General features: G+C 70.7%; 53 protein-coding genes and 1 pseudogene (1 of these 54 running past the window's edge). 40 read left to right on the top strand and 14 right to left on the bottom strand.

Annotated features, from left to right (window positions below):
• A pseudogene (locus N799_RS14615) lies at window positions 1-726 on the bottom strand (transposase); the annotation flags it as partial.
• 49 nt (window positions 727-775) lie between these two features.
• Window positions 776-1,306: a carboxypeptidase-like regulatory domain-containing protein gene (locus N799_RS04060; RefSeq protein ID WP_036208311.1), complete on the bottom strand. Its 531-nt coding sequence runs from the start codon at window positions 1,304-1,306 to the stop codon at window positions 776-778.
• A gap of 280 nt (window positions 1,307-1,586) precedes the next feature.
• Here N799_RS04060 and pyrH point away from each other — a divergent pair, with 280 nt between their 5' ends.
• The 13 genes from pyrH (at window position 1,587) to N799_RS04125 (ending at window position 14,950) form a co-directional block, all read left to right on the top strand.
• Window positions 1,587-2,309, top strand: a complete 723-nt coding sequence (gene pyrH, locus N799_RS04065; protein WP_036208316.1) for a UMP kinase — start codon at window positions 1,587-1,589, stop codon at window positions 2,307-2,309.
• A gap of 45 nt (window positions 2,310-2,354) precedes the next feature.
• On the top strand, window positions 2,355-3,293 hold the full coding sequence (locus tag N799_RS04070) for a cation diffusion facilitator family transporter (RefSeq protein ID WP_081974684.1): 939 nt from the start codon (window positions 2,355-2,357) through the stop codon (window positions 3,291-3,293).
• A 73-nt stretch (window positions 3,294-3,366) separates the two neighbouring features.
• On the top strand, window positions 3,367-3,924 hold the full coding sequence (frr, locus tag N799_RS04075; RefSeq protein WP_036208319.1) for a ribosome recycling factor: 558 nt from the start codon (window positions 3,367-3,369) through the stop codon (window positions 3,922-3,924).
• 32 nt (window positions 3,925-3,956) lie between these two features.
• Window positions 3,957-4,715: a polyprenyl diphosphate synthase gene (gene uppS, locus N799_RS04080; RefSeq protein ID WP_036208322.1), complete on the top strand. Its 759-nt coding sequence runs from the start codon at window positions 3,957-3,959 to the stop codon at window positions 4,713-4,715.
• Window positions 4,712-5,563, top strand: coding sequence for a phosphatidate cytidylyltransferase (locus tag N799_RS04085; protein WP_036208325.1), 852 nt, complete (start codon window positions 4,712-4,714; stop codon window positions 5,561-5,563). Before uppS ends, N799_RS04085 begins: the two co-directional genes overlap by 4 nt.
• A gap of 2 nt (window positions 5,564-5,565) precedes the next feature.
• A complete protein-coding gene (locus N799_RS04090; protein ID WP_036208328.1) occupies window positions 5,566-6,741 on the top strand; it encodes a 1-deoxy-D-xylulose-5-phosphate reductoisomerase in 1,176 nt (391 codons plus the stop codon).
• Between the two features lie 31 nt (window positions 6,742-6,772).
• On the top strand, window positions 6,773-8,137 hold the full coding sequence (gene rseP, locus N799_RS04095) for an RIP metalloprotease RseP (RefSeq protein ID WP_036208330.1): 1,365 nt from the start codon (window positions 6,773-6,775) through the stop codon (window positions 8,135-8,137).
• 106 nt (window positions 8,138-8,243) lie between these two features.
• Window positions 8,244-10,727: an outer membrane protein assembly factor BamA gene (gene bamA / locus N799_RS04100; protein ID WP_036208543.1), complete on the top strand. Its 2,484-nt coding sequence runs from the start codon at window positions 8,244-8,246 to the stop codon at window positions 10,725-10,727.
• A 17-nt stretch (window positions 10,728-10,744) separates the two neighbouring features.
• Window positions 10,745-11,764: a UDP-3-O-(3-hydroxymyristoyl)glucosamine N-acyltransferase gene (lpxD, locus tag N799_RS04105; RefSeq protein WP_036208333.1), complete on the top strand. Its 1,020-nt coding sequence runs from the start codon at window positions 10,745-10,747 to the stop codon at window positions 11,762-11,764.
• Between the two features lie 51 nt (window positions 11,765-11,815).
• The gene (gene fabZ, locus N799_RS04110) at window positions 11,816-12,268 is read left to right on the top strand and encodes a 3-hydroxyacyl-ACP dehydratase FabZ (RefSeq protein ID WP_036208336.1); all 453 of its coding nucleotides are present in this window, start codon (window positions 11,816-11,818) and stop codon (window positions 12,266-12,268) included.
• Window positions 12,265-13,050: an acyl-ACP--UDP-N-acetylglucosamine O-acyltransferase gene (gene lpxA / locus N799_RS04115; protein WP_036208339.1), complete on the top strand. Its 786-nt coding sequence runs from the start codon at window positions 12,265-12,267 to the stop codon at window positions 13,048-13,050. Before fabZ ends, lpxA begins: the two co-directional genes overlap by 4 nt.
• Before the next feature lie 24 nt (window positions 13,051-13,074).
• On the top strand, window positions 13,075-14,298 hold the full coding sequence (gene lpxB / locus N799_RS04120; RefSeq protein ID WP_425476951.1) for a lipid-A-disaccharide synthase: 1,224 nt from the start codon (window positions 13,075-13,077) through the stop codon (window positions 14,296-14,298).
• On the top strand, window positions 14,285-14,950 hold the full coding sequence (locus tag N799_RS04125; RefSeq protein ID WP_052101200.1) for a ribonuclease HII: 666 nt from the start codon (window positions 14,285-14,287) through the stop codon (window positions 14,948-14,950). Before lpxB ends, N799_RS04125 begins: the two co-directional genes overlap by 14 nt.
• On the opposite strand, the gene N799_RS04130 is transcribed toward N799_RS04125, so the two are convergent.
• A complete protein-coding gene (locus N799_RS04130; protein ID WP_036208342.1) occupies window positions 14,940-15,344 on the bottom strand; it encodes a hypothetical protein in 405 nt (134 codons plus the stop codon). The two genes, N799_RS04125 and N799_RS04130, sit on opposite strands and share 11 nt — an antisense overlap.
• A gap of 41 nt (window positions 15,345-15,385) precedes the next feature.
• On the bottom strand, window positions 15,386-17,614 hold the full coding sequence (locus N799_RS04135; protein WP_036208343.1) for a tetratricopeptide repeat protein: 2,229 nt from the start codon (window positions 17,612-17,614) through the stop codon (window positions 15,386-15,388).
• Window positions 17,615-17,748: 134 nt separating this feature from the next.
• On the opposite strand from N799_RS04135, the gene N799_RS04140 reads away from it, so the two are divergent.
• The 13 genes from N799_RS04140 (at window position 17,749) to N799_RS04190 (ending at window position 28,356) form a co-directional block, all read left to right on the top strand.
• On the top strand, window positions 17,749-18,402 hold the full coding sequence (locus N799_RS04140) for a YkvA family protein (protein ID WP_160279953.1): 654 nt from the start codon (window positions 17,749-17,751) through the stop codon (window positions 18,400-18,402).
• Between the two features lie 241 nt (window positions 18,403-18,643).
• Window positions 18,644-19,270 (top strand): hypothetical protein, encoded by a 627-nt coding sequence (locus N799_RS04145; RefSeq protein WP_160279954.1) that lies wholly within the window; start codon window positions 18,644-18,646, stop codon window positions 19,268-19,270.
• A 105-nt stretch (window positions 19,271-19,375) separates the two neighbouring features.
• On the top strand, window positions 19,376-22,897 hold the full coding sequence (dnaE, locus tag N799_RS04150) for a DNA polymerase III subunit alpha (protein WP_036208351.1): 3,522 nt from the start codon (window positions 19,376-19,378) through the stop codon (window positions 22,895-22,897).
• Window positions 22,898-22,937: 40 nt separating this feature from the next.
• Complete coding sequence (locus tag N799_RS15150) at window positions 22,938-23,312, top strand: hypothetical protein (RefSeq protein WP_152597804.1); 375 nt, start codon at window positions 22,938-22,940, stop codon at window positions 23,310-23,312.
• Window positions 23,313-23,626: 314 nt separating this feature from the next.
• Window positions 23,627-23,896 (top strand): hypothetical protein, encoded by a 270-nt coding sequence (locus tag N799_RS15155; RefSeq protein ID WP_152597805.1) that lies wholly within the window; start codon window positions 23,627-23,629, stop codon window positions 23,894-23,896.
• Window positions 23,897-24,135: 239 nt separating this feature from the next.
• Complete coding sequence (locus N799_RS15160) at window positions 24,136-24,528, top strand: hypothetical protein (protein WP_152597806.1); 393 nt, start codon at window positions 24,136-24,138, stop codon at window positions 24,526-24,528.
• A gap of 278 nt (window positions 24,529-24,806) precedes the next feature.
• Window positions 24,807-25,016: a hypothetical protein gene (locus N799_RS04155; RefSeq protein ID WP_036208354.1), complete on the top strand. Its 210-nt coding sequence runs from the start codon at window positions 24,807-24,809 to the stop codon at window positions 25,014-25,016.
• 292 nt (window positions 25,017-25,308) lie between these two features.
• The gene (locus N799_RS15785; RefSeq protein WP_203225022.1) at window positions 25,309-25,923 is read left to right on the top strand and encodes a hypothetical protein; all 615 of its coding nucleotides are present in this window, start codon (window positions 25,309-25,311) and stop codon (window positions 25,921-25,923) included.
• 20 nt (window positions 25,924-25,943) lie between these two features.
• The gene (locus N799_RS04170; protein WP_036208362.1) at window positions 25,944-26,297 is read left to right on the top strand and encodes a TfoX/Sxy family protein; all 354 of its coding nucleotides are present in this window, start codon (window positions 25,944-25,946) and stop codon (window positions 26,295-26,297) included.
• Window positions 26,298-26,366: 69 nt separating this feature from the next.
• Window positions 26,367-26,870, top strand: a complete 504-nt coding sequence (locus N799_RS15790; protein ID WP_203225023.1) for a putative quinol monooxygenase — start codon at window positions 26,367-26,369, stop codon at window positions 26,868-26,870.
• Between the two features lie 60 nt (window positions 26,871-26,930).
• Window positions 26,931-27,407, top strand: a complete 477-nt coding sequence (locus N799_RS04180; RefSeq protein ID WP_036208365.1) for a helix-turn-helix domain-containing protein — start codon at window positions 26,931-26,933, stop codon at window positions 27,405-27,407.
• Window positions 27,404-27,814 carry a VOC family protein gene (locus N799_RS04185; RefSeq protein ID WP_036208368.1) on the top strand — a complete coding sequence of 137 codons (411 nt, stop codon included), beginning with the start codon at window positions 27,404-27,406 and terminating at the stop codon, window positions 27,812-27,814. The genes N799_RS04180 and N799_RS04185 overlap by 4 nt, the downstream gene beginning before the upstream one ends.
• Window positions 27,811-28,356 carry a YdeI/OmpD-associated family protein gene (locus N799_RS04190; protein WP_036208370.1) on the top strand — a complete coding sequence of 182 codons (546 nt, stop codon included), beginning with the start codon at window positions 27,811-27,813 and terminating at the stop codon, window positions 28,354-28,356. The genes N799_RS04185 and N799_RS04190 overlap by 4 nt, the downstream gene beginning before the upstream one ends.
• On the opposite strand, the gene N799_RS04195 is transcribed toward N799_RS04190, so the two are convergent.
• The 3 genes from N799_RS04195 to N799_RS04205 form a co-directional block, all read right to left on the bottom strand.
• On the bottom strand, window positions 28,353-29,762 hold the full coding sequence (locus N799_RS04195; protein WP_036208372.1) for a cryptochrome/photolyase family protein: 1,410 nt from the start codon (window positions 29,760-29,762) through the stop codon (window positions 28,353-28,355). The two genes, N799_RS04190 and N799_RS04195, sit on opposite strands and share 4 nt — an antisense overlap.
• A 30-nt stretch (window positions 29,763-29,792) precedes the next feature.
• On the bottom strand, window positions 29,793-30,020 hold the full coding sequence (locus N799_RS04200) for a DUF378 domain-containing protein (protein WP_052101201.1): 228 nt from the start codon (window positions 30,018-30,020) through the stop codon (window positions 29,793-29,795).
• A gap of 134 nt (window positions 30,021-30,154) precedes the next feature.
• Window positions 30,155-30,685: a fasciclin domain-containing protein gene (locus N799_RS04205; protein WP_036208374.1), complete on the bottom strand. Its 531-nt coding sequence runs from the start codon at window positions 30,683-30,685 to the stop codon at window positions 30,155-30,157.
• 98 nt (window positions 30,686-30,783) lie between these two features.
• Between N799_RS04205 and N799_RS04210 the strand changes: the two genes are divergently transcribed.
• The 4 genes from N799_RS04210 (at window position 30,784) to N799_RS04225 (ending at window position 36,195) form a co-directional block, all read left to right on the top strand.
• Window positions 30,784-31,683, top strand: a complete 900-nt coding sequence (locus N799_RS04210; protein ID WP_036208378.1) for a MerR family transcriptional regulator — start codon at window positions 30,784-30,786, stop codon at window positions 31,681-31,683.
• Window positions 31,684-31,738: 55 nt separating this feature from the next.
• Window positions 31,739-32,242: a TspO/MBR family protein gene (locus N799_RS04215; protein ID WP_425476950.1), complete on the top strand. Its 504-nt coding sequence runs from the start codon at window positions 31,739-31,741 to the stop codon at window positions 32,240-32,242.
• 78 nt (window positions 32,243-32,320) lie between these two features.
• Window positions 32,321-34,255: a GGDEF domain-containing protein gene (locus N799_RS04220; protein ID WP_036208382.1), complete on the top strand. Its 1,935-nt coding sequence runs from the start codon at window positions 32,321-32,323 to the stop codon at window positions 34,253-34,255.
• Entirely contained in the window at window positions 34,252-36,195 is a 1,944-nt protein-coding gene (locus tag N799_RS04225; RefSeq protein WP_052101203.1) for a tetratricopeptide repeat-containing diguanylate cyclase, read from the top strand. Before N799_RS04220 ends, N799_RS04225 begins: the two co-directional genes overlap by 4 nt.
• 94 nt (window positions 36,196-36,289) lie before the next feature.
• On the opposite strand, the gene N799_RS04230 is transcribed toward N799_RS04225, so the two are convergent.
• A complete protein-coding gene (locus tag N799_RS04230) occupies window positions 36,290-36,853 on the bottom strand; it encodes an outer membrane beta-barrel protein (RefSeq protein ID WP_036208384.1) in 564 nt (187 codons plus the stop codon).
• 151 nt (window positions 36,854-37,004) lie between these two features.
• Between N799_RS04230 and N799_RS04235 the strand changes: the two genes are divergently transcribed.
• The 4 genes from N799_RS04235 (at window position 37,005) to N799_RS15165 (ending at window position 42,187) form a co-directional block, all read left to right on the top strand.
• A complete protein-coding gene (locus N799_RS04235) occupies window positions 37,005-38,123 on the top strand; it encodes an efflux RND transporter periplasmic adaptor subunit (protein WP_036208386.1) in 1,119 nt (372 codons plus the stop codon).
• Window positions 38,120-41,203, top strand: a complete 3,084-nt coding sequence (locus N799_RS04240; protein ID WP_036208389.1) for an efflux RND transporter permease subunit — start codon at window positions 38,120-38,122, stop codon at window positions 41,201-41,203. The genes N799_RS04235 and N799_RS04240 overlap by 4 nt, the downstream gene beginning before the upstream one ends.
• A gap of 89 nt (window positions 41,204-41,292) precedes the next feature.
• Window positions 41,293-41,646 (top strand): DMT family protein, encoded by a 354-nt coding sequence (locus N799_RS04245; RefSeq protein ID WP_036208392.1) that lies wholly within the window; start codon window positions 41,293-41,295, stop codon window positions 41,644-41,646.
• A gap of 73 nt (window positions 41,647-41,719) precedes the next feature.
• A complete protein-coding gene (locus tag N799_RS15165) occupies window positions 41,720-42,187 on the top strand; it encodes a hypothetical protein (RefSeq protein ID WP_152597807.1) in 468 nt (155 codons plus the stop codon).
• Window positions 42,188-42,216: 29 nt separating this feature from the next.
• On the opposite strand, the gene N799_RS04250 is transcribed toward N799_RS15165, so the two are convergent.
• Entirely contained in the window at window positions 42,217-43,278 is a 1,062-nt protein-coding gene (locus tag N799_RS04250; protein WP_036208395.1) for an NADH:flavin oxidoreductase/NADH oxidase, read from the bottom strand.
• A gap of 149 nt (window positions 43,279-43,427) precedes the next feature.
• Between N799_RS04250 and N799_RS04255 the strand changes: the two genes are divergently transcribed.
• The 5 genes from N799_RS04255 to N799_RS04275 all read left to right on the top strand — a co-directional run bounded on the left by N799_RS04255 (window position 43,428) and on the right by N799_RS04275 (window position 47,406).
• Entirely contained in the window at window positions 43,428-44,387 is a 960-nt protein-coding gene (locus N799_RS04255) for an acetyl-CoA carboxylase carboxyltransferase subunit alpha (RefSeq protein ID WP_036208397.1), read from the top strand.
• On the top strand, window positions 44,387-44,623 hold the full coding sequence (locus N799_RS04260; RefSeq protein WP_036208400.1) for a hypothetical protein: 237 nt from the start codon (window positions 44,387-44,389) through the stop codon (window positions 44,621-44,623). The genes N799_RS04255 and N799_RS04260 overlap by 1 nt, the downstream gene beginning before the upstream one ends.
• 86 nt (window positions 44,624-44,709) lie before the next feature.
• Window positions 44,710-46,173, top strand: a complete 1,464-nt coding sequence (tilS, locus tag N799_RS04265; protein ID WP_036208404.1) for a tRNA lysidine(34) synthetase TilS — start codon at window positions 44,710-44,712, stop codon at window positions 46,171-46,173.
• Between the two features lie 95 nt (window positions 46,174-46,268).
• A complete protein-coding gene (locus N799_RS04270) occupies window positions 46,269-46,532 on the top strand; it encodes an exodeoxyribonuclease VII small subunit (RefSeq protein WP_036208407.1) in 264 nt (87 codons plus the stop codon).
• Window positions 46,525-47,406: a polyprenyl synthetase family protein gene (locus N799_RS04275; protein ID WP_036208410.1), complete on the top strand. Its 882-nt coding sequence runs from the start codon at window positions 46,525-46,527 to the stop codon at window positions 47,404-47,406. Before N799_RS04270 ends, N799_RS04275 begins: the two co-directional genes overlap by 8 nt.
• Window positions 47,407-47,622: 216 nt before the next feature.
• On the opposite strand, the gene N799_RS04280 is transcribed toward N799_RS04275, so the two are convergent.
• Entirely contained in the window at window positions 47,623-48,096 is a 474-nt protein-coding gene (locus N799_RS04280) for a DUF4870 domain-containing protein (RefSeq protein WP_052101205.1), read from the bottom strand.
• A gap of 80 nt (window positions 48,097-48,176) precedes the next feature.
• Window positions 48,177-49,547, bottom strand: a complete 1,371-nt coding sequence (gene pmbA / locus N799_RS04285; RefSeq protein WP_036208412.1) for a metalloprotease PmbA — start codon at window positions 49,545-49,547, stop codon at window positions 48,177-48,179.
• A gap of 98 nt (window positions 49,548-49,645) precedes the next feature.
• On the opposite strand from pmbA, the gene yjgA reads away from it, so the two are divergent.
• Entirely contained in the window at window positions 49,646-50,230 is a 585-nt protein-coding gene (gene yjgA / locus N799_RS04290; protein ID WP_036208414.1) for a ribosome biogenesis factor YjgA, read from the top strand.
• Window positions 50,231-50,256: 26 nt separating this feature from the next.
• Here the strand turns inward: yjgA and tldD are convergent, their stop codons facing one another.
• From tldD to rng, 3 genes are all read right to left on the bottom strand, one after another.
• Window positions 50,257-51,699, bottom strand: a complete 1,443-nt coding sequence (tldD, locus tag N799_RS04295) for a metalloprotease TldD (protein WP_036208416.1) — start codon at window positions 51,697-51,699, stop codon at window positions 50,257-50,259.
• A 98-nt stretch (window positions 51,700-51,797) separates the two neighbouring features.
• A complete protein-coding gene (locus N799_RS04300) occupies window positions 51,798-55,661 on the bottom strand; it encodes a YhdP family protein (protein WP_036208418.1) in 3,864 nt (1,287 codons plus the stop codon).
• A 13-nt stretch (window positions 55,662-55,674) separates the two neighbouring features.
• A protein-coding gene (gene rng, locus N799_RS04305) for a ribonuclease G (RefSeq protein ID WP_036208420.1) crosses the window boundary here: on the bottom strand, window positions 55,675-56,843 show its 3' portion. It continues 319 nt past the right edge of the window; the window shows 1,169 of its 1,488 coding nt (coding positions 320-1,488); its start codon lies off the right edge, out of view; the stop codon is at window positions 55,675-55,677.

Genomic DNA, 56,843 nt, shown 5'->3' on the forward strand with positions numbered 1-56,843 from the left:
TAAGTGTCCGTGAAAACGGGGGTGAACCCAAATCATCCAGCACGTTGAACAACCGGAAGCTGCGCCCGTCGCTGAGCTGGTCGTGCATGAAGTCCATCGACCAGACCTGATTGATCGCCTCCGGCACCGCCAGCGGTTCCGGACGCTCGCGCACCAGGCGCTTCTTCGGCTTGATCCGCAGGTTCAACTCCAGCTCCCGGTAGATGCGGTAGACGCGCTTGTGGTTCCAGCCGAAGCCTTTGACGTTGCGCAAGTGCAGGAAACACAGGCCGAAGCCCCAGTCGCGGTAGGCCGTGGTCAGCCGGACCAGCCAGTCGGCGATCCGGGCGTTCTCCTCGCTGGCCTTGGCCTGGTAGCGATAGCAGGTCTCGCTCAGCTCGAAGGTCCGGCAGGCGTGCCGGATGTTGGTGCGCCCGCCGTCCACTGCCAGTCTGGCCATCTCCCGGCGTTGAGATGGCCTCACCATTTTTTTCCCAGCGCCTCCTTCAGCAGATCGGCGCTGAGCTGGGCGTCCGCGTACATCTTCTTCAGCCGCCGATTCTCGTCCTCCAGCTCTTTCATACGGGCGACCATCGACACCTCCATGCCGCCGAACTTGCTGCGCCACTTGTAGAACGTGGCCGAGCTGATGCCGTGCTCGCGGCACAGCTCCGGGACGGGCGTGCCGGCCTCGGCCTGCTTGAGCACGGCGATGATCTGGCTGTCGGTGAAGCGGGACTTCTTCATGGAACCTCCTCGGGGTCAGACTACGAGAAAATTCCACTTCTGGCGTCAGCTAATGGGTGGGGGGATTACCACCCTGCGTGGTTCCCGGCGCAAGCAGCGCAACACTCGTGACGTCGCGGGCGACGGGCAGTCGCTCGATCGTCTCCTGGGTGACGATGGTCGTAGACTCGACCGAGGAGAAGTCGATCGGCGGAATGTAGCTTCCGGTGACCTGCACGCGATCGAGTTCCACCGCGTCGCCGGCCGTCGCGCCACCGGTGAAGTCCACCGAGGTGCCGGCACCCACCGCGACACCAACGCCGTTACGCACGCCGGTGGTGCCATCGGCATTCTTCAGGGTCACGGTATACGTGCCCGGCGGAAGTGCGCCCGCGCGGAAACTGCCATCGGCGCTTACCGGGACTTCGCGGCTGAAGCCCGTTGCCGGATTGACCACCGTGACGGTCGAACCGGCCGGAGCCTGGCCGACGATGTTGCCGGTGGTGTTGGACTGGGCGTGTACGCCGGAGGCGAAGCACAGGCCGAGCGCTACGGTCAGTGCGCTGCGGCGCAGAGCGCGGTTGATAGTGGGTCTGGACACGTGGTGATCCCCTTGACGCGGTGGGAAGGAAACCCTGACGGGCCGGCCGAATATGACTTTGGTAACGAACCCACAACAACCCACTAAGGAAATATTTATGTAAATATGTGACTTTGATCACACTTTTTGAGGCATTCGTTCACTTGTGCACTGCAATAATTTGTGTCTCTGTCGCATTAAGTAATGTCAGGCACTTGTAGACGCCTGGTCCTTCGGTTAGCTCGACCCGCTCTCGCCTTCACCCGCTACAATTCCGCAGCCTCCCCCGCCTGAGATCCCCATGCCGCAACTCGCCTATCGCCGCGTCCTCCTGAAACTTTCCGGCGAGGCGCTGATGGGGGACGAGGACTACGGGATCGACCCCAAGGTCATCACGCGGCTGGCCAGCGAGGTCATCGAGGCCCAACAGGCGGGCGCGGAGATCGCGCTGGTCGTGGGGGGCGGCAACATCTTCCGCGGCGCCGGACTGGCCGCCGGCGGCATGGACCGGGTCACCGGCGACCACATGGGCATGCTTGCCACCGTGATCAACGCGCTGGCGATGCAGGACGCGCTGGAGAAGCTCGGTGGCAAGGCCCGGGTGATGAGCGCGATCAAGATCAACGACGTGTGCGAGGACTACATCCGCCGCCGCGCGATCCGCCACCTGGAAAAGGGCCGGCTGGTGATCTTCGCCGCCGGCACCGGCAATCCGTTCTTCACCACCGACTCGGGCGCCGCGTTGCGCGCGATCGAGATCGGCGCCGACCTGCTGCTCAAGGCCACCAAGGTCGACGGCGTCTACGACAAGGACCCGAACAAGCACCCCGACGCGAAGCGCTACGACCGCCTCGGCTACGACGAGGTCATCGCCCGCAACCTGCAGGTGATGGACACCGCGGCGTTCGCGCTCGCCCGCGACAGCGACCTGCCGCTGCGCATCTTCGACATGGGCCAGCCCGGCGAGCTGCTGAAGATCCTGCGCGGCGAGGAGATCGGCACCCTGGTGCAGGGCCGGGGCTGACCGTTGCAATAGTGTCCGCCCACGCCGCGTGACACGATCACGCGCATGCACGCCCATTCGCACTCGCCTCGGCACGGCACCCGCGCGTTTGCCGCGGTCACCCTGATCAATCTCGCCTATACCGCCCTGGAGGCGGGCTACGGGTTCGCCACCAATTCGCTGGCGCTGCTCTCGGACGCGCTGCACAACCTGGGCGACGTGCTCGGCCTGGGCCTGGCGTGGGGGGCGGCGGTGCTTGCGCGGCGGATGCCGACCGAGCGCCACACCTATGGCTGGCGCCGCGCCACCCTGCTCTCGCCGCTGGCCAACGCGGTGCTGCTGGTGGCGTTCTCGGGTGCGCTGGCGTGGGAGGCGATCCGCCGCTTCAACGCGCCGCCGGAGATCCCGGCGCTGCCGGTGGTGCTGGTGGCGCTGCTGGGCATCGCGATCAACCTCGGTTCGGCCTGGTTCGTGCGCGACGGCCACGACCACGACCTCAACCGCCGCGGCGCTTTCTTGCACCTGATGGCCGATGCGGCGGTGTCGCTGGCCGCGGTGCTGGCCGGCGTCGGCATGTTGTGGTTCGGCTGGGCGTGGCTGGACCCGGTGATCGCACTGCTGATCGGCGTGGTGGTCGCGGCCAGCGCGGTCGGCCTGCTGCGCGAGAGCTTCAACGCCGCGATGGACGCCGTGCCGCGTTCGATCGACCAGCCGGCGGTACGCGACTTCCTCGCCGCGCAGGCGGGCGTGACCGCGGTGCACCACCTGCACATCTGGTCGCTGGGCGCCGGCGAGATCGCGATGACGGCGCACCTGGTCCGGCCCGGCGCCCACGACCACAACGCCTTCATCGACCGGGTCAACACCGCGCTGGACCAGCGGTTCGGGATCAACCACCCGACCCTGCAGATCGAGCACGGCACCGCCTGCGAGCACGACCGCCACGACCTCGCGCCGCATGGCGAGGCGCCACGCGCACACGGGCACGGCCACCACGGCCACTGACGACCCACGGGCCGGGCGCGGCCCGCCCCCTCCGCTATACTCCCGCGATTACCGCACGAGACCGGAGCCGGCAATGCTCGACGATATCAAGAAAGACGCCCAGACCCGCATGAACAAGAGCGTCGAGTCGCTGCGCCACGACCTGACCAAGGTCCGCACAGGCCGCGCTTCGACCGCACTGGTCGACCACCTGAAGGTCAACTACTACGGGTCGGACATGCCGCTGACCCAGGTCGCCAGCGTGGCCGTCACCGACGCCCGCTCGCTCACCATCACCCCGTGGGAAAAGCAGATGGTCTCCGCGGTGGAGAAGGCGATCATCAACTCCGACCTCGGCCTGACCCCCAACACCGCCGGCACCGTGATCCGGATCAACCTGCCGGCGCTGACCGAGGAGCGCCGCAAGGAGCTGACCAAGCTCGTGCACGGCGAGGGCGAGAACGCCAAGGTCGCGATCCGCAACATCCGCCGCGACGCCAACCACCAGGTCAAGGAACTGCTGAAGGAAAAGTCCATTTCCGAGGACGACGCCGCGCGCAGCGAGACCGAGATCCAGAAGATCACCGACGAGGGCATCAAGCACGTCGACGAAGTGGTCAAGGCCAAGGAACAGGAGTTGATGGCCGTCTGATGGCAGTGGCGACGATTCCGTCCGTCCCGGCCATGCCTTCCGAGTCCGACCCCGAAGCACGCGTCCCCCGCCACCTCGCCGTCATCATGGACGGCAACGGCCGCTGGGCCGAGCGCCGGCGCCGGCCGCGCATGATCGGCCACCGCGCCGGGGCGCGCGCGGTCAACGTCTGCGTCGACTTCTGCCTGGCCCGCGGCATCGAGGTGCTGACCCTGTTCGCGTTCTCCAGCGAGAACTGGGGGCGCCCCGCCGACGAGGTCGGGGCGCTGATGAAGCTGTTCATGGGCGCGCTGGAACGCGAGGTCGACGAGCTCGACCGCCGTGGCGTGCGCATCCGTTTCATCGGCGAGCGCGAGCGCTTCAGCGAGGCGATCGTGCGCCGGATGAACGCGGCCGAGGCGCAGACCGCCGGCAACGCCCGCCTGCACCTGGTGATCGCCGCGAGCTACGGCGGCCGCTGGGACATCGCCCGTGCCGCCCGGCTGCTCGCGCAGGACGTCGCCGCCGGCACGCTCGCACCCGAGCAGATCGACGAGCACGCGCTCGCCGCGCGCATCAGCCTGTCCGATCTGCCAGCGCCGGACCTGTTCATCCGCACCGGCGGCGAGATGCGCATCAGCAACTTCCTGCTGTGGCAGCTGGCCTACACCGAGCTGTGGTTCACCGATCTGTTGTGGCCCGAGCTGGATGCGGCGACACTGCAACGCGCGATCGACGACTACGCCGGCCGCGAACGCCGCTTCGGCCTGACCGGCGCGCAGCTGGCCGCTCCCGACGAGATTCCCGAATGACCCGCACCCGTATCCTCGCCGCGCTGGTGATGGCCCCGCTCGCGATCCTCGCGATCCTGCTGCTGCCCACCGACTGGATGATGATGCTCGCCGCGGTGGTGTTCCTGCTGGGGCTGTGGGAATGGTTCGACCTCGCCGAGATCGAGGACACCCTCGCCCGCACGGTGCTGCTGGTGGCCCACCTCGCGGTGATGGTGGCGCTGGTATGGGCGTCGCGGTCGACCACCGGCTTCAGCTTCGTGCTGTTCCAGCTGATGACCGTGGCCGGCGTGATCTGGTGGCTGCTGGCGCTGGCGTGGCTGGGCCGCTACAACTTCGCCAGCGACCACGAGACCTACGCGCGCGTGTTCAAGCTCGCCGCCGGCGCGCTCAGCATGATCCCGGCCTGGTGCGCGCTCGCCTGGATCCACGCAAGCGAGCCCAACGGCCACCGCTGGCTGCTGGCGGCGCTGGCGGTGGTCTGGGCGGCGGACACCGGCGCCTACTTCGCCGGCCGCACCTTCGGTGGCAAGTGGTTCGGAGGCCGCAGGCTCGCGCCGCGCATCAGTCCCAACAAGACGTTCGAGGGCCTCGCCGGCGGCATGCTGGCGGCGGTACTGGCCGGCGTCGCCTTCAGCCTGATCGCGGGCGCGGGCGTGGCGCAGCTGCCTGCGGTCGCGCTGGTGTCGCTGGCCGCGGGCCTGTTCTCGGTGGTCGGCGACCTGTTCGAGAGCCTGCTCAAGCGGCATGTCGGGGTGAAGGATTCCGGCCACCTGATCCCGGGCCACGGCGGCATCCTGGACCGCCTGGACGGCGTCCTCGCGGCGCTGCCGGTTTTCGCGCTGGGCAAGGCGCTGCTGGGCTTCTGAGCATGAAACAGGTTGCCGTCCTCGGCGCCACCGGCTCGATCGGCGCCTCGGCGCTGGACGTGATCGCGCGCCATCCCGCGAGCCTGCGGGCCGCGGTGCTGGCCGCCGGCCGCCAGGTCGATGCGCTGGTCGAACTGTGCCGCCGCCACCGCCCCGACCACGCCGTGATCGCCGACGGGGCGCTGCTGCCGCACCTGCACGACGGGCTGCGCGACGCCGGCCTGGCGACGCACGCCCACGCCGGCGACTCCGCGCTGGTCGAGCTGGCCGGCAGCGACGCCTGCGACACCGTCGTGGCCGCGATCGTCGGCGCCGCCGGGTTGCCGTCGACGTTGGCCGCGGCCCGGGCCGGCAAGCGCCTGCTGCTGGCCAACAAGGAGTCGCTGGTGCTCGCCGGCGAACTGCTGATGGCGGCCGCGCGCGACGGCGGCGCGACCATCGTGCCGGTCGACAGCGAGCACAACGCGATCTTCCAGTGCCTGCCCGATGCGCCGTCGCGCGCGGGCCTGGCGCGCATCATCCTGACCGCGTCCGGCGGCCCGTTCCGCGGCCGCGACCGCGCCTCGCTCGCCGACGTCACCGTCGAGCAGGCCGTGGCCCACCCCAAGTGGTCGATGGGGCCGAAGATCTCGGTCGACTCGGCCACCCTGATGAACAAGGGGCTGGAGGTGATCGAGGCGCACCACCTGTTCGATGTCGCCGGCGGGCGGATCAACGTGCTGGTGCACCCGCAGAGCCTGGTCCACTCGCTGGTCGAGTTCGTCGACGGCTCCACCCTCGCCCAGCTCGGCCTGCCCGACATGCGCACCGCGCTGGCGGTGGGTTTCGGCTGGCCTGAGCGCATCGCCTCGGGCGTGAGCGGGCTGGACCTGCTGGCCGAAGGTGGCCGTCTGGATTTCGAGCCGCCCGACCTCGACGCCTTCCCCTGCCTGCGGCTGGCATTCGACGCGCTGGCCGCCGGCGGTACTGCGCCGGCCGTGCTCAACGCCGCCAACGAGGTCGCCGTTTCAGCGTTTCTTCAGCGGCGGGTGGGTTTCCTGTCGATCCCTGCGATCGTCGAGGACACCCTCGCGGCACTTCCGGCCATTCCCGCGGTCTCACTGGACGCACTCCACGACGCCGACGACCGCGCGCGCCGCCACGCCGCGCAGGCCGCGGCCGCGCGGGCGACGGCATGACCCTCCACCCCTTTCCGCCAGGACCCACGGCATGACTGAACTGCTCGGTTCGATCTGGTGGCTGATCGTCAGCCTCGGCGTGCTGGTGACCTTCCACGAGTTCGGCCACTACTGGGTCGCGCGGCGCTGCGGGGTGCGGGTGCTGCGTTTCTCGGTGGGTTTCGGCAAGGCGCTGTGGTCGCGTCGCGGCCGCGACGGCACCGAATACGTGATTGCCGCGATCCCCCTCGGCGGCTACGTCAAGATGCTCGACGAACGCGAGGGCGAGGTGCCTGACGCGCAGCTCGGCCAGGCCTTCAACCGCAAGTCGGTGTGGAAGCGGATCGCGATCGTCGCTGCGGGGCCCATCGCCAACCTGCTGCTGTGCGTGGCGCTGCTGTGGGCGATGTTCGTCATCGGCCGGCCGGATTACGCGCCGGTCGTCGGCAGCACCGACGGCATCGCGGCCGAGGCCGGGTTGCAGGCGGGCGACCGGGTCCTTGCCGTCGGCGAGCGTGAAACCCCGACCTGGAGCGACCTGCAACTGGCACTGATCCCGGCCGCGCTCGACCGCGCCGACGTCGAGCTGCGGGTGCGGGATGCCGCAGGCCGGGAATCGGACACCACCCTGCCGCTATCCGCCCTGCCGGCCGACTTCGACGAGCGCCGCATCATCGACGCGATCGGCCTGGTGCCGCGGCACCTGCTGGTCCCGCCGGTGATCGGCCGCGTCGCGCCCGACACGGCCGCCTGGGGCGTGCTGGCCGAGGGCGACCGCATCACCGCGATCGACGGCCATCCGGTACAGGCCTGGAACGACATCGGGCCGCTGGTCCAGCAACTGGGCGAGCGCGACGGCACCGCAATGGTCGAGGTCGAGCGAGACGGCGACCGCCTCGCGCTGGAACTCGCCCCCACCCGGATCCAGCCCGAAGGCGGCGGCGAACCCTACTGGGCGCTGGGCGTGAGCTCGGTCCGCCCCCAAATGCCGCCGATGGACGCGGAACTGCGCCACGGCCCGCTGGCGGCGGTCCCGGCGGCGCTGCGCGAGACCGTCCACCAGGCCGGCGAACTGGTCTCGATGATCGGCCGCGCCTTCACCGGCCGGGTCGAGGTCGAAAACACCGTCGCCGGCCCGATCACGATCGCCCGCGCCGCCAATGCCTACGCAGACCAGGGCCCGGCCTGGTACCTCTCCCTGCTGGCCATGCTCTCGCTGAGCCTGGGCATCCTCAACCTGCTGCCGATCCCGATCTTGGACGGCGGTCACCTGCTGTATTACCTTATCGAGCTGGTCAAGGGCAGCCCGGTCAGCGAGCGGACGATGGCTGTCGGGCAGTACGTGGGCCTGCTGCTGATCGTCGGGCTGATGGGCCTGGCGTTCTACAACGACATCGTGAACAACCTGATGCGCTGATGCACAGCCGGTCGAACGTGCCTCTTTCCCAGCCGAGCCCCACCCGCCCCGCCTCTGCCCGGCATCCGCAACCGCGGGCGCCGCAGAACCCCAACCGGACGTGATGATGACGCGACCCACCCACCGCCGCCTGCTTGTCCTCGCCCTCGCCTCGGCGCTTTCTGCCGCCCCGGCACTGCCGGCGCTGGCACAGTCGGCCACGGCCGCTCCGGTTGCCCCGTTCGCGGTCAGCGACATCCGCGTCGACGGCCTGCAGCGCATCTCCGCCGGCACCGTGTTCACGTACCTGCCGATCGAGCGCGGCGACACCGTCGACCAGGACCAGGTCGGCGACGCGATCCGGGCGCTGTACAAGACCGGGTTCTTCGAGGACATCGCGATCGGGCGGCAGGGCAGCATCCTGGTGGTCACCGTCACCGAGCGCCCGGCGATCAACAAACTCACGCTCAGCGGCAACAAGGACATCGAGACCGAGGACCTGATGAAGGGCCTCGCCGACATCGGCCTGACCGAGGGCAATACCTTCGACCGGCTGAGCCTGGACCGCGTCACCCAGGAGCTGACCCGCCAGTACAACAACCGCGGCAAGTACAACGTCGCCATCACCCCGACGGTGACCAATCTGCCGCGCAACCGCGTCGACGTCGCCATCGCGGTCGAGGAAGGCAAGGCCGCGCGCATCCAGCACATCAACCTGGTCGGCAACGAGCTGTTCGACGACGAGCAGATCCTCGACACCTGGGAGTCCGGCGAGCACAACTGGCTCAGCTGGTACCGCCGCGACGACCAGTACTCGCGCGAAAAGCTCTCCGGCGACCTGGAGAAGCTCAACAACTTCTACCTCGACCGCGGCTACGTCGATTTCGCCATCGAGTCCACCCAGGTCTCGATCAGCCCCGACAAGCAGGACATGTTCATCACCGCCGGCGTGACCGAGGGTGAGCAGTACAAGGTGTCCAGCGTGCAGGTCACCGGCGACACGGTGCTGCCGAAGGAAGAGGTCGAGGCGATGGTGCTGGTCAAGCCCGACCAGATCTTCTCACGGCGCCTGCTGGAGATCAGTTCCGACGCGATCACCGCGACCCTCGGCAACGTCGGCTACGCGTTCGCGCAGGTCAACCCGATCCCCGACGTCAACCGCGAGGACAAGACCGTCGGCATCACCATGCAGGTGGTGCCGGGCCCGCGCGTCAACGTGCGCCGGGTGGTGTTCAAGGGCAACAGCCGCACCGCCGACGAGGTGCTGCGTCGCGAGATGCGCCAGTTCGAGGGCAGCTGGTACTCGCAGGCCGCGATCGACCGCTCCAAGATCCGCCTGCAGGGACTGGGCTACTTCGACACCGTCGACGTGGAGACCCAGCAGGTGCCGGGCTCGCACGACCAGGTGGACGTGGTCTACACCGTCAACGAAGTGGCCGCCGGCAGCTTCGTGTTCGGCCTGGGCTACTCCGCGCTCACCGGCCTGAGCACGCAGGTGCAGGTGTCGCAGAACAACTTCCTCGGCAGCGGCAACCGGATCGCGGTGCAGGCGCAGCGCAACTCCTACCTGCAACGCTACGACTTCTCCTTCATGAACCCCTACTTCACCGACAACGGGGTTTCGCTGGGCTACAACCTGCGCTGGAGCGAGTTCGACAACTCCGACTTCAACACCGCGCAGTACTCCAGCACCAGCGGCGTCGGCCAGGTGGTGATGGGCGTGCCGATCACCGAGACCGACAGCGTCACCGCGCTGCTGGGCATCGACAGCAACCAGATCTTCGCCCGCCGCGGCCGCACGCCGGAGTCGCTGGTCCAGTACATCGACGCGGTCGGCCAGCGCACGTTCCACGCCTGGCGCGGCGAGATCGGCTGGGGCCGCAACACGCTCAACAGCGCGCTCACCCCGACCCGCGGCACCAACCAGCGGATCTGGCTGGAAGCGACCCTGCCCGGCTCGACCGTCGAGTACTACAAGCTCAACTACAGCTTCTCCAAGTTCTGGCCGCTGTCGCGCCACCTGGTGCTCAACACCCGCACCGACCTCGGTTACGGCGACAGCTACGGCGACGAATTCGTCCGCAACGTCTGCTTCACCGGCGGCAGCATGGTCGACACCGACGGTAATCCGGAGACCCCGGCGGTGTACGTCCCGGGCCCGGACCCGACCGAGCCGTGCCTGCCCGACTCGCCGGACTACATCAACACCATCACCGCCGACGGCCTGCCGTTCTTCGAGAACTTCTACGCCGGCGGCGTGCGCTCGGTGCGCGGCTTCACCGACAACACCCTCGGCCCGAAGGAGGCCGCGCTCGGCAGCAACTACCTGCAGCCGATCGGCGGCGCGTTCAAGACCACCGGCTCGCTGGAGATGTTCTTCCCGACGCTGATCGAAAGCTCGGCGGCGCGCGTCTCGGCGTTCATCGATGTCGGCAACGTCTTCAAGGACTTCGACACCTGGGATGCCGGCGAGCTGCGCGCGTCGACCGGCCTGGCGCTGATGTGGCGCTCGCCGATGGGGCCGATCTCGATCAGCTACGCCTACCCGTTCCGCAAGGAAGAAGGCGACGACCTCGAGCGCCTGCAGTTCACCTTCGGCGGCACGTTCTGACGGCGCGGGCAGCCGTCGTGCAGTCCGCTCCCGCCACGTTCACCGCCGACGAGCTGGCACGACGCTTCTCGCTCGAACTGCGCGGTGACGGCGCGGCGCGGGTCGAAGGCGTCGGCACGCTCGCCGGCGCACGCCCGGGGCAACTCGCCTTCCTCGCCAACCCGCGCTACCGCGGCCAGCTGGCGTCGACCGGGGCGACGGTGGTGGTCATGCGCGGCGACGATGCGGATGGCCACGACGGCACCGCGCTGGTCGCGCCGGACCCCTACGTCGCCTTCGCGAAGATCTCGGCGCTGTTCGAGCCGGTGCCCGTGCGCGCACCCGGCATCCACGCGTCGGCCGACATCGACCCCAGCGCGAGCGTCGACCCGGCCGCCCATGTCGGCGCGTTCTGCAGCATCGGCGCGCGCAGCCGGGTCGAGGCCGGCGCGGTGGTCGGCCCCGGCTGCGTGATCGGCGACGACTGCGTGGTCGGCGCCGGCAGCGAGCTCATCGCCCGCGTCACCCTCGTCACCCGGGTCCGCCTCGGCCAGCGCGTGCGCATCCATCCCGGCGCGGTGCTCGGCGCCGACGGTTTCGGCCTGGCGATGGAAGCCGGCCGCTGGATCAAGGTGCCGCAGCTGGGCGGCGTGGTGATCGGCGACGACTGCGAGATCGGCGCCAACACCTGCATCGACCGTGGCGCGATCGACGACACCGTGCTCGAGGAGGACGTCCGCCTCGACAACCAGATCCAGATCGGCCACAACGTCCGCATCGGCGCGCACACGGCCATGGCCGGCTGCGCCGCGGTGGCCGGCAGCGCGAAGATCGGCCGCTACTGCCTGATCGGCGGCGCCGCCGGCGTGCTCGGCCACCTGGAGATCTGCGACCGCGTGGTGATCACCGCGATGAGCCTGGTGAGCAGCTCGATCCGCCAGCCGGGCGAGTACTCTTCGGGCACCGGCCTGATGGACAATCGCAGCTGGCGCAGGAACGCCGCGCGCTTCAAACAGCTCGACAGCCTCGTCCGCCAGTGGCGCGGGCGCGATGACTGAACGGAAGACGGCCCGCACCGGACGGGTCGGCAAGCAAGGAAAAACGAAACCGTGAAACTCCCGATCGACGTCCCCACCATCCAGGCACTGCTGCCGCACCGCTACCCGTTCCTGCTGGTGGACCGCGTGGTCGAGCTCGAAGCCAACAAGCGCGTGCTCGCCTACAAGAACGTCACCGCCAACGAGAACTTCTTCAATGGCCACTTCCCGGGCCGCCCGGTGATGCCCGGCGTGCTGGTGATCGAGGCGCTGGCCCAGGCGGGCGGCCTGCTGACCCAGCTGTCCACCGGTGGCGAGAGCGACGGCAAGCTGTTCTACCTGGTCAAGGTCGACGGCGCGAAGTTCAGCAAGATGGTGGTGCCGGGCGACCGGCTCGACCTGGAAGTCATCCTCAAGCGCACCATCCGCAACATGGCGCTGTACCAGGGCATCGCCCGGGTCGACGGCGAGCAGGTCGCGTGCGCCGACATCCTGTGCGCCGAGGTCGCAGCGGCCGACGCATGAGTACCGCCGCCGTCCATCCCAGCGCGATCGTCGAACCGGGCGCCCGGCTCGGCGACGGCGTGCGCGTGGGCGCCTTCAGCTACATCGGCAACGACGTGGAGATCGGCGACGGCACCGACATCGGTCCACACTGCAGCATCCACGGCCCGGCGCGGATCGGCCGCGACAACCGCATCCTCGGCCACGCCGCGATCGGCGGCGAACCGCAGGACAAGAAGTACGGTGGCGAGCGCGTCGAGCTGGTCATCGGCGACCGCAACACCATCCGCGAGTTCGTCACTGTCAACCGCGGCACTGCCGGCGGTGGCGGCTGCACCCGCATCGGCGACGACAACTGGCTGCTGGCCTACACCCACGTCGCCCACGACTGCGTGGTCGGCAACCACTGCGTGTTCTCCAACAACGCGACGCTGGCCGGCCACGTCGAGGTCGGCGACCACGTGATCCTCAGCGGCTTCGCCGGCATCCACCAGTTCTGCCGGATCGGCGCGCACGCGTTCATCGGCATGGGCGCGTTCGTCAACGGCGACGTGCCGCCGTTCGTGATGGTCGCGCAGGAGGGCTACGGCCGCCCGCGCGGGATCAACAGCGAGGGCCTCAAGCGCCGTGGTTTCGACGCCGACCGGATCGCCGCGATCAAGCGCGCCTACCGCGCCCTGTACGTCGCCGGCGGTTCGCTCGACGAGGCACGCGCGCGGCTGGTCGAACTGGCCGGCGACAGCGACGACGTGCGCGCCCTGCTCGAGTTCATCGACGCCGGCGAGCGCCCGCTGCTGCGCTAGCCGGGGGCCAACAGGGTGGACGACATTTTCAACGACCCCGTGCATGTACCGCGCAAGCGCATCGCGCTGGTTGCCGGCGAGGCCTCCGGCGACCTGCTCGGGGCGGGGCTGGTCGAACGCCTGAAGCAGCGCTGGCCGCATGCCGAATTCGTCGGCATCGGCGGCGATACGATGCGCGCAGCGGGCATGGATACCTGGTTCGATGCCTCCGAGCTGTCGGTCATGGGCCTGGCGGAAGTGCTGCGCCACCTGCCGCGGCTGCTGCGCCTGCGCCGCGAACTGCGCCAGCGCGTCCTGGACTGGAAACCCGACGTCTTCATCGGCATCGACGCGCCGGACTTCAACCTCGGCGTCGAGCGCTGGCTCAAGCAGCGCGGCATCCGCACCGTGCACTACGTCAGCCCGTCGGTGTGGGCCTGGCGCGAGAAGCGCGCGGCGAAGATCGGTCTCAGCGCCGACCGGGTGCTGTGCCTGTTCCCGATGGAACCGGCGATCTATGAGCGCCACGGCGTCGACGCGCGCTTCGTCGGCCATCCGCTGGCCGATACCATGCCGCTGGAGCCCGACCGCGACGCCGCCCGGCGCGAACTCGGCCTCGCCGGCGACCGTCCCCTGCTGGCGCTGCTGCCCGGCTCGCGCGTGGGCGAGATCGAGCGCCTCGGCAACGACTTCCTCGCCGCCGCCGCGCGCGTACTGGCCGCCGAACCGGCGCTGCAGGTGGTCGCGCCGATGGCCAGCGGTCACGCCCGCGCCGCGTTCGAGCGCGTGCTCGCCGCGCACCCCGATGCCGCCGCGCTGCACCCGGCGCTGCGGGTGATCGACGGCAACGCGCGCACGCTGATGATCGCCAGCGACGTGATCCTGCTCGCGTCCGGCACCGCCACGCTGGAAGCGATGCTGGCCAAGCGGCCGATGGTGGTCGGTTACCGCGTCGCCGACCTGACCTACCGCATGGTCAAGGGCCTGGGCATGCTCAAGGTCGACCACTACGCACTGCCCAACGTGCTCGCCGGCGAACCGCTGGTGCCGGAGCTGATGCAGCACGACTGCACGCCCGACAAGCTCGCCGACGCGCTGCTGCGCTGGCTGCGCGACCCGGCCGCGGTCGCCCGGCTGGTGCCGCGCTTCCTCGCGCTGCACGAACAACTGCGCTGCGACGCCTCGAAACAGGCCGCCGACGCCGTGGCCGGGCTGGTCGAGGCCGTACCGGCGACGGCCGGCGCCGGCGGAGCCGATGGGCACCGCTGAGCAGCTCGGGCTGGAGCTCGCCGTGGCCCGCGGCGGCCAGCGCATCGCCGGCGTCGACGAGGCCGGCCGCGGCCCGCTGGCCGGCCCGGTGGTGGTCGCCGCGGTGGTGCTGGGCCCCGGCCGCACACCGGTCAACGGCCTGGCCGACTCCAAGCAGCTGTGCGCCGCGCGCCGCGAGGAGCTGTACGCGCGCATCGTCGACAAGGCGATGGCGTGGCACGTGGTCAGCGTCGAGGCCGACGAGATCGACCGCATCAACATCTACCAGGCGACGATGCTCGGCATGCGGCTGGCGCTGGAAGGCGTGCGCGCGGTGGCCGAACTGGCCCGCATCGACGGCAACGCGTTGCCGCGCGGGCTGCCCTGCCCGGCCGAGGCGTGGATCGGCGGCGACGCCCGCGACCGCGCGATCATGGCCGCGTCGATCCTTGCCAAGGTCACCCGCGACCGCACGATGGCCGCGCTGCACCAGCAGTTCCCGCAGTACGGGTTCGACGGCCACAAGGGGTACTCGACGCCGGCGCACCTGGCCGCGCTGGCCGCGCACGGCCCCTGCCCGCAGCATCGGCGCAGCTTCGCGCCGGTGCGTGCGGCACTGGGGATCGCCGCGCCGGCGCCCGACCAGGCGGTCGCGGAACTGCTCAGCGAATGATGATCGCCGGGTCGATGGCCTGTCCGTCGACCACGATCTCGTACGGGTACACCGTTCCCGACGCACCGGTGACCACCATCGACACCTTCTGCCGGCCGTCCTCCTCGCTCGACGGATGCCCGGTCGCGGTGCGCCGCCACTCGTGGCCACTGCTGCTGGCGAACAGCACGGTGAACGCGCGGGTCTCGCCCGGCGGCGCCCGCCAGGTGACCTGCGTCCCCGAGTCGACCGTGCAGTCGCCCTTGGGTCCGGCGTCGTAGGACGGGATGTCGATGTAGATCGCCGTCGCGCCGCGGAAGCTGTATTCGCAACTGATGCCGTCGGCGTCGGGCAGGTGCCGGCAGCCGGCCAGCACGGCCACGGCGGCGATGGCAAACACGGGCAGCACACGCATGTCGCACTCCTGGGGTTGGCCTGCGACAGGCAGGCCTTCGGTTACAACGCGCCCCCGCGCCCGTCCTGTGTCTCCACGCCGGCCGGACCGGAATCCCCGGCCGCCAGCGCGCGCAGCATCGGCGAAGCTTCGATCCGCTGGTCCGGGATGCCGGCGCCGCGCGCCAGCCGCAGCCGGTCGCGCGCACCGTCGCCGTCGCCCAGCCGCGCCAGCGTCTGTGCATTGATCAGCGCGACCTCGGCCTGCTCGGTCGCCAGTGCCTCGGCCGCCGCCACCTGCACCCGCGCCGCCTCGTCCGCACCGAGGTTGGCCCGATACCAGCCCAGCAGCGCCACCGCCTGCGCGTCGCTGAACTTGATGTCGAGGTAGGCCGCGGCCATCCGCGCCGCCCGCGCGTAGGCCTTGCGGACCTGGCCGTCATCGCGTGGTTCGACCGCCGAAAGCGCGTCGCCGATGTTGCCCCAGATGCGGAAGTCGTCCGGGTCCAGCCGCGCCGCGCGCCGGTACAGCTCCGCCGCCTCGGCATACCGGCCCTGCCCGTAACGCAGCGTGCCGAGGTTGCTCAGCGCGCCGTAGCCCGGCGCGATCGCCAGCGAACGGTTGAACGCCTCCGCCGCGCGCGTGGCGTCGTCGCGGGCGAGGTACAGCCCGCCCAGCGAGGACCACAGCGTGGCGTCGTCCGGCCGCAGGGTGGTCGCCTTGGCAAACGAGGCGATCGCGCCGTCGATGTCGCCGGTCGAGTACTGGTGGATGCCCAGCTCGCGATGGATCTCGGCATCGCCGGGGCGCATCTCCAGCGCACGGGCGAAATACTCGCGGGCCAGTGCGTCGTCGCCCTGCGCCGAGCGGGTCCGGGCCAGGCCGACCCAGGCTTGCGGCCGCAGCGACAGGTCGTCGAGGGCGCGCGTGTAGTGCTCGATCGCCGCCGCGTCGTCGCCGCGCACGCGGTGCAACTCGCCGAGCGCGAGGCTGACTTCGCGCAGTTCGGGGTCGGCCCGCGCGGCGGCGGCGCAGGCATCGCGGGCACGCTTGAACGCCGGCGTGTCACGCGCCGCCTCGAAACGCTTGAGCTCGACCCGGCAGACCCCGGCCCGCGCCCGCGGGAACTCGCGGTCGATCATCAGCGCGCGCCGGAAGTAGCCCAGCGCGGCCTGCAGCGACGCGTCGTCCTGTGCCTCGCGCAGGCGCTGCTGGCCCTGCAGGTAGGCCTCGTAGGCGGCCAGCTCGCGGGTCGGGGCGAGCCGCTCGCGCAACCCCTCGCCGTCGCGCGGCAGCACGCCGAGCAGCGCCCGCGTCACCTCGTCGGCGATGTCGCCCTGCACCGCGAACACGTCCTGCAGCTCGCGGTCGAAGCTGTCGCTCCACAGGGTGAAGCCACTGGCCACGTCGACCAGCCGCGCGTTGATCCGCACCCGCTCGCCGTCGCGCCGCACGCTGGCGTCCAGCACCGTCGCCACGCCGATGGCCCGGCCCAGCGCCTGCAGGCCGAGGTCGCGCCGGCGGGCGGCACCGGCGCTGTCGATGGCGGCGACCTTGAGCCCCGGCACGCCGGCCAGCGCATCGTGCAGCTCGACCGCGAGGCCCTGGGCGAAGTAGCGGTCGTCCTCGCGCCGGCTGAGGCTGGCGAACGGCACCACCGCCACCGAGGCCTCCGCCGGCCGCGCCACCGGCGCCGCCGCGCGGTCCCACCACAGGCTCGCCACCAGCGCGACCGCCAGCACCGCCGCGGCCGCCATCCATGCGTGGCGGACCCGCCAGCGCCGGGCGGGTGCCGGCCCGGGCGACGCGGACGCCCCAGGCACCGTGGGTGGCGGCAGCGCGACCACCGCCGTGGACGCCGGCGCCACCACCGGCAGGGCCGCGCCCTCCGGTGCATCGGGCACATCGGACGCATCGGGGACGTCCGGCACCGGCGCCGCCTCGTCCTCCAGCGCTCCCACGAACACGTAGCCCAGCGCATGCCGGGTCTGGATGTAGCGCGGCTCGTGCGCGTCGTCACCGAGCACCCCGCGCAGCTGCGCGATCGCCCGCGTCAGCACCCCGGGGGTGACGTGCCGGTGCCCCCACACCTGGTCGAGCAGGTCGTCACGGCCGACCAGCTCCCCGCGGTGCCGCAGCAGCGTCAGCAACACCGCGAACGCCTTCGGCTCGACCGCCAGCGTGGTCCCGCCGCGGCTCAGGGTGTGCGCCACCGCGTCGACCAGCACCCCGTCGAAACGGTAGTGCTCGCCGGGGGTGTGCAGCTCTCCCCGAAGCCCGAACGGTTCCATCACGGAAACCTCGTGTTTGCCTCGCGATCCCTGCGACAAACGTGGCCGAAAACTCGCATCGACCTCATGACTGCAACGCCGGGCGGCGCGACGCTGGCCACGCACCGAGCCGGTGCCACCCTGCGAGACCATCCATGAACGCCATGCTTGAAAACGCCATCCCGGCGACCGTCCTGACCGCCGTCCTCCGCGCCCCGGGCGCATCCGGCCCGCACCGGCGCCATAGCATCGGCGGGTTCAGCCCGAGCCCCTGGGCGCTCGACCGGTTCAATGCCGTGCTCCGGCAACTCGGGCGTGAACAGGCGCCCCTCGATTGTGATCACCTCGCCACCGCGGCGCGTGAATTGTGCGATTGCAGCAACGCGCTGGCCGCAACCGCCATCGGCGTGCGGATGCGCCGCGCCGCCGCGCTGGACCGGATGATCGCCGACCGCGACTGGCAGGCCGCCAACGAGGCGCTGGAGGTGGGCGCCCGGATCGTCGACTACATCCGCGACCGCGACGACCTGATCCCCGACACCCTGCCGCGGGTCGGCCGCCTCGACGACGCCATCGTGGTCGACACCGCCTGGCCGCGGGTGGCCGACGAAGTCCGCGCCTACACCGACTACCGCCGCCTGCGCCGGGTCGAGGCCGGCCTGCGCGGTTGCGACGTGCACGCGTTCGCCTTCGACCGCGACGACTGGCTGCAGGCGCGCGAAGCCGAGGCCGCGCTGGCCGCCCACCGCGCCCGGGTCCGCGACAGCGCCTACGTCCCCGCGCCGTGCGCCACCTTCCGCGTCCACTGAGCCGCCACCGGTGTTCAGCCGGCGTTTCCAGAGGTGTACGGGCCCCGTCGCCAAAGCCCGCAGCGACGGGGCCCGCCGCCGTCCCTGCCATTCGTCGCCCCACTTCCGGGACGGCGACAACGCCGACGCAACGGCGCACGATGGGCGTGCATCCAACGCACCGGATCACCGCAGCCGCACGCCCCCACCGGCCGGCGCGCGGCCCGCCCCACCGGCCGGTACAGCGAGGTGTGCCATGCGCATGTCAGTCCCGACACCGACTGCCGACCCGCTGCCGTACTTCAGGCACGACGGACCGGCACCCACCACCGGAGCCCCTCCCCACCTGTCGTTGCGCAGCGATGCCATCGCCCGCTTCGACGCCCTGCTGCACGAGATCCACCCCGACGCCGCGCGCGTCGACCCGGACCGCCTGCAGCACCTGACCGACTGGCTGCTGTCGCTGCCGCCGGCGCGCGCCCACGACGTGCTCGACCGCCGCCTGCGCCGGATCGACGAGCTGCGCGCGATGCTCGACGACTACGACTGGGACCTGCCGCAGTCCACCCGCGCGCGGCTGCTCAAGCTGCTGGCCTACGTCGATCGCGACGACGACCTGATCGACGACCACCGGCCGATGCTCGGCCTGCTGGACGACGTGCTGCTGGTCGAACTGGCCTGGCCGGCGTTCGCGATGGAGGCCGACGAGTACCGCGACTTCTGCGCGTACCGCAACGACGAGCACCCCGACGGCGGCGGCGACCTGCAACGCACCGCCTGGCTGCGCGACCGCCTGGCCGAACTGGCCCTGCTGCAGCACCAGGCCCGCGTGCACGACAGCCACTACGCGCACTCCGGCGACCCGCAACCGCGCTTCCGCGTGGTCTGAGCGCCACCGCCACGGGCCGCGGCGTCCGCGGGGCGGTGTCAACCCTGACCCGCCCCCGCGGGGCTGCTAATCTGGCCGTCGCCCTCGCCGGTACGCCACGGCAGCATGTCCGCATCGCCCTTCGTACACCTTCACCTCCACAGCGAATTTTCCCTCGCCGACTCCACCATCCGGATCGGCGAGCTGGTCAAGCGCTGCGTGGAGCTCGGCCAGCCGGCCGTCGCGCTGACCGACCTCAACAACCTGTTCGCCGCGGTCAAGTTCTACAGGAAGGCCGAGGGTGCGGGCATCAAGCCGATCCTCGGCGCCGACATCGGCCTGGCCGACGGCAACGAGGCGCCGTCGCGCCTGACCCTGTTGTGCCGCGACCGCGAGGGCTACCTGACCCTGTCGCGCCTGCTCAGCCGGATGTGGATGGAGGGGCACCGCACCGACGGCGTCGCCCTGCGCCCGGAGTGGCTGCGCGAGGACAACGCCGGCCTGTTCGCCCTCGCCGGCCGCCAGAGCCTGGCCGGGCGGCTCGCCACCGGCCACCGCGCCGAATTGGCCGAGGCGTGGATCGCCGACTGGCAGTCCACCTTCGATGACCGCCTGCACCTGGAGCTGACCCGCACCGGCCGCGACGGCGAGCAGGTCTTCAACGACCTCGCCCTGCACCTGTCCGCCAAGCGCGGCCTGCCGGTCGTCGCCAGCAACGACGCCCGCTTCCTCCACGCCGAAGGCTTCGAGGCGCACGAGGCGCGCGTCTGCATCTCCACCGGCCGCGTGCTCGACGACCCCAAGCGGCCGAAGGAATACAGCCCCGAGCAGTACCTGCGCTCGTCCGAGGAGATGGCCGCGCTGTTCGCCGACGTGCCCGACGCGCTCGACAACGCCGTCGCGCTGGCGACCCGCTGCAACGTCGAGATGCAGCTGGGCACCTACTACCTGCCGGCGTTCCCGGTGCCGGACGAGCACACCATCGAGTCGTGGCTGCGCAGCCAGTCGCGCGAGGGGCTGGCCAAGCGGTTGGAGAAGGCGCCGCTGGCCGAGGGCAAGTCGCGGCAGGACTACGAGGACCGCCTGGAGACCGAGCTCGACGTCATCATCAAGATGGGGTTCCCCGGCTACTTCCTGATCGTCGCGGACTTCATCAACTGGGGTAAGCAGCAGGGCATCCCGGTCGGCCCGGGCCGCGGTTCCGGTGCCGGCTCGCTGGTGGCATGGGCGCTGGGCATCACCGACCTGGACCCGCTGCCGTACGACCTGCTGTTCGAGCGTTTCCTCAACCCCGAACGCGTGTCGATGCCCGACTTCGACATCGACTTCTGCATGGACCGGCGCGACGAGGTCATCGACTACGTGGCCCGCAAGTACGGCCGTGACCGCGTCAGCCAGATCATCACCTACGGCACCATGGCCGCCAAAGCCGTGGTGCGCGACGCCGGCCGCGTGCTCGGCCACCCGTACGGCTTCGTCGACGGCATCGCCAAGCTGATCCCCAACACGCTGGGCATCAGCCTCGACGACGCGCTTGGGGAATCGGAGGCCTCGCACAAGAACCCGGCGCTCGCCTCGACCGACCTGATCGAGCGCTACCAGCGCGAGGACGAGGTCCGCGACCTGCTCGACCTCGCCCGCTCGCTGGAGGACCTGACCCGCAATGCCGGCAAGCACGCCGGCGGCGTGGTCATCGCGCCCAGCCCGCTGCACGACTTCTGCCCGCTGTTCGCCGAACACGACGGCGAGGGCCGCGGCAAGAGCCCGGTCACCCAGTTCGACAAGGACGACGTCGAAGCCGTCGGCTTGGTGAAGTTCGACTTCCTCGGCCTGCGCACGCTGACGATCATCGACTGGGCAGTGAAGGCCATCAACGTCCGGCGCGCCGCCGCTGGCGAAGCACCGCTCGACATCACGGCGCTGCCGCTGGACGACCGCGCCAGCTACGAGCTGTTCGCACGCGGCGACACCGTTGCGGTGTTCCAGTTCGAATCGCGCGGCATGCGCGAACTGCTCAAGCGGGCCCAGCCCGACACCTTCGAGGACATCATCGCGCTGGCCGCGTTGTTCCGCCCCGGCCCGCTCGGCTCGGGGATGGACAAGGACTGGGTCGACCGCAAGCACGGCAACGCCGAGGTCACCTACCCGCACGAATCGCTGGAGCCGGTGCTGTCGCCGACCTACGGCGTCATCGTGTACCAGGAACAGGTGATGCAGATCGCCCAGGTGATGGCCGGCTACTCGCTCGGCGGCGCCGACCTGCTGCGCCGCGCGATGGGCAAGAAGAAAGCCGAGGAGATGGCCAAGGAGCGGGCCAAGTTCGAGGCCGGCTGCGAGGAGCGCGGCATCCCGGCCAAGGTCGCCAGCCCGATCTTCGACCTGATGGAGAAGTTCGCCGAGTACGGCTTCAACAAGTCGCACTCGGCCGCCTACGCACTGGTCGCCTACCAGACCGCCTGGCTGAAGGTGCACTACCCGGCCGAGTTCATGGCCGCGGTGCTGTCCAGCGACATGGACAACACCGACAAGGTCACCGGCTTCCTCGACGAGTGCCGGGTGATGGGGCTGGACGTGCTGCCGCCGGACGTCGACACCTCCGCCTACATGTTCGAGGCGGTGGCGCCGGGCACCATCCGCTACGGCATCGGCGCGGTGAAGGGCGTCGGCCGCGGCGCGTGCGAGTCGATCGTCGATGCGCGCCGTGCGGGCCCGTTCACCGACCTGCTCGACTTCTGCAAACGTGTCGACGGCAACAAGCTCAACCGCCGCACCGTCGAGGCGCTGATCATGGCCGGCGCCCTCGACAAGCTCGGCAGGAACCGCGCCAGCCTGATGCTGCAGCTGCCCGAAGTGCTGAAGGCCACCGACCAGATCGCCCGCGAGCGCGCCGCCGGCCAGGTGTCACTGTTCGGTGGCGGCGACACCGCCGCGCCGGCCCTGAAGCTGGACCTGCCCGAGACCGACGAATACCCGCTCGGCCACCTGCTGGGCGGCGAGCGCGACACCCTCGGCCACTACCTCAGCGGCCACCCCTTCGACCCCTACCGCGAGGAAGTGCACGCCCTGACCGGCCACGACCTCGGCGACCTCGAAAAGATCTGGGAAACCCGCCCCGAGTCCGCCCGCAGCGGCTGGCGCCCGGAGGTGGAAACCGTCGTCGCCGGCCAGGTGGTCGCCCTGCGCAAGAAGGGCGACAGCCAGATGTTCGTGCAGATCGAGGACGGCCGCGGCCGTCTGGAATGCGCCTTCTTCTCCGAGACCTACAGCGAGTTCGCCCAGCTGCTGACCCGCGACCGCCTGATCGTGGTGCAGGGCGGCCTGCGCGAGGACGCCTTCAGCGGCGGGTTTGCCCTGAAGGCCGCACGGTGCTGGGATTACGAACAGATCTGCGCGCAGCACGCCCGGCGGCTGTCGCTGCGGCTGGACCTGCGCGTGCCGGGGACGTGGGACCGCGTGGATACGCTGCTGGCGAAGCACCGGCCCGGCAAGACGCCGATTCGCGTTGATCTGATCAAGGCCGGCGCCGCGGGGATGCTGGATTTGAATGGCAGCAGCTCGGTGCGGGTGGATGCGGAGCTGGTGGGGACGTTGAAGGCGGTGCCGGGGGTCAAGGCGGTGAAGCTGGCGCTGGGGCGGCCCTGGGGCTAACGGACCACGGAAAGCCGCACGTCTACCGCGGAGAGACACAATGAAAATAACACTCACCTATGGAAAAAAACGATACGGAACCTCTGACGATGAAACAGTCAGAGACTATCGCGCGACAGCCATCAAGCGCGGGCGTGAAATAACTCTTTGTGTTGATTTCCCTATGGGTGAACTGGGAAAAGGCGTTGGCGATGGTGCGGGCATGGTGCAGGAAGCCAGCCTCACTCTTTCAGAAGAAGAACTCGCGCTATTCTCCGAGCTCTTGGAAAGAGCTAGCAACAATCAAGAAATCTCTGAGTCGTCCTTTTTTGGAGATGATTCCGAAGATTACCGCGAGCAGCTTCGATCAATTCGAGAATGGCTCTCTTTACATCCCGAGAAGAACTTCTTCGATGCATTGAAAGCTATTCGTTAGGAGGGGACTATATGCAAGCAGCAATTTCCGTCGCGCTCTGGGCGGTCGGACTTGTCCTTGGCGTGCCAATAGCGATGCTCGGGATAATTCACTTAGACCATGAGCTAGCGAAGCGAAAGCCTGCTCTCCGCGAAAAGATGGTAACCCACCTTAAACGCATCATGTTCTGGCTGTATGCTTTAGTCATTTCAGCAGTAGTACTGATTGGAATCCCTGCCAGCTGCATGGAAGTGGATAGATGCAACAGTAACAAACATCGACTCGGACTCTGCTAAGGAACTGATTGGCGCGCATCGACAGCATAGAGGAGCGACATGAGAATTGGCAGCCCTTTCATATTAAACGAAGCACAGCTGGCCACCTTGGTAAGCATTACCCCGAACAACTCTTTATTGTTAGAGACAGTAAAAGAAGGCGTCTCCTCAGGGGACGGGAAAATCCACATCAACTGCAATATCAGTGAGGCCAATTATATCAAAGAACTAATCGAACGAGAGCTTGAAAAGGACAGCCAAAACACCTCACTTCTTGATTTGTACATCATTATCGACAAGGCGAGCAAGTCATATCGCACGCACCGCTGAGCCGGAATTAACAACAAGCCTCTGGGAGACCGGCCACAAGGCCCCGCTTCGGCAGATTACCAGTGCAACTTCGACTAAAATCAAGATTACATTTAGCGCAGCTCGCCACGACCATCCAGCAAAGCCGATGCCAGCACACAGCCAGGAGTATTCGCCCATCTACTACACGTAGGCTAGATGTGATTTCTACTGCTTGCGCGGCAACGATCTTCAACTGATATTTTATACGAGGCGGCCGAATGCTGACAAAACAGGATGCATTACTCGCATACGCGAAGATGATCAATGTGCTCGACGTTGCGCCACTGGAACCGCTACTCGCGAACGACTTTACTTATGAGTCTCAGACCGTGTTCTCCGCGTTAGATTCAAAACAAGCCTTCTTGGACTACATTCGACCCAAGCTTCTCGCCATTCGCGAAGCGGGATTTCAAATCTACGCCGAAATGGGCACTATATCGGCTTATGGGGAGAAGCAACCGTGCGTCGTGCTCGCAGAAGGCAGCAAAGATAATCTCGTCGGCATAGTGTTGGCATGCGTCTCGGGAGACAAACTAAGTCGCCTAGACTTGTGCATTGTTCCACCTGCTCAGTGCGCGGAGCGGACCGGCCATTACCCGTCAACCCTCTGATAATTCGTCTGCTACGAAGATATAAGCAGACATCTATGAGCACGACAGGATTTCGCGCAAGACAGCTGGCGAAGGCGCTGGCCTTTATGACGGCGCTGACGGCGTGCCAGTCCGGTTCCCGCCCCCCGTCTTCTGAACACGCCGGGCTGCATGTAGCGTCCGTATCCCCAGCGATGCCCGACCCGTCCTCCTCCGACGCGGGTCGGTTTCCGGGGCTCTGCGAGGGCTGGTCGCTTACCCCGGAACAGGTGGAAACGTTTTTCGCTCTCAGCACGGAGATGGATTCCCGCGCCTACCACCACGAATACGACACTGCGCCCTGCATGATCGAGGGCGAACTGGTCGACGGCGGGCGGGACTGGGCGTTCCACATCAACGGGGCGGCCAAGGGCTACTGGAGCGACGGCAGCGACACGCGCTATTTCGGCTGCACCGCCGACGCCTGCGATTCGCTGGTGCTGGTGCCGCACATCGGCATGGATCCCTGACCCTGCCTTAAGCTGGCTCCGGACCCGCGCGCCCGACGCCGTAGGACGATCAACGTCGGCCGCGCGTCAACTCCACCGTGCGGGGCACCCACCGACGGCTGATGCGGAAGCACGCCGAGGTGCGGATAACCCGCCTCAAGGCCTCCTGACGGCCCCGGGCCGGGTTGCTGCCAATCACGCCGCCCGCCCCTTCTGCGCCGATCGTGACGCCATCTCCGGCGAAAACGAGGTCCCGAACCTCATCGATGAGGTCTGGAACCTCATCCACGAGGTCCACAACCTCACGCACGAGGTGCGCAACCTGACGACCGAGGTCCGGCACCCCACGGACGAGGTCGCGGACCTCACGCCCCGGGTCCGGCACCCCGCCAGCCACCTCCGCAACCTCACCCGCGAGGTCCGCGACCTCGTCGCCGGCCTCCTCGACCCCGTCGCTGCGCCGCTGGCGGGATTCACCGGCCCGCCGCGCGCACTTGGCAGCGCGCGCCGATTGCCGGACGCTGCGGCAACGCCGCTGATTTGGCCGCCAGACCGCCCGGAATCCATGACCGCACACCGCGTCAAATTCGACTTCGTCGTCCACTTCACCAATGGCGGCAGTTTGTCCGCACAGGACTTCCGCCTGGACATTCCCGGCAGCGATATCTCCGACGACCAGCTCGCCGCCCACCTGATCCAGGACATGCGCCTGCTGATGGCCGGCCGCGTGGATATCACCAACAAGCAGATCATCGAGGAGCCGCACAAGCGGCAGGCGATCCCGACCGACGACCTTCCACGGGCAACCGTCGATCTGGCTGACGCCGCACTGTCCGCGTCGGAGCTCATATCCCGGGCCCGCCACCACCCGATCCGCGTGGTGGCCGGTGACGGCGAGAGCTACAAGCTGTCACGGCTGGTGGCCTGACTTCACCCGCGGAGACAACCATGGCAACCGACCGCGACTTCATCGATTACGTCACCGAACAGGCCGGCCTCGGCAGCCGCCTGACGTCGAAGAAGATGTTCGGCGAGTACGCGCTTTACCTGGACGGCAAGGTGGTCGGCTTCGCCTGCGACAACAGCCTGTTCATCAAGCCGTCCGCGGCGGCGGCGACGCTCGCGCCGGACCTGCCCCGGCGGCCGCCCTACCCCGGCGCGAAGGACTACCCGGTCGCCGACGAGCTGCTGGACGACACCGACGCGCTGCGCCGGCTCATTGCCGCAACCGCCGACCTCATGCCGCCGCCCAGGCCCGCCAGGCCGCGGAAAAACCGGCCAACCCGGGGCCCTGCCGCATGACCGCTCGCCACGCTGATCGACGCCGGCCGCCCGGTCGACCTGTACCTGTTCCCCGACACCGACCACGGCATGTACGAGTACACCGTGCAGCCCGACGGCACCCGCGAGGCCACGCGGATCACCCGCGGCTACCTGCGCCTGCTGGGCGACTGGATCCGGGGCGACGTGCAGGGTCCGTATGGTCGCGGCGAGCGCCTGGACGGCGGAACGCCGGAGTCGGTTCCAAAACCCACCCCCACTACACAAGGAGTCCCCATGACCTTTGCACTGATCGTCAAGCACACCACCCGGCCCGGGAAGCGGGACGAAGTCCGCAAGGTGTGGGAAAAGCACATGGCGCCCGCCGTGGCGGCCAACCCGGGGCACCTTGCCTACTTCTACTGCTTCGACAACGCCGACCCGGACTCGATCAGCGCGTTCCAGCAGTACGTCAGTGCGGAGGCCTCGCAGGAGTTCCTGGAAGCGGACAGCTACGCGGCGTACCTGAAAGACGTCGAGCCCCTCCTGCAAGGCCCGCCGCAGGTCACGGCGCTGACCCCGATGTGGTGCAAGGGCAGCACCGCGCGGCGATGACGGACGGGGCGGCCCACCCGGTGGACGATCCGATCGAAGGCGGCCGGGCGAGCCACTGACATGCCGCAGAGCCCCGAACTGCTGCGCCGGCTGCTGCGCGCGAAGGACCGGATGGACGCCGCGCCGCACGAGGAGTGGCCCGTCGCGAGGCTGGCGCAGGTGAGCGCGGTGTCGGAGGCCCACTTCGCGCGCGGGTTCCGCAAGGCGTTCGGCACGCCGCCCCACCGCTACCTGCTGACGCGCCGCATCGAGCGCGCCATCGCCCTGCTGCGCGATACCGACCTGCCCGTCACCGAGGTGGCGTATCGCACCGGGTGGAATAGTCTGGGCACGTTCGGGCGCGTGTTCCGCGACATCACCGGCGAAAGCCCCGGCGAGCCGCGCTCCCGCGAGCGGCCCGCGGCGCATGACGCCGGACGCGCTCCCGAGTGCATGGTGCGGGCGGCGCACCGGCCCGACCTCAGGACCGCAGTTTCGGAGAAGCGCCGCGGCGAGGGGATTGGCATAAAGAAGCGCCAAACAACGGAGGTTCCATGACTCAAGGTGTCGGTGTCGCCGGTCTGTATGTCCGGGACCAGGACGAAGCCCTCGGGTTCTACGTCGACAAGCTGGGCTTCCGCGTCCACACGGATGCCCGCAACGGCAATTACCGCTGGCTGACGGTGCAGCATCCGGAGCAGCCCTCGTTCCAGCTCGGGCTGTTCGCGCCGGGTCCGCCGCTGCACGACGCGGCCACCGCGCAGGCGCTGTGCGAGGCAGTCGCGAAGGGCGCCATGCCGCCGCTGGTGCTGATGGTGGATGACTGCCGCGCCGCCTACGAACGGCTGAGTGCGCGCGGCGTCGAGTTCACCCAGGAGCCGGTGGAACGCTATGGCACGGTGGACGCGGGCTTCCGCGACCCGTCCGGCAACGGCTGGAAGATGATCGAGGCGGGTGCCCGATGACCACGTCCACCATCCGTTTCACCGCCAGACTCCACCGCCCCGCCCGGCCGGAGAAGGGCGGCACGTGGAGCTTCCTGGTCCTGCCGAAGTCGGCCAGCGCGAGGCTGCCGACGCGCTCGATGACCAGCGTGGAGGGCACGCTCAACGACCAGCCCTTCGCCGCCACGCTGGAGCCGGACGGCAACGGCAGCCACTGGCTGAAGGTGAGCCGCGAGTTGCGCGGCAAGGCCGGCGCCGAGCCGGGCGACGAGGTCGCGCTGGCGATCCGCCCGGCCGCGGAGGAGCCCGAACCCGAGGTGCCGGCCGACGTGCGCAAGGCGCTGGCCGCCGCGCCGGCCGCGAAGGCGACGTGGGACGACATCACCCCGGTGGCGCGCCGCGACTGGGTTCACTGGGTCACTTCGGGCAAGCGCGAGGAGACCCGCGTACGCCGCATCGAGGTGGCCTGCGACAAGCTCGGCAAGGGCCAGCGCCGCGCCTGCTGTTTCGACCGCTCGGGGATGTACAGCAAGAGCCTGTCGGCGCCGGAAGCGGCCGACTAGATGGGTTTCAACCGCGCCAGCGCGTCCAGCGCGCCGCGCCGCCCCTCCGCGAGGTCCACCACCGGCTGCGGCGGGTAGCGGCCGATGTCGCCCAGCGCGCGCGGAACTTCCCAAGGCGCATGGCGCGCCGCCGCCGGCACGCCGCGCAGCTCCGGCACCCACTGCGCGATGTAGGCGCCGTCGGGGTCGAACCTGCGTGCCTGCAGCACCGGATTGAACACGCGGAAGTACGGCGCGGCATCGACGCCGGTACCGGCCACCCACTGCCAGCCCAGCGTATTGTTGGCGAGGTCGGCATCCACCAGCCGGTCCCAGAACCAGCGCGCGCCGTGGTGCCAGTGCACGCGCAGGTGCTTGGTCAGGTAGCTGGCGACCACCATCCGCACGCGGTTGTGGATCCAGCCGGTGGCCGTGAGCTGGCGCATGCCGGCATCGACGATCGGTACGCCGGTGCGCCCGAACTTCCACGCGCGCAATGTGTCGGGGTCCGGCTCGGCCCAGTCGAAATCATCGAAGCGCGGGTTGAAGTTGGCGTCGGTGGTGTGGGGGAAGTGGTGCAGCACGTGGTGCGCGAACTCGCGCCAGCCCAGTTCGCGCACGTAGGCGAAGCGCTGGTCGGCCGGTTCGATCGACGCCAGCTCGGCGACCACGCGCCACGGTGCGATCTCGCCGAAATGCAGGTGCGGCGACAGCCCCGAGGTGAGCGGCTGGTCGGGGCGGTCGCGGCCATCGCGGTAGTCGTGCAGCGCACGCTGGGCAAACGTGCCGAGGGCGTCGGCGGCGCCCTGTTCGCCGGGCCTCCAGGCGTCCCAGAACCCGGTGTCCCAGCGCGGATCGGGTTGCAGGCCGAGATGGCCAAGCAGCGCCTCCCCGGGCAGCCGCTCGAACGCGGGAAGCGACGGCGGGGCCTCGTTCAGCGTGTGCCGCGGCCAGGCGGCCAGCGCGGCTTTCCAGAACGGGGTGAATACACGGAACGGGGCGTCGTTGCGCGTCGCCACCTGCCAGGGTTCGAACAGCAGGCTTCCGTTGTGGGCCTCGGCACGCAGGCCGCCGCGGTGCAGGGTGCGCCGGATCGCGGCGTCGCGCTCATCCACGCAAGGCTCGTGCCGGCGATGCCAGAAGACGGCGGCGGCGCCGGTGGCGGCGGCGATGGCCTGCAGCGTCTGGAGGCTGTCACCGGCGAACACGTGAAGACGCGAACCCCGCGACCGCAGGTCCGCGTCCAGCGCCGCCAGTGACCGGTGCCGCCATGCGTCCGATGCCGCGCCGGGCTTCCACGCCCCTTCTTCATGCGGGGCGTGGATGTAGACCGGCAGCGGTGCCATGCCGGACTTGAGCGCGGCCTGCAAGGCCGGGTGGTCTCGCAACCGCAGGTCGTTGCGGAACCAGACGATGGCAGGCGTCACCGGATCACCGATACGGGGGCCGGGCGCGCATCAGCGGCGGACTTCGGCACGCGACGGCGCGGCGGTACCGCCACTGAGCAGCGGGACGATCTGGTACAGCGCCGACAGGCCGGCCAGGATGTAGACGACGCGCGCCAGCAGGGCGTCCTGCCCGCCGAAGATCGCGGCGACGAGGTCGAACTGGGCGATGCCGACCAGCCCCCAGTTGATGCCGCCGACGATGACGAGCACGAGGGTGATGACGTTGAGCGTTTTCATGGTGGGTCTCCGGTGAAGGGTTGCAAGGGGGTACAGGTGCGCAGCCCGCCGAGGAGCGCGGCGGGCTGCGCGGCGACGGTCCGGCCGGCGATGGGTATCGAAGGGGTGGCCGGCCCGTGCGCGAGGCGTGGGCGTCAGCCGCCCGGCATCAGGACCTTGTCGATCACGTGGATGACGCCGTTGGTGGCCTTGACGTCGGCCATCACCACGTTGGCACCGTCGACCATCACCGCGCCGTCGGCGGCGACGATGTCCACCGCATCGCCGTTGACGGTGGTGGCCTCGTCCAGCCCGCCGACGCGGCTGGCGGGGTAGCGGCCGGGGACCACGTGGTAGGTCAGGATCGCGACCAGCTTGTCCTTGTTCGCGGGCTTGAGCAGCTCTTCGACGGTGCCGGCGGGCAGCGCCGCGAAGGCCTCGTCGGTCGGCGCGAACACGGTGAACGGACCGTTGCCCTTCAGCGTGTCGACCAGCCCGGCGGCGGTCAGCGCCGCGGCGAGGGTGTTGAACTGGCCGGCGGCAACGGCGGTGTCGACGATGTCGCCCTTGGCCTGGGCGGCCTTGGCATGGTCGCCCTCATGGTGGCCGGCGTGGGCCAGCGGCACGGCGAGCCCGAGTGCCAGTGCGACGACGAGGGTGCGGAGGGATGCATTGCGGTGGTTCATGGCGGCGTGCCTGTTGGGAGGGACGGCGCCAGCTTTGCCCGGCTCCCGTTAGCCGTTTGTACAAACTGTAGTTGTACGCTTGTTGTACATTGCTTCGCATGTTCCCCGTCAAGGCCGCCGCCGAACTGAGCGGGCTCACTCCCGAAACCCTGCGTGCGTGGGAGCGCCGCCATGCCGCGGTGGTGCCGCACCGCGACGGCAAGGGGCGCCGAATGTACGACGCCGCGATGATCGAGCGGCTGGCCCGGCTGCACCGGTTGACCGGCCGCGGCCATCCGATCCGCGACCTCGCAGGGCTCGACGACGCCGCGCTCGACGACCTGCTGGAGGAAAGCCGCCAGACCGGCTACGGCGGCGTGGAGGAGCTGCCGGCACGGATGCTCGACGCCATCGCCGACTACCAGGTCGACGTGTTCGACCGCGACCTGTCGGTGGCGATCGCGACGCTGCCGGTGTCGGTACTGGTCGCGCGCGTGGTCGCCCCGCTGCTGCGCGAGGTCGGCGTGCGCTGGGCCGACGGACGGCTGGCGATCGCGCAGGAGCGGCTGGTCAGCAGCCTGCTGCGGGCCCGGCTGCTGTCGGTGCTGAACCAGCACCCGCGCGGGCACGAGCCGCGGGTGCTGTTCGCCACCCTACCCGGCGAGCCGCACGAGCTCGGGCTGCTCGGCGCGGCGCTGCACGCGCACGAGGCGGGGCTGCCGGTGCTGTACCTGGGCACCGGGCTGCCGTCGGCGGAGCTGGCGCGGGTCGCCACCCGGCTGGGCGCGGCCGCGGTGGCAATCAGCTCGGTCGACCCTGGCCAGGCGCGGGAGGCGCTGGCCGGGTTGCGCGAGCTCGACGGCCTGCTGCCGCCGGGGATGCCGGTCTGGGTCGGCGGTGCCAACGCGCGTTACCTGGCCGAGGCACTCGGGCTTGCCCGGGTCGCGGCGGTCACCGACCCGGGTGCGTTGGGTGCGCTCGGCCGTCGCCTGCAAAAAGCACGCACCTCGCGTAAATGACGCCGTCTTGCCGCCGCGCCCGCCACGCTGGCGGAAACCCCTACCTCCCAAGACCATGCCCATGACAGCTCACGACCGCGCCCGTGCCTTCAAGGGCCTCATCGTCTGGCTGCTGGTGACATTCGTCGCCGCCGGCATCGGCAGTGCCGCCTCGATGCGGGCCGGCGACTTCTACCAGCAACTGGTACGGCCCGGCTGGGCGCCGCCGGCCGACGTGTTCGGTCCGGTCTGGACCGTGCTGTACGTGCTGATGGCGATCGCCGCGTGGCTGGTCTGGCGCCGCGCCGGCAGCTTTGCCGCGGCGCGCACGGCGTTGACGCTGTACCTGGCGCAGCTGGTGGTCAACGCGCTGTGGAGCTGGCTGTTCTTCGGCTGGCACATGGGAGGCGCCGCGCTGGCCGACCTGGTGCTGATGTGGGTGCTGGTCGGCGCCACGGTGATGGCGTTCTGGCAGATCCGCCCGCTGGCCGGTGCGCTGCTGTTGCCCTACTGGGCGTGGGTGACGTTCGCCGGCGCGCTCAACTACGCGACCTGGCAGTTGAACCCGCAGCTTCTGTGAACGGTTAAGGTTTCCGGCCGGACCGCCGTTAACGCCCGTATCGACAGCATCCACGCCAATGCCGACACGCCACCGTCGATGCGCCGACGCATCGGGGCGGCGATGTGCGCGCTGCTGGCGGCTTTCCTGGCCCTGCCCGGCCAGGCCCACGAGAACGTGCCGGGCCAGCCGCCGGTGCACCCGGAGATCACCCCGGCCCAAGCCGCGTTCGACAAGCTGTTCTGGGACATCGACGACGGCGCCTTCCCGCTCGACTCCTACGCACAAACCTACGCCGTGCTGGCCAGGCTCGAGCAGGCGATCCCGCCGGGTGACGTGCACCGGCAACTGCAGTACCGCTATATGCACTGCCTGGTGGGCTTCAACCACGGCACCACCGGCGCGGTGGACTACGCCCGTGAAAGTGCCGAGGCGGCCCGCGCGGCCGGGGACGAGGCCTCCGAAGCCGCGCTGCGGGCCTGCCTGGGCATCCACCTCTCCAACAACGGCGATGCCGCGTCCGCGGCCGTGCAGTACGAACAGGCGGCGCAACTGGCCCGCCGTGGCCGCGACTTCAACGTCGAGGGGGTCGCGCTGGTGCGGCGCGGCAACCTGCGGATGGACGCCGGCGACATCGCCGCTGGCCTGCAGGACCTACTGGATGCGCAGCAGGTGTTCGAGCGCGGCCAGGTCGCCTTCCAGGTCGATTTCAACCTGTTCGCGATCGCCCAGGCCTACCGCCGTCTGGGCGAGCTCGACCGCGCGCTGGAGTACATCAACCGGGTGGTCGAGTTTGGCCAGGCACGCAGCGACGAGCTGGTGCTGGCTTCTGCATTGAACGAACGCGGCCGCATCCGCATGGCACGCGGCGAGTTCGACCAGGCCGAGGCCGACCTGCGCCAGGCGCTGGTGTACGCCACCAACGAAGGTCGCCCGGCCAGCATCGGCTACATACGGCTGCAACTGGCCGAGCTGCAGAACCGGCGCGGGCGTCCGCGCGACGCGCTGGACGAGTTGCAGGCCGCGCTCGTCGCCTACCGGCAGACCGGTGGCCCGCCGCCGCAGGACCTGCTCGATCTGCAGACCGGCATCGCCCGTTCCCGCCTCGGCCAGCACCGGTTGGCGCTGCAGTCACTCGGCCGCGCGCTGCCGGCGCTGCACGACGCCGGCGACCTGGCCAGCGTGATGGAGGCGCACCTGTGGCGCGCCGACAGCCGCGAAGCGCTGGGCGACGCCACCGGTGCGCTGGCCGACCTGCGCGCGTTCGCCCGGCTGCGCCGGGAGTCGGCCGGACGGGCGACCCACCAGCGCGTGCTCGCCATGAGCGAGGGGTTCGACGCGCGCTACACCGAGTTGCGCAACACCCGCCTGCGGGAGCAGCAGGCACGCGCCGAGCGACTGGCCGCGGCCGAACGACAGCGCAAACCCTGGCGGATCGCCTCGATCGCCCTGGGCGCGATGCTGGCGCTGGTGCTCGCATGGCTGGCGCTGCGGCAGGCGCGTCGACTGCTGCGGCTGCGGGGCATGGTCTCGACCGACCCGCTGACCGGCGCGATCAACCGTCGCGAGGTGCAGTACCGGGTGGCCAAGCATCTCGCCGGTGGCGATGCGCAGCTGTGCGTCGTGCTGATCGACCTGGACCACTTCAAGCAGGTCAACGACCGCCACGGGCACGCCGCGGGGGACCAGGTGCTGGTGCGCGCGGTGGCGGCATGGCACGGCGTGCTGCGGGCCGGCGAGCGGCTGGCGCGGCTGGGTGGCGAGGAGTTCGTCGCGGTGCTGCCGGGGGCCGGGATCGACGCGGGCGCACAGGTGGCCCGGCGGTTGCTGGAGGCCACCCGCGCGATCGACCTGGGGGATGTCGCGCCGGGGCTCTCGATCACCGCCAGCTTCGGCGTGGCCGCCGCGTTGCCGGGCGAGCGCACGCTGGAGGAAATCCTCGGCCGCGCCGATGCGGCGCTGTACCGGGCCAAGACCGCAGGCCGCGACCGCATCGAGATCGCCGATGGGCCCGCGCCGGAGGCCTCGCAGTGACGCCGCGGTTCCGCCTGCTGGCCGCGCTGCTGGCCGCCGCGTCGATGGCGGCGACGGCGACGGCGAGTGTCGCGCCCGTCGCGTCGACAGCCCGGCCGCTCCTTCCTTCGCACGGCGACGCGGCGCAACCCGACGCCGACGCCTTCGACGCACTGGCCACCCGTCTCGAACGGGGCGCGTTGACGGCCGCCGCCCCCGAGCAGGCCCGCGACCAGCTGGCCCGGCTGCGGCGCCTGCTGCCGCCCGGCGACCCGCGGCGCGACCTGCGCTACCGCTACCTCGCCTGCGGAGCCGCTCCGGGCGATGCCGAGGCCACGATCGCGCTGGCGACCCGCGGGATCGCCGATGCGCGTGCGCTGGAGGACGCCCACGCCCAGGTGCGGTTCCTCTACTGCCGGGCCGATGCCCGCGCGAGCGTGGCGCCACCCGACCAGACCCTGGGGGACTGGGAGGCCGGCCTCGCCATGTCCCGTGCCAACCGCGACTGGCGGCTGGTGGCGGACGGACTGGTCGGCCGCGGCTACATGCGCTCGCTGGACGGCGAGCACGCCCGCGCGCTCAACGACTTCCTCACCGCGCAGCAGCTGTACCGCACCACCGGCCACGATGCGCTCGCCCGCGAGAACGCGCTCAACCTGGGCATCGCCTATCGCCGCATGGGTGATCTGGAGGAGGCCCGCACCCACGTTCAACAGGCGCTGGACGAGGCCACCCGGGGCGACGACTGGGGCACCCGCTTCAACGCGCTGCTGCAGCTGGGCTACCTGTACGAGGACCTCGGCCAGCTGTCACGCGCGCAGCAATCCTACGAACAGGCCCTCAACCTGGCCCCCCGCGAGCAGGCACGCGCCCAGGCCGGTGCCGCACGGCTGGCATTGGCCGGGGTGCTGATTGCCCGCGGCCACCATGCAACGGCGCTGGAAGCGCTCGACCAGGCCGAGCGCGAACTGGCGGGGACCTCCGACACCGGTCGCTCCGGCCTGCTGCGGATGCGCCGCGGCCTGGCGCTGGCGGGCCTGGGCCGCAACGACGATGCCCTGCGCGAGTACGAAGCGGCCGAGCGCCTGATCCGGCAACAGGACAACGAGCGCTACCTGGCGATGCTGCTGCCGGCCCGCGCCGAAGCACTGGAGGCGTCCGGCCAGCCGGACCGCGCACTGGCCGAGTACCGCCGGTTCGTCCAGCTGGAGGGCACGTTGCTGGACGGGAGCGCGCGCCAGCGCGCCACGGCGATGCGCCACCGGTTCGACGCCCGCCGCCGCGAACTCGACACCCAGCGGCTGCTGGCCGACACCGAACTGCAGCGGCAGGAGCTCGATGCGCTGGTGCGGGCACGCCGCTGGCAATGGCTCGCGCTGACGCTCGGCGCCGTGCTGGTACTGGTGCTGGCGGCGCGGTTGCTGCGGCAGCAGCTGCGGACCCGACGCCTGCGCTCGCTGGCGTCGACCGACGCGCTGACCGGCGTCGCCAACCGCCGCGCGATCGACCACGCCGGCAATACGCTGTTCGCCGCCGCGCGTGACGGCGACACCGCGATGAGCGTGCTGATGTTGGACATCGACCGTTTCAAGCAGGTCAACGACGTGCACGGCCACCTCGCCGGCGACGAGGTGCTGCGCCGCGTCGTCGCCGCCTGCCAGGGCGCGCTGCGCAATTCCGACCGGCTGGGGCGTTTTGGCGGCGAGGAGTTCGTCGCGGTGCTGCCGGGCACGGAGGCGGCCCCGGCCGCGCAGGTCGCCGAGCGCTTGCGCCTGGCGGTCCAGGCGATCGACCTGGACGACGTCGCCCCCGGGCTGCGGGCCACGGCCAGCGTCGGCCTGGCCACGCTGCGGGCCGATGATGGCGGTTTCAACGCGCTGGTCGAGCGCGCCGACCGGGCGCTGTACCGGGCCAAGGCCGGCGGTCGCAACCGGGTGGAGCGCGACAACCCGCCGGGCTGAAAAACCGCCGCGACGTGCCGTCGGGCGCCCCCAAAAAGAACGGCCGCCCCGGAGGCGGCCGTCCTGCAGCAACTACCGCTTGATCAGAAGCTGATCAGAAGCGGTACTCGCCGCCCAGCGCGATCGTGTCGACATCGACGTCGACGCCGCGGAAGTCGGCCTGGCGACGGTCGAAGTTCAGCGACACGCCGAAGTTGCGGTTGAAGTCGTAGCCGGCGCTGACGCCGAAGTACGCCTTGGTGGAGTGCTCGTCGTCGATGACGTCGAAGTTGTCCTCGCGGACCTGCGCGGTCAGCCGGGTGATGCCGACGCGGCCGCCGATGAAGAAGCCGGTGTGGGCCGGGCCGAAGTTCTTCTTGGCCGCGACGCCGGCGCCGAAGGACACCAGGTCGAGCTCCTGGTCGTTGCCCAGGTACTCGTTGTACAGCGTGCCGACGTGGCCTTCGACGGCGAAGTTCGGGTTGAACCAGTAGCCGCCGCCGAACGTGGCGGAGGTGTCGCTCTCGCTCGCCGAACCGACGCCGGTGTCGACGTCGACATCGCTCTGGCCGATCTCGGCGCGGATGTAGCCGGCGCTGCCGTCGGCGTTGGCGGCCATCGCGGCCGGGGCCATCGCGGCCAGGGCCAGGGCGGACGAGAGGATCAGGGTCTTCTTCATGGTGCGTGTCATTCCTTGGGTAGGGTTTGCCCGTGCGTGGGCGGCGCGCAGCATCGGCGGGGCGGGCCTGTCTGTCAAATTTTCGTTAACCGTGAAAAGCAATTAATGAACCCCTCAGTACACTGCCGCCTTTCCGTCGCCGGAGTCGCCCATGCCCGTGTCCGCCCGTCGCTGGCTGTCGCTGGCCTGCCTTTGCCTGGCGCTGGCCGCCTGCGGGGGCGATGACGCCGCCGACGATGCCGCGACCGAAGCGAGCGCCGGGATGGCGGTCACCACGGCGCCGGTCACGCGACGCGAGCTGGCCAGCGGGGTCACCGCGTCGGGGCCGATCACGGCGGTCGAGGAAATGCAGCTCGGGGTCGAGCTGAGCGGGCTGCGGGTGACCGCGGTCAACGTCGACGAGGGCGAGGTGGTCGACGCCGGCGACGTGCTGCTGACGCTGGACGCCCGCACGCTGGACTCCGACCTCGCCCAGGCCCGGGCCGCGCTCAACGAGGCCGAGGCCGGCGCGGCGCTGGCGCGGTCCAACCTGGCACGCGGCGAGCAACTGGCACGCGGGCAGTACATCAGCGCGGCCTCGCTGGACGAGCTGCGGGCGGCGCGCACCCAGGCCGAGGCGCGCGTCGGCACCGCACGGGCGGCGCGCGACGCGGCGCAGTTGCGGCGTGATTTCGCGACCCTGCGGGCGCCGGCCGACGGGGTCATTTCGGCGCGCCTGGTGCAGCCCGGGCAGGTGGTCGCGGCCGGCAGCGAGTTGCTGCGTCTGATCCGCGACGGCGAGCTGGAGTGGCGCGCGGAGTTGCCGGCGGCCGACCTGGGCACCGTCAACCCCGGCGACCGGGTGGAGTTGCGCGACCGTGACGGCGACCGGGTGGTCGGCACCGTGCGCGCGGTCTCGCCCGGCGTCGATGCGGCCAGCCGCACCGGCACCGTGTTCGCCGACCTGCCGGAGCCGGCCGACCTGCAACCGGGCACCTACCTGGAAGGCCGGATCAACACCGGGCTGGCGACCGTGCCGGTGGTGCCGGCGGACGCGGTGGTGCTGCGCGACGGCTTCCCGACCGTGTTCGTGGTCGAGGACGGCACCGCGCGGATGGTGCGGATCGAGCCCGGCGCGCGCGACAACGGTTTCGTCGAGGTGCGTGCGGGGTTGGACGACGGCGCGCAGGTGGTGGTGCGCGGCGCCGGCTTCCTCGCCGACGGCGACCGGGTCCGCGTGGTACCGGTGGACGACGCAGCGACACCCGCCACCCCGGCACCCGCCCCATGAGCGGCGGCGGCACCCTCTCCTCCTGGGCGATCGACCGGCCGCTGCCGGCGGTGCTGGTGTTCATCGTGCTGTGCGTGGCGGGGATCTGGGGCTTCATCCAGCTGCCGGTGGCGCGCTTCCCCGACGTCGCCTTCCCGATGACCACGGTCACCGTGGTGCAGCCCGGTGCCTCGCCGTCGCAATTGGAGACCGAAGTCACCCGCCGCATCGAGGATTCGGTGGCGACCATCCCCGGCATCAAGCGGGTGGTCTCCAGCGTGACCGAGGGCACCAGCACGACGATGATCGAGTTCGAGCTGGAGGTCGACGTCGACAGCGCACTGGACGAGACCCGCGACGCGGTCACCCGGGTTCGCACCGACCTGCCGCAGGACATCCAGGAGCCGCTGGTCGGCAAGGTCGACATCGGCGGCGCGCTGGTGACCTACGCGGTGTCGGCGCCGTCGATGACGCCCGACCAGCGCTCGTGGTTCGTCGACCGCGAGGTGTCGCGTGCGCTGTACGGCGTCGACGGCGTCGCCCGGGTGTCGCGCATCGGCGGTATCGAGCGGCAGGTGCGGGTCGACCTGGACCCGCAGCAGCTGCTGGCATACGGCGTCACCGCCGCGGAGGTGTCGCAGCAGCTGGCGCGCATCCAGGTGGAACAGGCCGGCGGCCGCGCCGAGATCGGCGGCAACCAGCAGACCATCCGCACCATCGGCACGGTGGACGACGTGCAGCAGCTGCGCGACTACACCATCAGCCTGGCCGACGGCCGCGCGGTGCGGCTGTCGTCGATCGCCACCATCACCGACGGCGCCGCCGACCCGACCCAGGCCGCGCTGCTGGACGGCGAGGCGGTCGTCGCGTTCTCGGTCTCGCGCAGCCGCGGCGCCGACGAGCTGGACGTCTCCGAAGGCGTGCGCGCCACGCTGGACGAGCTGGCCGCGGCGCACCCGGGGGTCGAGTTCGAGCTGGTCAGCGACATGGTCCAGGAGACCCGCAACTCCTACGAGTCGTCGATGACGATGCTGTGGGAGGGCGCGCTGCTGGCGCTGGTGGTGGTGTGGCTGTTCCTGCGCGACTGGCGCGCCACCTGGGTCAGCGCGGTGGCGCTGCCGCTGTCGATCATCCCGACCTTCGCGGTGATTTACCTGCTCGGCTTCTCGCTCAACATGATCACGCTGCTGGCGCTGGCGGTGGTGGTCGGCATCCTGGTGGACGACGCGATCGTGGAGATCGAGAACATCGTTCGCCATCTCGGCCAGGGCAAGAGTCCGCGCGAGGCGGCGCGCGAGGCCGCCAACGAGATCGGTACCGCGGTGATCGCCACCTCGATGACGCTGGCGGCGGTGTTCGTGCCGGTCGCGTTCATGCCCGGCATCGCCGGCAAGTTCTTCCGCGAGTTCGGCTGGACGGCGGCGACCGCGGTGCTGTTCTCGCTGCTGGTCGCGCGCCTGCTGACGCCGATGATGGCCGCCTACCTGCTCAAGCCGCACGCCGACAACCCCGGCGAGTCGCGGCTGATGAAGCGCTACCTCGGCTGGGTCGACGCCGCCCTGCGCCACCGCGCCCGCACGCTGTGGGCGGCGTTCGCGCTGTTCGTGCTGTCGCTGTGCCTGGTGCCGCTGATCCCGGCCACCTTCATCCCGACCGGCGACCTCGGCCGCAGCAACCTCAGCATCGAGTTGCCGCCGGGCACGCCGGTGGAGGAGACGGTGGCGGTGTCCGAGCAGGCCCGCGCCCAGCTGGAATCGATGCCCGAGCTGCAGAGCGTCTTCACCATGGTCGGCAGCGTGCTCGACCTCGGCGACCCGAGCCAGAGCGGCACCGGCGACCCGCGCAAGGCGACGCTGGTGATCGACTGGGGCAACGCCGACGACCGCGACCGCAGCCAGCAGCAGCTCGAACAGGAAGTGCGCGAGCGGCTGGCCGACCTGCCCGGCACGCGCGTGAGCTTCATCAGCGCCGAGCCGGGCGGGCGCATGCAGCTGGTGCTGGCCGGCGACGACCCGGAGAAGCTGCACGCCGCGGCCGCCGCGGTGGAGCGCGACCTGCGCACGTTGCAGGGGCTGGGCAGCATCTCCTCGTCGGCGTCGCTGTTGCGGCCGGAGCTGCGGATCGAGCCGGACCCCGCACGCGCGGCCGACCTCGGCGTGTCGACCGCGCAGATCGCCGAGGCGGCGCGCGTCGCCACCGCCGGCGACTACACCCAGCGCATGGCCAAGCTCAACCTGCCCGACCGCCAGGTGCCGATCCGGGTCGGCTTCGCCCGCGAGGACCTGCGCGACCCGGCGCTGGTCGGCCAGCTGCAGGTGCGCGGCAACCAGGGGCCGGTGCCGCTGTCGGCGGTGGCCGACATCGAGGCCGGCAGCGGGCCGTCGGTGATCTCCCGCTACAAGCGCCAGCGCAACATCACCCTGACCGCCGAACTCAACGGCCGCCCGCTCGGCGAGGTGATGCAGGAGGTGCAGCAGCTGCCGAGCGTCAACCGGCTGCCGGCCGGCGTCGACTTCCTCAACACCGGCGACGCCGAGGTGTTCGTCGAGCTGTTCACCGGCTTCGCGCTGGCGATGGGCGCCGGCATCGTCTGCATCTACATGGTGCTGTTGCTGCTGTTCAACCACCCGGTGCAGCCGCTGACCATCCTCACCGCGGTGCCGCTGTCCGCCGGCGGTGCGTTCGCGGCGCTGCTGCTGAGCGGCAACATGCTGTCGATCTCGGCGCTGATCGGCCTGCTGATGCTGATCGGCGTGGCGACCAAGAACTCGATCCTGCTGGTCGACTACGCGGTGATGGCCGAGGACGAACACGGGCTGTCGCAGCACGACGCGCTGATCGACGCCTGCCGCAAGCGCGCCCGGCCGGTGATCATGACCACGCTGGCGATGGGCGCCGGGATGATGCCGCTGGCGCTCGGGTTCTCCGGCGATTCCAGCTTCCGCGCGCCGATGGCGTGGGCGGTGATCGGCGGGCTGATCACCTCGACCCTGCTCAGCCTGATCGTGGTGCCGGCGGCCTACACGGTGCTGCACGACGTCGGCGACTGGTTCGCACGGCGGTTCCGGCGTGGCGCGGCCGGGACGCACGCGTCGGCCTGATCGGTACGGAAGGCCCCCGCCGGTGCGCGCGCCGGCCCGGCAGCGGTGCATCATTTCCGCTCCGTCCCTGCTCCCGTTCCGGCCCGCCCATGCACGCGACCTGGACCACCATCGGCCTGCTCACCCTGAGCAACGTCTTCATGACCTTCGCCTGGTACGCCCACCTCAAGGAGCTGGGCGGCAAGCCGTGGATCATCGCCGCGCTGATCAGCTGGGGCGTCGCGTTCTTCGAGTACCTGCTGCAGGTGCCGGCCAACCGGATCGGCTACACGGTGATGTCGCTTGGACAGCTGAAGATCCTGCAGGAGGTCATCACGCTGACGGTGTTCGTGCCGTTCGCGGTGTTCTACATGAAGGAGCCGCTGAAGCTGGACTACCTGTGGGCCGGGCTGTGCATGCTGGGCGCGGTGTATTTCATGTTCCGTGACAAGATCGGTGCCTGAACGAGCGACCTTGACAAGGCCGCATAGGGCCGATAGGGGTACAGCGCCAATAGGGCATCGCGAGGAGAAGGAAATGCTCGTCAACAGTGCAGGAATGCTGATTTTCTGTGCAATAGCCTCGCTTTATTTTGCCGCATCGCCTCCCGCCAACGCGCAGTCGGTAAAAGTCGAATCCTCTGTCAGCACGACATATCAAGCCGGATCGCGCGAGTCGAGCGAGGTTCGCGGGTGGCTGATCGATCACGCGGAATATCGCAATGGCACACCCCTCGGTGAGTTTGAAAAACTCGGCCAGATAGTTGTCACCTACGAAACATCCCACCCGGGCAGTGGGGTGACAGCAAGTAGCCCTGGCAACCAACCGCCGGTGCCACTACCTGCAACCGGGCGCCACGGCGATACGATCACTATCTCCTCTTGCGGCGGCGGAGCTTCCCAGAGCTGGTCCTATACGTGGGTCGCCAACCCGAATGGCGGCGGCTGGGTGCTGATCAGCTACAGCTATACCAGGACGCGGGCATGCTCGGGCAGCGGAGCCTAGGCTCCGGTTAACCAAAGCGGGAATCGCCGTCACCACGCCCGGCCGTACTGCGGCGGCGTGGTGATCCCGGCGCCGAGCGTGTGGGCGGCGCGGCGCGGGAAGTACGGGTCGCGCAGCAGTTCGCGGGCCAGCAGCACCATGTCGGCCTCGCCGTCGGCGACGATGCGCTCGACCTGGGCCGGGTCGGTCAGCAGCCCGACCGCGCCGGTGGCGATGCCCGCCTCGCGCCTGATCCGGCAGGCGAACGGCACCTGGTAACCCGGCTGCAGCGGGATTTTCGCGTTCGGCACGCTGCCACCGCTGGACACGTCGACCAGGTCGACGCCGCGGTCCTTCAGCCGCCCCGCCAGCGCGAGGCTCTGCTCGATGTCCCAGCCGCCGTCCACCCAGTCGGTCGCGGAGATCCGCAGCCACAGCGGCAGGCGCTCCGGCCAGGCCGTGCGGACCGCGTCGACCACCTCCAGCAGCAGCCGGATGCGGTGTTCGAAATCGCCGCCGTAGCGGTCGGTGCGGCGGTTGGACAGCGGCGACAGGAACTCGTGCAGCAGGTAGCCGTGGGCGGCGTGGATCTCGACCATCTGGAAGCCGGCGTCGAGCGCACGGCGGGTGGCGGCGGCGAAGTCCTCGACCACCTGCTCGATCCCGGCCGCGTCGAGCGCCTCCGGCACCGGCGAGCGCTCGTCGAACGCGACCGCCGACGGTGCGACCGGGGTCCATCCGCCGTCCTCCGGCCCGACCGCCCCGCCGCCGCGCCACGGGGCGTCGGTGCTGGCCTTGCGCCCCGCGTGGGCCAGTTGCACCGCCGGGACCGCGCCCTGCTCGGCGATGAACCGGTTGATCCGCATCCAGGCGTTGGTCTGCGACTCGTTCCACAACCCGGTGTCGGCCGGCGAGATCCGGCCCTCCGGCGACACCGCGGTGGCCTCGGCGATGACCGTGGCGGCGCCGCCGACCGCGCGGCTGCCCAGGTGGACCAGGTGCCAGTCGTCGGGCAGGCCGTCGCGGGCGGAGTACTGGCACATCGGCGACACCGCGAGCCGGTTGCGGAAGGTGACGCCACGCTGGACGAGGGGCTGGAACAGGCGGGACAAGGCACGCTCCTGGGTCGACGGGGGTCACAGCATGCCCCCGTTGCGGCCGCCGTGGCGCGTGCGGGCCGCGCCGGACGCCTCGGTACGGCCCCGGGCGGTCGGCTAGACTGTCCCGATTGACCGGCAGCCCGCCTGCCCCGGACGACCGCATGAACCCGAACTACCTCGATTTCGAACAGCCCATCGCCGACCTGGAAGCCAAGATCCAGGAGTTGCGCCACGCCAGCCACGGCTCGGCGGTGGACGCCGACGCCGAGGTCCACGCGCTGCGCGACAAGCTGCGCAAGCGCACCGCGCAGATCTTCCGCGACCTGACCCCGTGGCAGGTCTCGCAGCTGGCCCGCCACCCGGCGCGGCCGCACACCAACGACTACATCCGGGTGATGTGCGACGAGTTCCAGGAGCTGGCCGGCGACCGCGCCTACAGCGACGACGCCGCGATCGTCGGCGGCCTCGGCCGGATCGACGGGCGCAGCGTGGTGATCATCGGCCACGAGAAGGGCCGCGATACCAAGAGCAAGATCCGCCGCAACTTCGGCATGCCGCGCCCCGAGGGCTACCGCAAGGCGCTGCGGCTGATGAAGCTGGCCGAACGCTTCGACCTGCCGATCCTGACCTTCATCGACACCCCCGGCGCCTACCCCGGCATCGGCGCCGAGGAGCGCGGCCAGTCCGAGGCGATCGCGCGCAACCTGCTGGAGATGGCCGAGCTGAAGGTGCCGATCATCTGCACCGTGATCGGCGAGGGCGGCTCGGGCGGCGCGCTGGCGATCGGCGTGGGCGACTGCACGGTGATGCTGCAGTACAGCACCTACTCGGTGATCTCGCCGGAAGGCTGCGCCTCGATCCTGTGGAAGGACGCCGGCAAGGCCAAGGACGCGGCCGAGCAGCTCGGCCTGACCGCAACCCGCCTGCACGGGCTGGGGCTGGTCGACAAGGTGGTGCGCGAACCGACCGGCGGCGCCCACCGCAACCCGCGGCAGGTCGCCACCCGCCTGAAAACGGTGCTGATGAACGAGCTCGACGCGCTCGAGGCGCTGCCCACCGCCGAACTGCTGCAGCGCCGCTACGACCGCCTGCGCGGTTACGGCGCCTACGAGGCCGCGTGATGTTCGGCTACCGCGCCGCCAAGTACTGGGCCGCCGTCGGCGCGCTGTTCGCGGTGGGCACCTGGCTCAGCCTGTCGAACAACGTGCTGGTCGCGCTGGCCTTCGCCGGCCTCACCGCCGCCTGCCTGCTGGTGGCCGCCAGCTGCCTGCTGGTGCCGCCGCGGCCGCCGCACCGCGAAGACGACGGGCACGACCACACCGACGCGGCGCCGCGCCGGCGCAACTGGCGGCCCTGAGTTCGACGCAGTAGCGCTCGCGTCGGGCGCCCGCTGAAACCGCTGCAACGCCGGGCCGCCCGGCGCTTCATGGCACCATCGCGCCCATGCCGACCGTGCCCCCAGTGCTCGAAGACGCGGTGGGACCGCTGCCTGACGCGCCGCTGTGCGTGGGCTTCAGCGGCGGCCTCGACTCGGCCGTGCTGTTGCACCTGCTGGCATCCCTGCCCGCGCCGCACGAACGCGGCCTGCGCGCAATGCATGTCAATCACGGACTGCAGGAACGCGCCGATGACTGGGCCGCCCACTGCCGCGACGTCTGCGCGGCGCTGTCGGTTCCGTTGACCATCCACCACGTGACGGTGCCGCGCGACAGCGGGCTCGGTATCGAGGGCGCCGCCCGGCAGGCCCGGCGGGCGGCGTTCGCGGAGCAACTGGGCGACAGCGAGGTGCTGGCGCTCGCCCACCATCTCGATGACCAGGCCGAGACCTTCCTGCTGCGGGCGCTGCGGGCATCCGGGCCGGACGGCCTGGCAGCGATGCCGGCGTGGCGGCCGTTCGCGCGCGGGCATCTGTGGCGGCCGTTGCTGCACGTTCCACGCGCGGCGCTGGAGCGGTACGCGCACGCACACGGCCTGCTCTGGATCGACGACCCGTCCAACACCGACGTGTCGTTCGACCGCAACTTCCTGCGCCAGCGCGTCCTGCCGCTGCTGCGCGAGCGCTGGCCGCATGCCGCGGCATCGATGGCGCGGTCGGCGGCGTTGTGCGGGGAGGCGGGCGGTTTGCTGGCCGACGAGGATGCACGGGCGTTGCGTGCGTGCGCTCTGGCCGTTGGCACGCCGCCGATGGAGATGATCGCCGCGCCTTCGGTCGCGACCGGTTCCGCTCCGCCTCCGCGCCTTGGAACCCCCGCCGCAGCGACACGATTGGGGCCGCTCGCGGCCCCGGAGGCGACCTCGCCGTCGCTGTCGCGCGCCGCGCTGATCGCGCTGCCGTCGGCGCGACGGGCACGTGTGCTCCGGCGCTGGATCGACGAGCTCGGCTTGCCGCCGCTGCCGGCCGGGGGCATCGCCCGGATCGAATCCGAGGTGCTGCCGGCGCGCGGCGACGCGGACGCGGCCTTCGAATGGACCGGCGCATCGGTGCGGGCGTGGCGGGACTGGTTGCATGCGGAGATGGTGCAACCGCCGCTGCCGGCGGACTGGGGGGCGCGCTGGGACGGCCGGGAGCCGCTATCGCTGCCCGGTGGAGGCCTTCTCGAACTCTCGGCACTCGACACGCGCTCCGGCCACGCACAGCCTCCTCCCGACGCCCCCGCCTTCACTCCACCCCTGATCGTCCACCCGCGCCGCGGCGGCGAGCGCATCACCCTGCCGGGTCGCAGCCACTCGCACTCGCTCAAGCACGTGCTGCAGGAGTCCGGCATCCCGCCGTGGGAACGCGCACGGCTGCCGCTGCTGTCGTCCGCCGAAGGCGAGGTGCTGGCCGCGGGCGACCGGATCATTTCCGCGGCGCTGCGCGACCGGCTCGATGCCCGGCAGCTCACGCTGGTCTGGCGCCGGCACTGAATACGGCTGCCCCGGCCAACCGGCCGTCGACGCCGCATGGCGCCGGCCCCCGCCCCGCGTTGACCCGCCCACCACCGCCCCCCCACACTTGCGGCATGCCTCGCAAACCCCAACCCGAAGCCTCGCCGGTCGCCGATTTCGAGACCTCGCTCGACGCCCTCGAGCAGCTGGTCGAGAAGATGGAGCACGGCGAGATGAGCCTGGAGGAGTCGCTGGCCGCGTACGAGCGCGGGGTCGGGCTCTACCGCCGCTGCCAGACCGCGCTGGAGCAGGCCGAGCTGCGCGTGCGCCTGCTCAGCGACCCGCAGGATCCTGCGGCCGGACAGCCGTTCGAGCCTCCCGCTTCGCCCGATGCCTGAGCCGTTGCTGGCCCGTTGGCGCGCGCGCAGCGACGCCGCGCTCGAGCGCGCCCTGCCCGCCGCCGACACCGCTCCGCAGCGCCTGCACGCCGCCATGCGCCACGCCGTGCTGCTCGGCGGCAAGCGCATGCGTCCGTTGCTCGTGCACGCCAGCGGCGCGCTGTTCGACGTCGAACCGGCGGCGCTCGACGCCCCGGCCACTGCGATCGAGCTGGTCCACGCCTACTCGCTGGTCCACGACGACCTGCCCGCGATGGACGACGACGCCCTGCGCCGCGGCCAGCCGACCGTGCACGTCGCCTTCGACGAGGCCACCGCGATCCTCGCCGGCGACGCGTTGCAGTCGCTGGCATTCGCGGTGCTGGCCGAAGCCCCGGTCGTCGCGGACATCCAGGTCGAACTGCTGCGCACGCTGGCCGGCGCCGCCGGTGCGGGCGGGATGTGCGGCGGCCAGGCGCTCGACCTCGACGCCACCGGCAACGGCCACGGCATGACCGTCGCCGACCTTGAGCGCCTGCACGCGCTCAAGACCGGCGCACTGATCCGCGCCGCGGTACGGATGGGTGCGCTGTGTGGCGGCGCCGACGACGGCGCGCTGGCCGCGCTCGACCGCTACGCCGACGCGCTCGGGCTTGCGTTCCAGGTGCGCGACGACATCCTCGATATCGAAGGCGACAGCGCCACCCTCGGCAAGACCGCCGGCAAGGACGCGGCGCAGGACAAGGCGACCTTCCCCGCCCTGCTCGGCATGGCGGCCTCGCGCCGGCGGCTGGACGAGCTGGTGGAGGTGATGGCCGACGCCCTGGCGCCGTTCGGCGACCGCGCGGACGGCCTGCGTGCATTGGGCCGGCTTGCGGTGGAGCGCGACCGCTAGGGTCCGTGGTCGCGAGTGTCGCGGCTGCCGGGTTCGTGGGAATCCGGATCGTGAAGTCCGGACCCCGAATTGGCGTGAACCCGTAGGAGCGACGTAAGTCGCGACCCGCCGAAAGCCCGGGACGATGTAGAAGTCGCGACTCACGTCGCTCCTGCATCGAAGCCCGAAGCCCAGCCCCGGCCGCTCCCCGCACCCTCCGGTGCGGGGATGACCGCGTTACTTGATCAACCGCAGCGTCAGCGGATAGCGGTAGGCAACACCCTCGTTGGCCTTGACTGCGGCGAGGATGGTCAGCACCAGCCACGCGATGCCGACGATCACCCAGCCGGGGATCGCGATGATCAGGCCAACGCCGAGGGTGACGATCGACAGCAGCACCAGCGCGAGGCAGACGATCGCGACGGTGATGTTGAAGTTCAGCGCCTCTTTGCCCTGGTCATTGACGAAGGGCATGGTGTCCTTCTTGACCAGCCAGATGATCAGCGGGCCGATGAAGGTGCCCCAGCCGCCAGCGGCGGAGGTCAGCAGACCACCGACCAGCGCCGAGAGGTGGGCGAACATGGCCCATTGGCGCTCCTCGGCGGAGATGCCACTGGCGTTGGCGCTGGCGGCGGGCTCGACCGGCGGCGGCTGGTTGAACGGCGGCGGGGTGGACGGGCTTTCGGACGGGTCGTGCTCGTTCTGGTTCACGTGCCTTCTCCTGGGTGACCGGTGACCGGATCTGACCGGATTGTGGCACGGGCCTTCGCGGCCTGTAGGTGCCGGTTGGCCTACCCCTCGCCGGCCACCGTCATATTCCCGACCAGGATCGAGCCGGTGCGCACGTGCGAGCGCGGGTCGACGTCGCTGCCGACCGCCTCGATCGCGGCGAACATCTTCCTGAGGTTGCCGGCGATGGTGATGCCGTCGACCGGGTACTGCACCGCGCCGTCCTCCACCCAGAACCCGGCCGCGCCGCGCGAGTAGTCGCCGGTGATGCTGTTGACGCCCTGCCCCATCAGCTCGGTGACCAGCAGGCCGCGGCCCATGCCCGTCACCATCGATTGGAAGTCGCCGGCGTTGGCGGCGACCTGCAGGTTGTGCACGCCGCCGGCGTTGCCGGTGGTCTGCAGGCCCAGGCGGCGCGCGGAGTAACTGCCGAGGATGTAGCGCTGCAGCACGCCGCCGGCGACCAGCGGCGACTCGCGCGTGGCCACGCCGTCAGCGTCGAACGAGGCCGAGCGGAAGCCGCGCGGCAGGAACGGCAGCTCGTCGATCGCGAACCAGTCGGGGAACAGCTGCGTGCCCGCGCTGTCGAGCAGGAAGCTGGCGCGACGGTACAGCGCGCCGCCGGACACCGCGCCCAGCAGATGCCCGATCAGCGAACGCGCGACCTCGGCCGAGAACAGCACCGGGTACTCGCCGGTCGGCACCTGCCGCGGGGACAGGCGCGAGACCGCGCGCTCGGCGGCCCGGCGGCCGACCGCCGACGCCGCCTCGAGCTCGTCCGCCGACAGGGCGATGGTGTACCAGCCATCGCGCTGCATGTCGGCGCCGCGGCCGGCGATCAGCGCGCACCCGAGGCTGTGCTGGGTGCTGCGCTCGCGGCCGGTGAAGCCATGCGAGTTGGCGTACACCGACAGGCTGCTGCCGCTGCCGACCGAGGCGCCGTCGGAGTTCTCCAGCCGCGGGTCGAAGTCGCGCCCGGCCTGCTCGCAGGCCAGCGCCAGGTCGATCGCGTGGTCGGCCTCGACCGCCCACGGGTGCCAGCTGTCGAACTCGCGGATGTCGGTCGCCATCAGTTCCGCGTCGGCCAGCCCGGCGGCCGGGTCGTGCTCGGTGTGGCGGGCGATCGCGCAGGCCTGCTCGACGGTCGCAACCAGGCTCTCCTCGCGCAGGTCGGCGGTCGACGCGGTGCCCTTGCGGCCGCCGAAGTAGACGGTGACGGCGATGCCGCGATCGCGGGTGGATTCGACCGTCTCGACCTCGCCCATGCGCACGTTGACGTTGAGCCCGGTGTCCTCCGAGCACGACACCTCGGCCTGGTCGGCGCCGGCGGCGCGGGCGCTGTCGAGCAGGCGCTGCGACAGCGCGGCAAGCGCGTCGAGGCGGGCTTCGCTGTCGCCGTGGGCGGGCGCTGTGGCGGGGGCGATGTCATTCAATGGCTTATCCTTGCAGCGGTTGTCCGAGGCCGGGCCTGGGACGTTCAAGAGAAGTTGGCGCCGGCGGTGGCGGCGCCCGGAAGGGATCGGACACGACGATGCGCGGACGCGACGAAGAAACCGGCGAGTACCTCGGCGAAAGCCGCAGCCAGCAACGGCGCGACGCGCTGGAGGTGCTTGCGCTGGGCCAGCAACTGGTCGCGCTGACCGATGCCCAGCTTGCGAAACTGCCGGTGCCCGAGGCGCTGCTGCCGCACATCCGCGAGACCCGCCGCATCACCTCGCACATCGCCCACAAGCGTCAGCTGGCCTTCCTCGCCAAGCAGATGCGACGCGAGGATGACGAGGTGCTGGAGGCGATCCGCGACGCACTCGACGAGAAGGGCGAGGCGGCCCGGCGCGAGGTCGCGGCGATGCACCGGGTGGAAGCCTGGCGCGACCGCCTGCTGGCCGAGGGCGACGCGGCGCTGGGCGAGTTCATCGCGCAGTACCCCGACGCCGACCGCCAGTCGCTGCGCCAGCTGGTGCGCAACACGCTGGAGGAACGCAAGCGCAACAAGCCGCCGCGGGCGTTCCGCGAGCTGTTCCGCGAACTGCGCGAACTGGTGATGGCCGGCGCCGCGCCGGCCGCCACCGGCGACGACCAGCCCGTCGACGACGCGTCCGAAGACGCCGCCGACTGAACCATCGCCCCGGGCGGCCACGGCGGTCACGCCTGCGTGCCGCCCACCGTCAGCCCGTCGATCAGCAGTGACGGCTGGCCGACCCCCACCGGCACGCTCTGCCCGTCCTTGCCGCAGACGCCGACGCCCTCGTCCAGCGCGAGGTCGTGGCCGATCATCCGCACCTTCTGCATCGTCTCCGGGCCGTTGCCGATCAGGGTCGCGCCCTTGACCGGCGCGGTGACCTTGCCATCCTCGATCAGGTAGGCCTCGGTCGCCGAGAACACGTACTTGCCGCTCGTGATGTCGACCTGGCCGCCACCGAAGTTGACCGCGTACAGGCCCTTCTTGACCGAGCGGATCATCTCCTCCGGATCGTGCTGGCCGGCGAGCATGTAGGTGTTGGTCATGCGCGGCATCACGAGGTGCGCGAACGACTCGCGGCGACCGTTGCCGGTCGGCTTCATGCCCATCAGGCGGGCGTTGAGCGAGTCCTGCATGTAACCCGTGAGCACGCCGTCCTCGATCAGCGGCGTGCACTGGGTCGGCTCGCCTTCGTCGTCGATGTTGAGCGAGCCGCGGCGCCCCGGCAGCGTGCCGTCGTCCACGATGGTCACGCCCGGCGATGCCACGCGCTGGCCCATGCGGCCGGCGTAGGTGGACGTGCCCTTGCGGTTGAAGTCGCCCTCCAGCCCGTGGCCGACCGCCTCGTGCAGCAACACGCCGGGCCAGCCGCTGCCGAGCACCACCGGCATCACGCCGGCCGGCGCGTCGACCGCCTCGAGGTTGACCAGTGCCTGCCGCAACGCCTCGCGCGCCCAGGCCTCGGGTTTGCCGTCGGCGAGCAGCTCGGTGTAGCTGTAGCGCCCACCGCCGCCGGTGTAGCCGCTCTCGCGGCGGCCGTTCTGCTCGACGATCACCTGCACGTTGAGCCGCACAAGCGGCCGCACGTCGGCGGCAAGCACGCCGTCGCTGCGCGCCACGAGCACGGTATCGACCCCGCCCGCCAGGCTGACCATGACCTGCTTGACCCGCGGATCGGCCGCGCGCAGCAGGCGGTCCAGCGTGCGCAACGCCTCGACCTTGGCTTCGTTGGGCAGCGAGTCGATCGGGTCATCGCTGGGATAGAGGTCGAGCGCGTTGCCGCGCACCAGCGAACGGGTCGTGACGGTCGAGCCGTCACGGGCGATCGCGCGGGCCGACTTGGACGCTTCGATGAGCGCGGCCGCATTGATCTCGTCCGAATAGGCGAAACCGGTCTTTTCGCCGCTGATGGCGCGTACGCCGACGCCCTGCTCGATCGAGTGGGCGCCGTCCTTGACGATGCCGTCCTCGACCGTCCAGCTCTCGCGCCGGGCGTGCTGGAAATACAGGTCGCCGAAGTCGATGCCCGGCCCGAGCAGGGTGCCGAAGGTGCGTTCGAGGCCGCCGGCGTCGAGGCCGGAAGGCAGCAGGAGCCGGGATTCGGCCAGTTGCAGCGGTAGGGTCATGGGGGTTCCGCGTGGCGTCGCGAGGGTGCGTATCCCCACGATATGCGGCCGTCGCCACGGGCTTCAACCGGTCCGTTCCCGGCCCGCCCGGCGCCCTCTCAGCCCGCCGGAACCGCCTGCGCGGCCGACAGCCGGCCCTGCTCGCGGCTGATCACCTCGACCTCGGGTTCCTCCCACGGCCCGGTAACCTTGTAGGTCTTGGCGCCGATCTGGCCCAGCGGCTTCTGCAGCACGGCGTTGGCGGCCGCGCCGATGGCCGCGCCGACCGGACCGCCGGCGATCGCGCCGACCGCGGTCAGCAGGTTGCCGGTCTTGGGCAGGACCTCGATGGTCTGGTTGAAGGTTTCCTCGCGCAGGTTGGCGGCGCCGCGGATGTTGATCTCGGCGGCCGGGCCGTCGATCTGCAGGTTGTCGCTGCGGGCCAGCCCGCGCGCGAAGCCGATCCGCCCCTCGATGTGGTTGAAGGCGAAGCCCTTCGAGAAGAAATCGCGGAAGTCGAGCGACAGCCGCCGCGGCAGCTCGGCGATGCTGAGCAGGCCGAGGACGCGGCCGGCGCCGGGTTCGACTTCGAGCAGGCGACCGTCGCGCGCGGCCAGGGTCAGGTCGCCGTCGAGCGTGGCGACGCTGAATTCCGCCGGGCTTCCCGTCCAGCCCGCATCGAGCCGCATCTGGCCCTCACCGCCGGCCAGCCGGCCGCCGTGGCCGAGCCCCGCCAGCAACTGGCCGAAGTCCTCGCTGTCGACCTTCGCCGCGACGTGGGTGCGCTCGCTGGCACCGCGCCCGAGCCAGCTGCCGGTGATGTCGACCACCTGCTTGCCGCTGCGGGCGTGCAGCTTCTCGACCCGCAGGCCGGCCGCGGTCGGGCGGGTCTGCAGGCTGGCCTTGCCGAGCACGGCGTCGACCAGCCGCAGGTCGTCGACCTCGATCAGCAGCGGCGGGATCCCGGCCGGGTTGATGCCGGCGGTCGCGGCCTGCGCGGCGGTCGGTGTCGCCGCGCTGGCGGGCGTCGTCGTCGCGGTGGTGGTGACGGTCGCCACGGCCGCGTCGGACGGGCGCCAATGCACGCGGGCGAAGCGGCCGGCGACCGCGCCATCGCCCGCCGGCAGCAGCAGTTCGCCCTGCAGCGACGCGCCTTCGGTCCGCACTGCGGTGGCGCCGCCCGGCGCAGGCACCACCAGCAAACGGGTATCCGGGAAGCCGCCGCCGAGCAGCTGGAGGTTGTCGGCGGTGACGTCGATGCGCTCCAGCGCCAGCCCGCTGCCGCCGGTCGCCGCGTCCGCACCACCGCCGACCAGGCCCAACCAGCCGATCGCGTCGAGCGTGGCGGCGCGGCCGGTGGCGACCAGCCCCGACGCCGGCGGCGGCTGGTCGACCCGGCCGCTGCCGAGCACGACGCGGATGCCGGTGCGGTCGCCGACGCTGCGCGCGCGGGCGGCCAGGCGCTGGCCCAGGCTCACCCGCACCTCGCCGGCATCCAGCGGCAGCGGCACGCCGACGGTGGTCGCCAGCGTCGTGCCGGCCGGCTTGCCCAGCGGCGCCGGCAGCGACAGCGCGGTGCCGGCGAGGTCGGAACGCAGCTGCAGGCGGGCCTGGTCGCCGGTGGAATCCTTCGGCACCGTCACGTCGACGTTCCAGCGCGAGCGCCCGTCGACATGCGGCTCCAGCCACGCCAGTTGCGACGCGCGGCCGAGCAGTTTGTCGATGCCGAAATCGGCCTCGATGCCGGCCTCGAACACGTTGCCGCGCGCCCGCACATGACCCTCGCCGGCCCGCAGCCGCAGCACGCCCGGGCGGCCGTCGTGACGCACCTGCAGGCCATCGGCATGGAAGCCGTGGCGGTCGAACACGGCCCGGCCGTTGACGCGGTCGAACGCCAGCTCCCAGCGCGGATCGGACAGCCGGGCACCGGCGAGTTCGACCTCGCCGTCGATCGCGATGCCCTCGCCGTGGCCCAGCGGGAGCCGCAGGTTGAAGTCGACCGCGGCCGGGCCGCGCGCCTGCACGCTGTCGAAGGTTTCCGGGTGCAGCTCGCGCAGCGGGCTGGCGCGCAGCACCTTGACCAGCTGGGCGGCGTCGCCGCGCCCGTCGGCATCCACCGCGAGGCGGCCGCCGTTGTAGTGATCGATGCCGGCGGTCAGTTCATCGATGCCGAAACCGCCCAGCGCCCCGCTGCCTTCCAGCGCGAAGCCGTCGCCGATGAACGCCGCCTCCAGCTCGACCTGCTCCGCCGCCGGCCAGTCGGGCTGGAACCGGATGGTCGCGTCGGCGATGTGCGCGGTCGCCTCGAAGCGGCCGTCGTTGCCGGTGAACGGCCAGTCGTCGAGGTCGCCCGAGACCAGCGCGCGGCCGTTGCGCACGGTGCCGGCGACCAGCGCGGTGTCGAGCCATTCGACCACTGTCTCCGGCATCAGGTGGCGCACCCAGAACCCCTTGGCGACCGGCAGCGCGGTCTCGTCGATGGTCGCGGCGACATCCAGCCACGGCCGGCTGCCATCGCCCTGCCACCAGAGGCTGCCGCGCGCGGTGGCGCCGAAGTCGTCGCCGTCAATGCGCAGCGCGTCGGTGCCGATGCGCCAGCCGTCGCCCTCGCGCCAGCCGGTGACGGTGCCGGCGAGGCTGGTCGCGTGCGCGCGGCCGAATCCGCTGGGCCAGTCGAAAACCCACGACGCGGCCGGGTCGAGCGCGAACTGGAAACCGTCGGCGTCGCCCTCGAACCGTCCCGCCAGCCCGCGCATGCCCGGCCGGTCGCCGACCGGTGCGAAGCCGAAGCCGTCGATCCGGGCAACCGCCCGCATCGGTCCGTCGCGGCGCCCGGCGACCTCGACCTCGCGCAACACCGCATGCGGGCGTGCCTGCAGCAGCCAGCGGCGCAGGCCGGCCGGCAACCGGTCGCTGAGCGAGGCGACGGATACCAGCGGCGCGATGTCGAGATGCTGCGAGCGGACCGCGAACCGCTCGCCGCCGGCCAGCAGCAGCCCGTCGAGCCGGCTCGCGCCGTCGTCGGTGGTCACCTGCAGCCGCGGCGCGTCGAGCCGCCAGCCGTCCTCGCCCTGCTGCCAGCGCGCGAGGGTGTCGACCGTCCGCAGCCGCACGCGCGGCGCCGGCGACGTGGGACTCAGCGGGGCGCCGCGCAGCACCACGCCATCGAGCTTGCCGGCGGCGGTCACCTGCACCACGCGCAGGCCGTCCAGCGTCGCCCAGGCCTCGGCGCGGCCGGTACCGGCGTCGGCCGCGACGCCCATCAGTTCCAGCAGCGGCGCCCAGTGCGACAGGTCGACCGCACGTGCGCCGGCGTACACGCGGCCGTCGCCGCTGTCGCGGTCCAGCTCCAGCACCGCCTCCAGCGGTTCGCTCGCACTGCCGCCGCGGGCCGGCCAGGCGCGCACGCCGGCTCGGATCCCGTCACCGTCGACGCGCAGGCGCAGGTCGATCTGCGGCAGCCGGGTGTCGATGCCGAGTTGCGGTGCGACCACCGCCAGCCGGGCGTCGATCACCTGCAGTTCGCCCAGCCGCTCCAGCGCGTCGAACGGGTCAGCGCCCGACTGCTGCTGGCCCGGCAGGCCGCGCACGTGCCAGCGGCCATCCGGGGTGCGTTCCAGGGTCAGGTCGAGGCCGCGCACGCGCAGCTCCGACAGCGGCGTGCCCGGCAGCAGGCCGGCGTAGATCGACACCAGCATCTCGGTGTCGCCGACGGTGAAGGCCTCATCGCCCGCGCCGACGCGCAGGTTGTCCAGCCGCAGCAGCGGGCCGCGGCGGGTCCATTCGGTCTCCACCCGGTCGAACGCCAGCGGCCGCCCGGCGCGCTGGCTCAGCCACTGCGCGATGCGTTCGGGATTGCGCTCGGCCAGCGGCAGCACCTGGCTGGCCACGCCGAGCACCAGCGCCACCAGCACCAGCACGACGGCGACGGTGTAGCCCAGGCCCCGGCGGACCCTGCGCAGGTGGCGACGCAGCGCGGTCATCGGTCAGGTCCGGTCAGAGCAGCACGACATCGAACTGCTCCTGCGCGTACTGGTCGTCGGCCTGGAACCGGATCGACTTGCCGAGGAACTCCTCCAGCTCGGCCACCGCCGCGGACTCCTCCTCGGTGATGCGCGTGACCACCTTCGGCGAGGCCATCACCAGCAGCCGGGCGGCGTCGAACTGCCGCACCTGCCGCACGATCTCGCGGAAGATCTCGTAGGTCACCGTCTCCGGCGTCTTCAGCATCCCGCGGCCGCCGCACTCGTGGCACGGCTCGCTCAGTTGGCGCTCGAGGCTCTCGGTGGTGCGCTTGCGGGTCATCTCGACCAGGCCCAGCGGCGAGAAGTCGTACACCGTAGTCTTGGCGTGGTCGCGGGCGAGTGATTTCTCCAGCTGCCGCAGCACCTGGCGCTTGTGCTCGGCATCGGTCATGTCGATGAAGTCGATGATGATGATGCCGCCGAGGTTGCGCAGCCGCAGCTGGCGCGCCACCGACTGCGCGGCCTCGAGGTTGGTCCGGTAGACGGTCTCCTCGAGGTTGCGCTGGCCCAGGAACGAGCCGGTGTTGATGTCGATGGTGGTCATCGCCTCGGTCTGGTCGATGACCAGGTAGCCGCCGGATTTCAGCGGCACCTGCTTGTCCAGCGCGCGGCCGATCTCGTCCTCGACCCCGTACAGGTCGAAGATCGGGCGGGCGCCGGCGTAGTGTTCGATCTTCTCGGCCAGGGCCGGCATGAACTGCGCGGCGAACGTGCGCAGCCGGTCGCAGGTCTCGCGCGAATCGACCCGCACCTTCTCGACGTCGCGCCGCATCAGGTCGCGCACGGCGCGCAGCGGCAGGGTCAGGTCCTCGTACACGCACTGGCCGACACGGGCGTTGCCGGAGCGCTCCGCGACCAGCTGCCAGGCGCGGCTGAGGTAGGCGATGTCCTCGGCCAGCGCTTCTTCGGGTTGCGACTCGGCGTTGGTGCGGACGATGTAGCCGTGCTGCTCGCCGGCCGGCGCCAGCGCGGCGACGTGGCCCTTCAGGCGCGCACGCTCCGCCTCGTCCTCGATCCGTGCCGAGACGCCGACCACGCGCGTGCGCGGCAGCAGCACCAGGTAGCGCGACGGGATGCTGATCTGCGTGGTCAGCCGTGCGCCCTTGCTGCCGATCGGGTCCTTGACCACCTGCACGATGA

It is taken from the genome of Lysobacter arseniciresistens ZS79 (assembly GCF_000768335.1).
Lineage (GTDB): Bacteria > Pseudomonadota > Gammaproteobacteria > Xanthomonadales > Xanthomonadaceae > Novilysobacter > Novilysobacter arseniciresistens.

Coding starts and splice junctions, on each gene's coding strand:
- pyrH (WP_036208316.1), top strand. CDS start 1,587: ATGCCGCAACTCGCCTATCGCCGCGTCCTCCTGAAACTTTCCGGCGAG.
- N799_RS04070 (WP_081974684.1), top strand. CDS start 2,355: ATGCACGCCCATTCGCACTCGCCTCGGCACGGCACCCGCGCGTTTGCC.
- frr (WP_036208319.1), top strand. CDS start 3,367: ATGCTCGACGATATCAAGAAAGACGCCCAGACCCGCATGAACAAGAGC.
- uppS (WP_036208322.1), top strand. CDS start 3,957: ATGCCTTCCGAGTCCGACCCCGAAGCACGCGTCCCCCGCCACCTCGCC.
- N799_RS04085 (WP_036208325.1), top strand. CDS start 4,712: ATGACCCGCACCCGTATCCTCGCCGCGCTGGTGATGGCCCCGCTCGCG.
- N799_RS04090 (WP_036208328.1), top strand. CDS start 5,566: ATGAAACAGGTTGCCGTCCTCGGCGCCACCGGCTCGATCGGCGCCTCG.
- rseP (WP_036208330.1), top strand. CDS start 6,773: ATGACTGAACTGCTCGGTTCGATCTGGTGGCTGATCGTCAGCCTCGGC.
- bamA (WP_036208543.1), top strand. CDS start 8,244: ATGACGCGACCCACCCACCGCCGCCTGCTTGTCCTCGCCCTCGCCTCG.
- lpxA (WP_036208339.1), top strand. CDS start 12,265: ATGAGTACCGCCGCCGTCCATCCCAGCGCGATCGTCGAACCGGGCGCC.
- N799_RS04125 (WP_052101200.1), top strand. CDS start 14,285: ATGGGCACCGCTGAGCAGCTCGGGCTGGAGCTCGCCGTGGCCCGCGGC.
- N799_RS04130 (WP_036208342.1), bottom strand. CDS start 15,344: ATGCGTGTGCTGCCCGTGTTTGCCATCGCCGCCGTGGCCGTGCTGGCC.
- N799_RS04135 (WP_036208343.1), bottom strand. CDS start 17,614: ATGGAACCGTTCGGGCTTCGGGGAGAGCTGCACACCCCCGGCGAGCAC.
- N799_RS04140 (WP_160279953.1), top strand. CDS start 17,749: ATGAACGCCATGCTTGAAAACGCCATCCCGGCGACCGTCCTGACCGCC.
- N799_RS04145 (WP_160279954.1), top strand. CDS start 18,644: ATGTCAGTCCCGACACCGACTGCCGACCCGCTGCCGTACTTCAGGCAC.
- dnaE (WP_036208351.1), top strand. CDS start 19,376: ATGTCCGCATCGCCCTTCGTACACCTTCACCTCCACAGCGAATTTTCC.
- N799_RS15150 (WP_152597804.1), top strand. CDS start 22,938: ATGAAAATAACACTCACCTATGGAAAAAAACGATACGGAACCTCTGAC.
- N799_RS15155 (WP_152597805.1), top strand. CDS start 23,627: ATGAGAATTGGCAGCCCTTTCATATTAAACGAAGCACAGCTGGCCACC.
- N799_RS15160 (WP_152597806.1), top strand. CDS start 24,136: ATGCTGACAAAACAGGATGCATTACTCGCATACGCGAAGATGATCAAT.
- N799_RS04155 (WP_036208354.1), top strand. CDS start 24,807: ATGGATTCCCGCGCCTACCACCACGAATACGACACTGCGCCCTGCATG.
- N799_RS04170 (WP_036208362.1), top strand. CDS start 25,944: ATGGCAACCGACCGCGACTTCATCGATTACGTCACCGAACAGGCCGGC.
- N799_RS15790 (WP_203225023.1), top strand. CDS start 26,367: ATGTACGAGTACACCGTGCAGCCCGACGGCACCCGCGAGGCCACGCGG.
- N799_RS04180 (WP_036208365.1), top strand. CDS start 26,931: ATGCCGCAGAGCCCCGAACTGCTGCGCCGGCTGCTGCGCGCGAAGGAC.
- N799_RS04185 (WP_036208368.1), top strand. CDS start 27,404: ATGACTCAAGGTGTCGGTGTCGCCGGTCTGTATGTCCGGGACCAGGAC.
- N799_RS04190 (WP_036208370.1), top strand. CDS start 27,811: ATGACCACGTCCACCATCCGTTTCACCGCCAGACTCCACCGCCCCGCC.
- N799_RS04200 (WP_052101201.1), bottom strand. CDS start 30,020: ATGAAAACGCTCAACGTCATCACCCTCGTGCTCGTCATCGTCGGCGGC.
- N799_RS04205 (WP_036208374.1), bottom strand. CDS start 30,685: ATGAACCACCGCAATGCATCCCTCCGCACCCTCGTCGTCGCACTGGCA.
- N799_RS04210 (WP_036208378.1), top strand. CDS start 30,784: ATGTTCCCCGTCAAGGCCGCCGCCGAACTGAGCGGGCTCACTCCCGAA.
- N799_RS04215 (WP_425476950.1), top strand. CDS start 31,739: ATGCCCATGACAGCTCACGACCGCGCCCGTGCCTTCAAGGGCCTCATC.
- N799_RS04220 (WP_036208382.1), top strand. CDS start 32,321: ATGCGCCGACGCATCGGGGCGGCGATGTGCGCGCTGCTGGCGGCTTTC.
- N799_RS04230 (WP_036208384.1), bottom strand. CDS start 36,853: ATGAAGAAGACCCTGATCCTCTCGTCCGCCCTGGCCCTGGCCGCGATG.
- N799_RS04235 (WP_036208386.1), top strand. CDS start 37,005: ATGCCCGTGTCCGCCCGTCGCTGGCTGTCGCTGGCCTGCCTTTGCCTG.
- N799_RS04240 (WP_036208389.1), top strand. CDS start 38,120: ATGAGCGGCGGCGGCACCCTCTCCTCCTGGGCGATCGACCGGCCGCTG.
- N799_RS04245 (WP_036208392.1), top strand. CDS start 41,293: ATGCACGCGACCTGGACCACCATCGGCCTGCTCACCCTGAGCAACGTC.
- N799_RS15165 (WP_152597807.1), top strand. CDS start 41,720: ATGCTCGTCAACAGTGCAGGAATGCTGATTTTCTGTGCAATAGCCTCG.
- N799_RS04255 (WP_036208397.1), top strand. CDS start 43,428: ATGAACCCGAACTACCTCGATTTCGAACAGCCCATCGCCGACCTGGAA.
- N799_RS04260 (WP_036208400.1), top strand. CDS start 44,387: ATGTTCGGCTACCGCGCCGCCAAGTACTGGGCCGCCGTCGGCGCGCTG.
- tilS (WP_036208404.1), top strand. CDS start 44,710: ATGCCGACCGTGCCCCCAGTGCTCGAAGACGCGGTGGGACCGCTGCCT.
- N799_RS04270 (WP_036208407.1), top strand. CDS start 46,269: ATGCCTCGCAAACCCCAACCCGAAGCCTCGCCGGTCGCCGATTTCGAG.
- N799_RS04275 (WP_036208410.1), top strand. CDS start 46,525: ATGCCTGAGCCGTTGCTGGCCCGTTGGCGCGCGCGCAGCGACGCCGCG.
- yjgA (WP_036208414.1), top strand. CDS start 49,646: ATGCGCGGACGCGACGAAGAAACCGGCGAGTACCTCGGCGAAAGCCGC.
- tldD (WP_036208416.1), bottom strand. CDS start 51,699: ATGACCCTACCGCTGCAACTGGCCGAATCCCGGCTCCTGCTGCCTTCC.
- N799_RS04300 (WP_036208418.1), bottom strand. CDS start 55,661: ATGACCGCGCTGCGTCGCCACCTGCGCAGGGTCCGCCGGGGCCTGGGC.